The organism is Pseudoalteromonas sp. Z9A4, from assembly GCF_011378845.1.
GTDB classification, from domain to species: Bacteria; Pseudomonadota; Gammaproteobacteria; order Enterobacterales; family Alteromonadaceae; genus Pseudoalteromonas; species Pseudoalteromonas arctica.
In genome coordinates, this window is the sequence record NZ_WTLA01000014.1 from 1 (window position 1) to 57,671 (window position 57,671).

The window sequence follows — 57,671 nt, forward strand, 5'->3', positions numbered from 1 at the left end:
CCATGCCGAACTCAGTAGTGAAACGAAACAGCGCCGATGATAGTGTAGCATTTGCTATGTGAAAGTAGGACATTACCAGGCTTCAAATTCAGTCGAAGGACTTTAATCTTAATAATTAAAAATAAGAAAATTGAAAAGAATTTTCTTGGTGACAATAGCGTTTTGGACCCACCTGACTCCATGCCGAACTCAGTAGTGAAACGAAACAGCGCCGATGATAGTGTAGCATTTGCTATGTGAAAGTAGGACATTACCAGGATTTAATTAAGAGAAACCCGTTACAGCAATGTGACGGGTTTTTTGCTATTTTAAATTAGTAAAACATTGCGCACTTAGAGAAGACACGGTTAATAATAGTGTAGCATTTGCTATGTGACTCTCTACCGCTGTGGGCAATACGACATTACCAGGATTTAATTAAGAGAAACCCGTTACAGCAATGTAACGGGTTTTTTACTTTTTGAAATTAGTAAAACTCTGCACGCTAAGAGACGACACGATTAATAATAGTGTAGCATTTGCTATGTGACTCTCTACTGCTGTGGGCACTACGACATTGCCAGGATTTAATTAAGAGAAACCCGTTACAGCAATGTAACGGGTTTTTTGCTTTTTGAAATTAGTAAAACTCGGTATACTAAGAGACGATACGATTAATAATAGTGTAGTATTTGCTATGTGACTCTCTACCGCTGTGGGCACTACGACATCCTACTGCATAGCGCACCGACTTCACATTATAGAGCGCCCGGTTCTAACGATCCGGGCTTTTTTACGTCTGCAGAAAAGTGAAAACGTGCAATTAACACACACTCACAGCAACACCCATCATGTAGGTCGGGCGAGCGTAGCGACTCCCGACGCTAAAATCATAAAAATCTCCGCTCGACAATGAGTGCATAGCATTTGCACTGTGACTCTCCACTCAGTGGGCACCATGACATTACCAGGATTTAATTAAGAGAAACCAGACACAGTAATGTGACGTTTTTTTCTATTTAAATTTAGTAAAATCTTACCGTTAAATTCGACAACAAAACTAGGTGCACTTAATAGCGCGTGTTAAAATCCAATTTTTATGAATGACGATATAGAGGTCTAGATTGCCTACAGCTGATTACCAAAAGGTGCTTGATGAAATAGCACATGAAGTACGTCCTTTATTATCACAAGGGAAAGTAGCTGATTATATACCGGCGCTTGCCGAGGTTGATCCTGAACAATTTTCTATCGCTATTTATACAACTGATGGTGAAACTGTATGTGCGGGGGATTGTTCTCAACGCTTCACTATTCAATCCGTTTCTAAAGTTATGACACTTACTATGGCACTACAGCGTTATGGTGATGAACTTTGGCATAGAGTCGGAAAGGAACCCTCAGGTACAGCCTTTAACTCGCTTACACAGCTTGAGTTTGAAAAGGGAATACCTCGTAACCCATTCATCAATGCAGGCGCAATTGTAACGTGTGATGCATTATACAGCCGCTTATCTGCGCCAATGCATTCTATGCTCGAAACCTTCAGATTATTAGCTGGTAATAGAGGCATAGTAATTGATAAAAAAGTCGCTAACTCAGAGTATGAGTTCAGGCACCGAAATGCTGCGATGGCGCATTTAATGAAGTCGTTTGGTAATTTTGAAAACGAAGTAGATGATGTTTTGTGGGCTTACTTTAACTTTTGTTCTATTGAGCTTAACTGTATTGAATTAGCAAAAGCTTATAATTTTTTAGCTAATAAAGGTGTTGATAATCGATCGGGGAATCGTGTTTTAAGTAGTCGTCAGAATAAACAGCTTAATTCGCTTTTATTCACGAGTGGTTTATATGATGCTGCGGGTGATTTTGGTTACAGAGTGGGCATGCCAGGTAAGTCGGGAGTGTCAGGAACTATTTTAGCTGTGTTACCAAATAAGTTTACTGTAGCTGTTTATTCTCCGGGGCTTAATTCGTTTGGTAATTCGGTTGCAGGAATTGCAGCGTTGGAACTGCTATCTAAAAAGCTCGATATTTCTATTTTTTAGGAAATCGATAGGGAGCAATAATTGCTCCCACCGTTATTTATTGTTCCCAATAAACTTGTTCTAAACAATCTTCACGTTCAGGTAAACCACGAGATAAACGCGGAGAGTGCTGAACTAATACTTCATAGCTAGCTCGGTTAGCATATTTACTAATTTGCGATAGTGACGAGTAAGTAATAGCTTGTTGCTGATGTTTAGCTGAGTTTGCTACATTAAGCTTATGATAAACATTCGCTGACAAATCATGTAGTACAGCGGCTAATGCGCAATCGCCTGCACCATTGGTGTTTTTGATTGAATCAGGTCCACCCATAAATGGGGCAGTATGACTATATGCTCTGATAGGTTCATTACATTCATCTTTGCGCATAGCACGTGAGAATTCGTAACGGTTAAAATCAGGTATAGCGCCTGGTAGTAACGGGTATTCGGTTTCACGCTTTAAGCTTTCGTCTACGTAGCCGGCCATAAATAAGCCTTTTTCGCCAGCGGTACAAATTACCAAGTCTACCCAATCAAGTGCTTTATCGGCAGCTAAAAGGGGATCTTCAAAACCTGTAATAGCTAAACCTTCTTCTTCGTTCATAGCAAGAATATCAACATGCTTTTCAACAAAGTTTGCCCACCAGGTAGGGTCTTGTTCAATTAAGAACTTAGTACCGAGTGTAAGCACAACTGGCACACCTGCATCATTAGCGTATTTAACCGCTTGCATAGTGGCTTCAGTCATCGTTTCGCTACCTTGAGTGCGCATAAGGTAGGCACTGATCACTAATGCTGATGAATTTACAATAAGGTCTTTATCGATAGATTCAGGTCGTAAGTAATTCATTAATCCAGCGCTTATTGCAAAAGTACGCTCACCGGTTTCATCAATTAATGTAAAACAACGACCTATAGGTCCATCAACTGGTTGAAGGTAGTTTAAGTCTACACGGCTTGAGGTATTACATAAAAAGCGGTAAGCGTAGCTACCAATTTTTATATTTTCGCTCATTACGCCTAATAAAACTGAGCGATCATCTGCAAGTACAGAGTAGTTGTGCATAGTGTTACCAATGGTTCCACCGGCAAACTCAAAATCAACCATATCGTTTAATTTTAAACGATCGTATAAGGCGTTTGTTATATCGCTATCAATAACTTGCGACATGCCTCTACGTAGTTGAAATTCGTCAAGGAAAGCTTGATCAACTTTTGCCTCTATATCAACAACGATCTGATCGATACCCGTAATATAACTACGTTGTAATCGCTCTGTTGCGTTAAGTTGATTGGTAAGTGGATCTTTGGCTTCCACTGGAAAATAATGTTTATGCCTGCGGCGTCCAGGAAATTTCATTTGCTACCCGTGTTGTGAGCTAAATAAAAAAAGCGTGAGATTATAGCGTAAATCAGCACGAGTGAGCCATTACAAACGGGTAAATATTGTTTTATTTTTGGAATAAAGTAATGAATGGCGCACTTTAGAGTGCTAACTAGGTATAATTACAGCATAAAAGGTTATTTAAGTAGAAATAATGAACGAACCATTTGATGATTCCTACTGGATGGAACAAGCGCTTTTGTATGCAAAGCAAGCAGAGCTGCTTGATGAAATTCCGGTTGGAGCAATTGTAGTCAAAGATAACCAGCTAGTTTCAGTCGGGTATAACCGCTCAATAACGGATAATGACCCATCTGCCCATGCCGAAATGATTGCTGTGCGAGAAGCTGGAAAAGTCCTTAACAATTACCGCTTAATTGATTGCACCCTATACGTAACATTAGAGCCTTGTTCTATGTGTGCGGGATTGTTAGTGCATAGCAGAATAAAGCGTTTAGTGTTTGGAGCAGTCGATGCAAAAACAGGATCTGCGGGTTCAATAATGAACCTACTACAAGAGCCTAGATTAAATCATCAAGTTGAGGTGTGTGGTGGTGTTTTAGCACAAAAGTGCGGTGATACTATTTCAAATTTTTTTAAACGTAGAAGAGCGCAAATCAAAGCAGCTAAAAAAGCTGCTCGGGATGCTACCAGTCTCTAATTAACGATTGGCTGGATTTCTGAACCTTCCATTTGCTGCATAGCAAACATGCGACGGCGCCAGATTATTTTTTTGTGTAGCTTGCGCAACATAACACGACGACGTGTTGCAGTTGAGTAAATTACATTACGTTTTAATTTTTGTGTGCGTCTACGTTTTAGCATGTGTTCTCCTAATGCGTAAGATTGAGCAAGACACAGGCATATCCCTATAAAATAAAGATATACAATCAATACACATTAGTGATCATTTGATGACAAGTAAACAGATATTTAATTTACTTATTTTTTGCTCTTATCAAGTACACAAACAAGATTACATCTATTTATATTAGCGATTATCAGTTTTTAGTTCTTTTGATTGTTCTGCTGCTTTTTTATCTACTACTTCTTCTAGTTTTTCAGGTGAATCTTTAACAGATTCAGGTTCAGTAGTAGATTCAGTTTCGTTGCTTTTCTCGTTAATTGGCTCTAAAACAGGGTCTATAACAGGTTCGATAACATTAACCGGATCTGCTTTTGGTTCTGGAACAATGGCATCATTTTCATCGAGCCAAACGAGTGCATCATAATACCTTCTAATATTATCAACATACTTTACAGCTACATCGCCACGGGAATAACCGTAGCGAGTTTTACGGTAATAGCGCTTTTTAATTAGTAGCGGCAAGCGTTTTTTTACATCAGCCCACTTATCGGGGCTTGCGCCTTGCTGTTCGGTAATTATACGTGCGTCGTTAACGTGCCCCCAACCTACATTGTATCCGGCCAAAGCAAGCCATGTGCGGTCGGGTTGCGGGATACGGTCAGGAATACGTTTAATAAGCTTGCTTAAGTATTTAGCGCCACCACGAATGTTTTGCTCTGGTTCTAACCGGTTAGTAACACCTACTTGTTTGGCTGTACTGCGAGTTAGCATCATGATGCCGCGCACACCTGTTGGTGATTTAGCGCGAGGATTCCACATAGATTCTTGATAGCTTAGTGCCGCTAATAATCGCCAGTCAAGGCTACCTGCATACTGTTCAAACCATGGCTGGTATGTTGGTAAGGTTTCTTTAATTGCTTCTATATAGGCTAGGGTATTTACATAGTTAAATTGGCGCACGTGACCAAAGTATTTTTCTTCAAGTACATAGAGCTGGTTACTTTGCTTAACGTCACCAAAAAATGGCACCAACAACGCATATAAAGAGTCGTCTTTAGATTTATTAAGTATCCATGCAATCGGGTCGTTATGGCTAACTGAAAAACCAATGCTTAAATTTGGGTGATAACGGCGAAACAGCGATAGCGTATGCGTATCAGCGAGTGTGTAATCTATCTCGCCATCAATAACTGCTTGAAGTAGTTCTTCTTCATCAAACTCTTCGCTTTCTATCCAAGTGAGATCTGGATTGTTCTTCTTCATTTTTTGTAGAGTAAGCGAGTGGCTACTTTTAGCTATAACAGTAAAGTTGCCATCTAAATCGTCAAACTCTCGAGGACGAACGCGCCCTTGTTTATAAACTAACTTTTGGCTGATTGTTCTGTAAGTTGGCCCATAGCGATATTGCTCTGCACGGGTTTTATTATAGGTAAGTCCTGATGCTATTAAGTCTAAATCACCGCTTTCAAGGCGTTCAAACATGTCGGATAAGTTAAAAAATGGCACTATTTCAAGCTCTACACCTAAATATTCAGCGAAGGCTTGTGACAACTCATATTCAAAGCCTTGTTCACCTTGAACGGCTTGATAATAGTTACTAGCACTTGCAAGGGTACCCACACGTATTTTATTGTGTTCTTTTATTTGGGCGAGTTGAGTTGGCTGCTCTTGCATATCGCATGCACATAACAGCATAACTAAAGTAATGATTATTATTAGTTTTTCTTTGAACATTGAGTGCCCCTTAAGCTCGCCAGTCACCGTTATAGCAAAACTAAGCCATCGCGTCACTTTACCTTTTATTTTATTAACCAAAAGAGGCTATAAATAAAGCTAAAAAGTTAATTTTATGAAAAGCGTAATTTTGAGTTAAATCTGAATGCTAATTGGACTATAATGCGTGCCTAAAATATCGTTCAATCCCTAACCCCGGATGAAATTACCTATGTTGATCCTTCGTGGTGCACCAGCACTGTCAGAGTTCAGAGTTAATAAAATTTTAGCGCGTTGCCAACAATCGCAACTTCCAGTCACTAACGTATACGCCGAGTATGCTCACTTTGCCGACTTAACATCGCCGTTGAGTAGCTCCGAGCAAACCAAGCTTGAAAAACTATTAACTTACGGTCCAACTATTGCTGAGCATACCCCTGCTGGCAAACTTGTACTTGTTACACCTCGCCCAGGTACCATTTCACCTTGGGCATCTAAAGCAACCGATATTGCCCATAACTGTGGTTTAAAACAGGTTCACCGTGTTGAACGCGGTATTGCTTATTATGTTGAAGGTGACTTAAACGCAGAACAACTTGCACAAGTCATTGCGTTATTGCACGACCGTATGACCGAAGCCACGCATAGTGAGCTTGAAGATGCTGCACAACTGTTTCGCAGTGATGCACCGCGCCAAATGTCGTCTGTTGATATTTTAGGCGGCGGACGCAAAGCATTAGCAATAGCCAATGTTGAGCAAGGTTTTGCCCTTGCTGATGACGAAATAGATTACTTGGTAGAAAACTTTATAAAGTTAGGGCGTAATCCTAACGACATCGAATTGTTTATGTTTGCACAAGCAAACTCAGAGCATTGTCGCCATAAAATATTTAATGCTGACTGGACAATCGATGGAAAAGAGCAGCCAAAATCGCTATTTAAAATGATTAAAAATACCTTTGAGCTAAATCCTGAAAATGTATTGTCGGCGTATAAAGATAACGCGGCAGTAATGAAAGGCTCAAAAGCGGGTCGCTTCTTCCCAAATGCGCAAGGTGAATATGCGTATCATCAAGAAGACATTGAAATACTAATGAAAGTTGAAACGCATAACCACCCAACAGCTATTGCCCCATTCTCTGGTGCGGCTACAGGCTCTGGTGGTGAAATTCGCGATGAAGGCGCAACTGGTCGTGGCTCTAAGCCAAAAGCAGGTTTAGTTGGCTTTACTGTATCAAACTTACGTATTCCAGGTTACGAGCAACCATGGGAAAGCGATTTTGGTAAGCCGAGTCGTATTGTTAACGCGCTTGATATAATGACAGAAGGTCCGCTAGGTGGCGCTGCATTTAATAATGAGTTTGGTCGTCCTAACTTATTAGGCTACTTCCGTACTTACGAAGAAAAAGTAACAAGCCATAATGGCGAAGAAGTACGTGGTTATCATAAACCCATTATGCTTGCCGGTGGTTTAGGTAATATTCGCTCTGATCATGTTCAAAAAGGTGATATTCCTGTTGGCGCAAAATTAATTGCGCTAGGTGGACCTGCAATGAACATTGGTTTAGGCGGTGGTGCTGCATCAAGCATGGCCTCAGGTCAATCAAACGAAGATTTAGATTTTGCTTCAGTACAACGCGAAAACCCAGAAATGGAACGTCGTTGCCAAGAAGTTATCGATAAATGTTGGCAGCTAGGTGACGAAAACCCAATTGCATTCATCCACGATGTAGGTGCTGGCGGTTTATCAAATGCGTTTCCTGAGCTTGTTAACGATGGCGGACGTGGTGGTAAGTTCCAATTACGTAGCATTCCTAACGATGAGCCAGGCATGGCACCACACGAAATTTGGTGTAATGAATCACAAGAACGCTATGTACTTGCTGTTGGCGTAGAGGATTTTGACCGCTTTGAAGCAATTTGTAAGCGTGAACGTGCCCAGTACGCTGTTATTGGTGAAGCAACCGCTGAACCTCACTTAACAGTGTCAGACAGCCATTTTGAAAATAATCCTGTTGATTTACCGCTGGACGTATTATTAGGTAAAGCACCTAAAATGCACCGCGATGTAACGTCAAAGCACGTTGTTGGTAAAGCGCTTGATACTACATTAATAAATGCAGCTGATGCAGCGCAGCGCTTAATGCGTTTACCAGCCATTGCAGAAAAAACATTCCTAATAACAATCGGCGATCGCTCAGTTACGGGTTTAGTAGCGCGCGACCAAATGGTCGGTCCTTGGCAAGTACCTGTTGCTAACTGTGCAGTAACTGCGGCAACGTATGATACTTACCACGGTGAAGCTATGTCACTCGGTGAGCGTACTCCTGCAGCATTACTTAATTACGGTGCATCTGCTCGTTTAGCTGTAGCTGAGTCGTTAACTAATATTGCCTGTGCAAACATCGGTAGCCTTGAAAACATTAAGTTATCGGCAAACTGGATGGCAGCAGCGGGTCACCCAGGTGAAGATGCTGGTTTATATGAAGCAGTTAAAGCTGTAGGGGAAGAGCTTTGTCCTGCGCTTGGTTTAACGATTCCAGTGGGTAAAGATTCTATGTCAATGAAAACGACATGGAAAGATGAAGGTGACTCACAAGAGAAGTCAGTAACATCGCCGCTTTCACTGGTTATAACTGCGTTTGGTCGTGTTGACGACGTACGTAAAACAGTAACGCCACAACTGCGCACAGATAAAGGCGACACATCGCTTATATTAGTTGATTTAGGTGCGGGTAAAAACCGCATGGGCGCATCAAGCCTTGCACAAGTTTATAAGCAATTAGGTGATGTAACACCTGATGTTGATAGCCCAGAGTTATTAAAAGGCTTTTATAACGCAATGCAAGCGCTTGTGGCCGATAGTAAGTTACTTGCTTATCATGACCGCTCAGACGGTGGTTTATTTACCACGGTTGCTGAAATGGCGTTTACGGGTCATACCGGTGTAACGGTTGATTTAGCAGCTTTAACAGGTTCAGACATTGAAGCACTTTATAACGAAGAGCTAGGTGCCGTAATCCAAGTAGCAAATGCTGATTTAGATGCGGTAAATGCAGTGTTTGAACAATATGGTATAGCAGCAATTAGTCACAACATTGGCACGCTTAATGGCGATGATACGATTATATTTAACCGTGGCGAAAATACGGTACTTAATCATACGCGTACTGAGCTTCGCACTATTTGGGCTGAAACAACGTATCAAATGCAGGCACGCCGTGATAACCCTGAGTGTGCTAAGCAAGAGTTTGATGCAAAGTTTGATGCAAAAGATCCAGGCTTAAACGTAAAGCTAAACTTTGATTTAAACGAAGATATAGCTGCACCATACATTGCAACTGGTGCTAAACCGCAAATGGCTATTTTACGTGAGCAAGGTGTTAACTCTCATTTAGAAATGGCTGCTGCGTTTAATCGTGCTGGTTTTGCTGCCATTGATGTACACATGAGCGACATTTTAGAAGGTCGTTTAACGCTAGAGCAATTTAAAGGTTTAGTGGCATGTGGTGGTTTCTCATACGGTGACGTACTTGGTGCGGGTGAAGGTTGGGCTAAGTCTATTTTGTTTAACGACATGGCACGCGATCAGTTCCAGAACTTCTTCCACCGTGAAGATACCTTTAGCTTAGGTGTATGTAACGGTTGCCAAATGTTATCAACATTAAAAGAGTTGATCCCTGGCACTGAACATTGGCCGCGCTTTGTAACTAATAAATCAGAGCGTTTTGAAGCACGCTTTAGTTTAGTAGAAATACAAGAAAATCCGTCTGTGTTCTTTAACGGAATGGCTGGCTCGCGTATGCCTATAGCGGTTTCTCATGGTGAAGGTCATGCTGAGTTTGCAAACGATGCAGCCACTAAAGCGGCGCTTAATAGCGGCACTGTAGCGGTTAAGTTTGTAGATAACTACGGTAACCCTACAACGCAGTACCCAGCTAACCCTAATGGTTCTCCAGAAGGTATTACAGGTATTACGTCAACTGATGGTCGCGCCACTGTAATGATGCCGCATCCAGAACGCGTATTCAGAAGCGTTGCCAACTCTTGGCATCCTGATGAGTGGATCGAGGATAGCCCGTGGATGCGTATGTTCCGTAACGCACGTAAAAACGTAGGTTAATTACATTTGCGTTTATACAAGTTAGATTCATAATCTTACTGTAAAATAAAAAAGGCTGCATTGTGCAGCCTTTTTTGATTAGTATAGTTTTAGCTAAAAGCTAAAAGCTAAAAGCTAAAAGCTAAAAGCACAAAGCATTTAAGGATAGTATGTTTAAGCGAGTTGGTTTAATTGTAGGGGCTGTATTGCTAAGTACCTTGCTACTTGGTTATGTATTTCGTTTACCTTTATTACAGTGGGCTATAGCGCCTGAGCTTAAAAAAGCAGGCATTACGTTAAGTTGTCTCGATTTTTCAATTACGCCTGAACTAAATATTCATGCTGATAAAGTGTGTGTAAATTACCAAAATCAACAATTACAACTCACTGGTATTACTGCAAATACAAAGCGTGTAGATATTAAAAATGCAGTGTTAACGGTTAATACACTCCCTAAAAGTGATAATGCTAATCAACTTGTTAAAAATCTCGATTTAGCGCTTCCCTTAAATCGCCCATTAATCAGCATTAAACAGCTTGTAGTAAAAAGTGACGAGCTCAATAAGCCACTTAAAATAAGTATATTAGAACCCGAGCTAAATCAATTTAATGTTACGGGTGATATAAACGCGAGTGCAATTTTGACTGCTAATAAAGTAAGTGGTCAGTTTTTAATTAATAACACTTTTTTAAAGCAAGTTATAAACACTAAAAATACATTAATTGCAGATGCTAATTTTAATTCTCAGCAAGCGTTTAGCTTTGACGGTATAGAGCTTGAGTTAAATGGCGATATTAGCTCCCAGTTTGCTCACACGTATGAGTTTTCTCATACAAATCAGCAGTGCCAGATTAACGTATTAACCACTGGTAAATTGGCGACGCGTTTTAATTTAAATAGCCAAGCATTAATGTTTAATACCGATTTGCTTAATAACAAAATTAATCTAACACCAAGTTGTGCTGGGTTAATTCCACCAAGTGAATACGCATACTTTGTTAGCAAACAAGTTCCTTTAAATTGGCAACTTAAACTCCCTCAATCAATTCGCTTAGAGGGTAGTGAGCTCAGTGTACCTGTAATTAATTTGGTGAGTGAAGGCGATAAGCAATTTGATATTTTAATAAGCGATACAGCACTAAATATTACATCTCCACTTGAGTACTTACAGACAAATTTATCAGCTCAAATAAATACACCCGATATAAATAATATTAACGTTAATGCTCAGTTATCTGGCGCTGCGATTAAAGGCGATTACGCCGTTATACTTGAAAGTTTGCCTGAGTTTGTTCCTGCAACAGCGAATGGGCTTAGCCTTAGTGGTCACTTTAATATAAGTGAGTTTATAGACTTAAAACCAATTGGGCTTATAAATGCTAAATTAACACTTAATAGTGTAGATGCGTTTGATATAAGTGCAGTGCAATACCAAGGTGATTTAACAGCAAAAATGGATAAACAGTTAAACGCAGAGGTAGCGTTAACGCAGCAATTAAAAAGCGCAGAATATAAAGAGTTTACAGTCTCGGGTATAAGTAACACATTAACAGCAAATGCTAATTTAGGCGTAGGTGAGTTATTTGCTGATCTAACAGCAAAAACAAATATAAAGACTGTTAATAGCCCTGACATAAAATTTAATAATATAAAAGTAGAGTCTACAGGCTTGCAAAGTCGTGCACTAAAAGCCACGCATCACGCGTTTATAAACGATGTTGAGTTAGTTATAAATCATCATATGTCATCGCAAGATCATCCGTTTGAAGTCATTATTCCTGAACAAAGTGCGCTGCCATTAAATGCGTTTATTAGGCAATTTGAGCCACTTTCACAGCTAACTAAGGGCGAATTTAATGGCTATATTAGTGGCGATGTAAACTTACTAAGTGCATCGTTCAATATGGGGATTAGTCATATAAGTGCACTGTATAACGATTACCTTGCGAGTGATTTGAATAGCGTGTTTAGTGGAGAATATAATTCAGGTAAGCTTAATGTAAAACCAACTACCTTTAATTTAAATGAGTTTAGAGCGGGTGCCGTAGTTAAAGCGATTGAAGGTCAATGGCAAGTTAATAACAATACCGCGCTTATAAATGATGTAAAAGGAAGTGTGTTTGGTGGCGAATTTTCGTTAGATACCTACACAATAGGGAAGCCAAACCAAGTTGCCAATGTTAAGTTTGAAAACATTGATGCAAGTAAACTCGTTACACTCGACGATAAGTCGGGCATTGTATTAACGGGGCGCTTGGCGGGGTCTTTACCTGTCCATTTTGATAGTGGAAAAATTGAAATAATTGACGGTAGTTTATTTAGCCAAGGAACAGGTAATTTAAAAATCACCAATAATGCCGCGTTTGATTCAGTGATGCAGCAACAGCAAGAGTTGCAACCTGTATTAGGGCTATTAACTAATTTAGATATTCAAAAACTTAATAGCAGTGTGGCATTAAAAAACGATGGCTGGTTAAAGCTTGGGGTTAATTTACAAGGCTATAATAAACAAGAGCAGCAGCAAGTTAACTTTAATTATAACCACGAAGAAAACGTATTTACACTTTTACGCGCACTGCGTTTAAGTGACGAAATTACACAGAAAGTTGAGCAACAATACTCACAAAAAGGAAACTAATAATGAGACAGTCGTTATTGATAAAAGTACTGCTCGCGCTAGGTGCTATTAGTGCACTAAGTGCCTGTACGCACCGAGTTGAGGTGTCTGCTAAAGAGCCTATTACTATTAATTTAAATGTGAAGGTCGATCACGAAATTCGCGTAAAAGTAGATAAAGAACTCGACAGTTTGTTTAGTGACGACAGTGAGTTATTTTAAGGAGCTAAAACATGAATACGAAGAAAAAATTAAATATTATTACGTTAGTTAGTGCAGTATGTATGTCGTTCTCTGCGTGGGCTATTAGCCTTGATGATGCTAAAAACCAAGGTTTTGTAGGTGAAGATAGCTCTGGTTATTTAGGGCTTGTTGTACAAAACGCAGAAGCAAAAGCAGTTGTTGATGACATAAATGCAAAGCGTAAAGCGCAGTACTTAAAGCTGGCTAAAAAGAATAACTTGTCACTTTCACAAGTAGAAGCGCTTGCTGCCGCTAAAACAATTGAAAAAACCCAAAGTGGTCATTACGTCGAAGTAAATGGTAACTGGGTTAAAAAATAAGCGTTAGTTATTGCCTTGTTTTGTAAAAAGTTTTGCACAAAGTTTTGTACAAAGTTTTTACAAACCAAAATAAAACCGAGCATTTAAGCGCTCGGTTTTTTACAGCCTTCGAGTAACTGCTGCCAAAAATCAATACCCTTACGCCTTGCTAGGTTTATATTATGCTCTGGAATAGATTCAGGCTCGTTATAACTATCAAGTGCTTCGCTCATACTTGCTTCGCGAATTAAATGCAAAGTAGGAAAGGGCGCTCTATTTGTGTAATTTGCGGCATCAGTTTCATCGCTGTCGGCAAATACGTAATGAGGATGAAAGTTAGCAATTTGATACTTTCCCTCAAACCCCTGCGCGACTAAAAGTGCATTAGCTAAATCGACCAAGTCTAAAAAGTCTTCAAAATCACTAAAGCCGTTGTCAAACATGATAAGGGTTGTTTCGCGCTCTGGTTCGCGGTCAAGCTCAACACATTGCTCAAGCATATCCATTACGGCATCATCCATACTCGCTGCTGGACTTACGATGTAATGAATACAGTTATTTTCTACTTCTTTACGAGCAAACGGGCAAAAGTTATATTTAACGATAACAGATGACACCCATTCGCGGGTTTGGCTTATAGCTATGTTGGTCACGGTTTTGGCTCTAAATATTGGTTAATAATGGTAAGTGTTTTTTGTATTGCACCTTGGTTTTTAGCTACGCATTGCGCAGCTTTAATACCTAGGGTTTGGCATGCTTTTGTGTTTTGGCTAAACGTTATGAGCTGCTTTGCGAGTTCATCGTTGCTATCAACCACTACAGCGCCTTTAAGCTTTATTAGCTCGGGATAAACATGATCAAAATTATATGTGTGTGGACCTGTTATTACGCCTACTGAAAATGCAGCTGATTCCAGTGGGTTATGCCCACCTCTGCGAATTAAGCTGCCGCCAATAAAGCTTACATTTGCAGCGCCATATAAACACTGTAACTCACCAAGCGTATCAGCAAGGAGTACTTGTTCATTGTTGTAGTTATTTTGGCTACGACGGCTAAAACTAAGTGGGCTTTGCGTTAAAAGCTCTGCCACTTTATCAAATTGCTCTGGGTGACGTGGGGCAATTATAAGTAATGCGTTAGGTTGCTTTTTTAGTAACTGTTGGTGAGCTGCCAATACTAATTCATGTTCTACAGGATGTGTTGAGCCTGCTGCCCATACAAAGCGTTCATCGTTATTGTCTTCATTACTGTTATAAAGCTGTTTAAGGTTGAGTACTTTGGCTAATTGCTCGTCACTTGGTGTTATATCAAATTTTATAGAGCCTGTTACATGGCTTTTTGAAGTTTCGAGACCAAGCTCTATAAAACGCTCTGCATCTGCCTTGTTATGACTCGCAAGTACTGTAATTGAGCGCATAATAATATACGTTAATTTAGCGACCTTTTGATAGCCTTGCTGCGACTTTTCAGAGAGTCTTGCATTGATAACAAGTACCGGTATATTTTTTTTGTGACTTATCGCCATTAAATTTGGCCATAGCTCTGTTTCTAAAATACATAATGCTTTTGGCTTTATACGCTTTAAAAATCGGGCTGTCGCAAACGGAAAATCGATTGGTAAGTAGCTACACGCCACAGTATTTTTAAACTGGTTAAGTATTTGCTCTCTGCCTGTTGGAGTATTACAGGTTATAAGTATATTTAAATTTGGATGCGCTTTTTGAAGAGCTTTAATAAGCGGCGTTGCGGCTAGTACCTCACCAACAGAAGCACAATGAAAAACTAAAGGTTTGGTTTTATTTGTAAATATAGACTTACTGACAAACCCAAAGCGCTCTTTAAAGTGTGCACGATAACCTTGGTTTTTTTTACCTCGTAAAATATAGAGATAAAATACAATCAGTGGGCTAATAAAAATTAATGCTAGAGAGTAAAAAATGCGTGCCATACTGATCTTTCTTAAAGGGAAGTGGCGTTAGTTTACCGTGAAATAGCCGTTTTCTAAACATACTCGCAATAAAATATGGTCTGGGTTCAGTTATAACCCGATAAAATGCACACAATTAAATAAAATTATGGAATAATGGATTTAATTTTTCCCTGCTATTTCAGTTCCTAGAGGAATTTTTCATGTCAATTATCGATTCAGTGGCAACTAGCTACGTTGAAACATTAAACCGTCATCAAGCATTATTTGAAACGATGGAAGCTTATCATCAAGAATCTATGCAACTGTTAGAAGCATGCCACAGTGCATTACAAGCTGGTGGCAAGATTGTTTGGTTTGGTAACGGCGGTAGTGCAGCCGATGCGCAGCATTTAGCAGCAGAATTTGTAGTGCGTTACAAATTAGAACGTGGTCCGCTTGCCTCAATGGCATTGACTACAGATACATCAATTTTAACAGCACACAGCAACGATTATCACTTTGATACGGTATTTGAACGCCAAGTTCAAGCGCTATGTAAGCCAGAAGATTTAGTTATTGGTTTAACCACATCAGGTACTAGTAATAATATTAATTTAGCATTAGAAGCTGCAAATAAACTAGGCGCTTTTACAGTGGCATTAACTGGGCGTGATGGCGGTAAAGTAAAAGATATTGCTAAGTTACCTATCATTATAAAAAATGACGAAACAGCACGTATTCAAGAAGCTCACATGTTTATAGGTCACTGGTTATGTGAAGCCATGGATATGGTTGTTGCGGAGCAGCAGTAATGGATTTATCGTTATTAAAAAACTTATCAGCGGCACGAATATTAGTTGTTGGCGACGTAATGCTAGACCGTTATTGGTACGGTGATACAGGCCGAATTTCGCCTGAAGCGCCAGTACCTGTTGTTAAAGTAAGTAAATTTGAAGACAAAGCGGGCGGCGCAGCTAACGTTGCAAAAAATATAGCGCGGTTAGATGCAAAAGTTGGCTTACTGGGCTTAATTGGTGAAGACGAAAGCGGGCAGATTTTAGAGACTATTCTAAAAGGTGAAAAAATAAGTTCACAATTAGTCAGTGTTTGTGATTTACCGACTATTTCAAAAATGCGTGTTATTAGCCGCCACCAACAACTGGTTCGTCTTGATTTAGAAGAAACATTTACCGAGCAACATAGCCAACTTTTATTAAACCGTTTAGAGCTTGTACTTGATGAATACGATTTTATTGTGTTCTCTGATTACAGCAAAGGATCTTTAAGCTTAATTAAAGAGATGGTAAGCCTTGCTAAGGGCGCCGGAAAAACGGTTTTAATCGACCCTAAATCGCCAGATTTACATTTATATGAAGGTGCTGATTACATTACGCCTAATTTACATGAGTTTAAGTTAGCGGGTGGTCAAACCGATTCAGAAGAAGCTTTAGCCGCAAGTGCGCGTGATTTAATTAGCAGAAATGGCATTAAAGCTATGTTGCTTACGCGTTCTGAGCAAGGTATGTCGCTTATTAGTGCAGATGAAAAATTTGATTTTGCAGCGCAAGAGCTTGAAGTAAGCGATGTAACCGGGGCCGGTGATACGGTTATAGCTACATTAGCTGTTATGCTCGGCGCGGGCATGGAACCTAAAGATGCTGTCGAAATTGCTAATTTAGCCGCAGGTATCGTTGTGAGTAAGTTTGGTGCAGCTACAGTTTCGCCAGAAGAGCTAAGCCGCAAGCTTGGTCAGTATTTACATACCACTGGTGAGCATTACCAAACACCATTTGATGATGTCCTTCAACATATTGAGTTTGCAAAACAAAATGGCGAAACAATAGTGTTTACTAATGGCTGCTTTGATATTTTACACGCTGGGCATGTGCGTTATTTAGCACAAGCTAAAGCGCGAGGTGACAGGCTTGTTGTTGGATTAAATAACGATGAATCAATTACGCGTTTAAAAGGGGCAGATCGTCCTATTAACCCGCTAGATGAGCGTGCAATGGTACTTAGCGCACTTTCATCTGTTGATTGGGTTATTCCATTTGGTAGCCTAGATGAAAACGACACTCCCGCTAAATTAATTGAGCAAATAAGCCCTGATATTTTAGTTAAGGGTGGCGACTACACCGTAGAGCAAATAGCGGGTGCTGAGCATGTACTTCGCCACGGCGGAAAAGTTGAAGTGCTTGAATTTTTAGATGGGTGCTCAACATCAAAAGTAATAAGTAAAATCAAACAGTAATTACTGATTTAAGTTACTAAAAATACAAAAAAGGGATGAAAACACGGTTTTCATCCCTTTTTTAATTTTAATAAAGTCGTTTATTAAAAGTTGTATTCGTACTTGGCAAATGCAGAAGTATCGTTTTCAGCACCGTCGTTGTTAGATGCAAAAGCACCTAAAGTAACGCGGCCGCCCATAGAAAGCATTCTGTAACGAAGTTCTAACTGCTTAGAGTTAAACCCTGTTTTAGTAATTGTATTTCCTAAGTCAGGATTGTTAGGATAACGATCGCGATTGTCACTATTATAATCAACACTGCGCAGTTTTACCTGCCAATCATTACCATTCGACAGCTGGCCTAATAAAGTTAAAACAACTGATTGCGCATCGTTATCATAAGTAGAGCCAATAGTACGGCCGTGGTAACGATAACCAGATTTGTAATCTGAGTGCTCATAGTAGCAATTTTCATTTGTAGACTCTGCTGAACATGAAACACCTGTATCTATGTACTCTACATTTATTAATACGCTTTGATCGTATATTCGTTGTGTAGTTTGCACACCATACAAATAGGCTCTGTCAACTGGTTTTATACCGCCACTAGTATCCTCGCCTATGGTGCTGGCATAGACTGCATATGGTTGATTAAATAAAGTATCTGACCAACGTATATCTATACCCGCAAGTTGATTACCTAAGCGAGTTTCACCTTCTTTTTGACATTGCTCAGCATTACCTACACACTCTCCGCCACCCGTAACTAAATCAATAAAATCACCGGCTGAACTAGGCTGACCGTCACCGGCCCATTGTGCAGACCAGCTAAGTGCAATTTCTAACTGTTGAATAGGGCGAAAATTAACACGAGTGCTCCACAATAACGCATCAGGAATAACTCGCGTAGACTCAAGTTTAGCCATTTGTGCTGTAAAGCTCCATTGACCAATCCAACTTAACCACGGTGTTTCAAAAGCGGTACTTTTCTCTCTAGTAACACTCAATGCTGGGAGTGGTTTTGCGTTACCTGACATAATTAAGCTGTTATCAACACCTGGGCCCCAAAACTGCTCAACTGCACCGGCTCTAAAAATCCAATTACCTAAACGATACGCTAAGTAACTATCGTCAAATGAGGTATCATTACAATCAGTTAGTGCTTGTGCATTGGTTTCAATGTCATCTATCGTTTTTCCATCGACTAAACATTTTTTACCGTCTTTTCTATAATTTACAGCCACTTTAGCTGCAAAATTATCACCTAAGTAGGAATAAGCTGCAGAAAGTTCGGTTTCTTGAGTCTCGGTGGCGCCAAAGCTCGTTGCTACAATCGGGTCTGTCGCTGAAAATGCTGATAATTGAAAACTATGCGAACTACTATTTTCTGATTTATATCGATGTTTAACGCGTAATAAAGCATCTTGCAAGCTTGGAGATAATTGCTCCAGCGGCATACTATCAACATCGCTTATAAAACTTTTCCACATAAGAGGGTAGGTTGTCACAGGTGCTAAAATGACGCCTGCATCTGCTAATTGTTGAATATCAGCTCTTAGACCGTAATCATCTGGCTTTACCCAGGGTTCAGCGTTTACTGACGCGCTTACTGCGCAAAAAATAGTCGAAAGTAGAAAGATTCTGTTTCGCAAAGTTCAGATCCTTGTGATTAATATTGTGGTCAAGTTTATCAATCAAAGCAGTGGAATGCAGTAAATAATCAATTTATTAGTGTTTATTTAAATGTATAAATAAAACCCGTCTATCGTAAAAACTACGGTGTTGGTATACTACTGATCAAATAGAAAATTGAGAATATAATGAGTAACAAACGACTTTTATTTATCCCTGTATCATCACCACAAGGTATTGGTGAATATATGCGCTCGTTGTTGTTGGCTCAGAGTTTACAAAGTGAACTTGCAGACTCCCTTGATATTCACTTTATACTAAATAAACATACAAGCTACGCAAAAGACTGCCCTTTTGAAACCACACTACTAGAGCACTCCGCGACTAAAGAGCTAGATTCTGTTTGCGATTTTATAGAAACGTTTAAACCCGATATCGTTGTTTTTGATTGTGCAGGGCGTGCAGGGCATATGAAAGCGGCCAAAAAGGTAGGCGCTAAAGTTATATTTATTTCTCAGCATGCAAAAAAACGTGCAAAAGGATTAAAACTTAACAGAATTAATTTAATTGATACACATTGGGTTGTACAGCCTGATTATTGTATTGAGCCACTTACATGGGCTGAAAGTACGAAGTTAGACATGTTTCCCTTAGCACATCCTCGTAATGTAGGGCCTTTTGTTGCATTTGCTTCTAGTGTGCAAAAACGTGATGTTTTGAATCGCTATAATTTAGTACCGAATGACTACTTTATTGTTAATGCTGGTTCAGGCGGCCATAGTGTAAATAATCTCAACTGCGCCGATGTATATTTTGAAGCTGCACTTAAAATAACTAAGCTCACTGGCTTAAAAGCCATTATTGTGTTTGGTCCAAATTATAACAAAAGCATTCCTAAAAGTGATGAGCTTATTTGTTTAGCAAGTCTGCAAAATACTGATTTTTTAGCATTAATGAGTCAAGCTAAAATTGCATTGCTGAGTGGTGGCGATACATTATTGCAAGCAATTGCAGTTCAAACTCCCGTTGTGGCATGTGCAATTTCTAAAGATCAAAATACACGTTTGGAGCATTGTGCTAATAGAGGTGTTGTAATTAAAGCAAATCTTGATGTTGATGAAATTACTACGAAAATAGCCCAAGTTATTGCCGAGCCTTTTTATAATGAGTTTATTGATAAATATAATCAGTCAGATAATTCAAATAGTTACGATGTAATCATTAATGGTATAAAAAGTATGCTCGCAGGGGAAAGTCAATGAATATTGTTATTGTAATAGATTCATTAGTGGGGGAAGAGCTGAGAAAGTAATGCTTACTCTGACTGAAAAAATGGCTAACTTACACCACAGCGTCACTATTTTATCTCTTGCTAGCAATATTGAGTATGATGTCCCTGATATAGTTAATGTTGATAGTTTATTTACTGATAGAGCATCTAAAGTTGATAGATTTTGGCAACGTAAAAATAGCGTATTAAAACTAGAAGCGTGGTTTGAAAAAAAACAAAGCGAGCTGGGCAATATTGATTTAGTGCTTTCTAATCTTGATAGAAGTAATAACTTGCTCGCGCGTAGTAATATCAAAAATGTTCATTTTGTTATTCACAACTCAGTTAATGCAGAACTTGCACGTCAAAAAAAGTTAGGTCCATTTTCATACTTATATCTTAAAAAAAGTAAGCAAAATTTAAATGGTAAATCACTTATTTGCGTATCAAAGGGTGTTGAAAAAGAAATAATACAAGGGGATTTAATTAACCCAAGTGCAATTGCGACTATTTACAACCCGTTCGATTTTGAAAAATAAGACAGCAAGCAAATGAGCAAAATAACAATATCCCAAATGAGCCCTACTTAATTCATGTAGGAAGACTCGCCAAACAAAAACGCCACGATATATTATTTGCAGCATTTGCAAAGCTTGATAAAAAATACAAGTTAGTCCTTTTATGTAATAAACCCGCAAAAGCATTAAAGCTTGCACAACAATACGGCATAGAAAAACAGTTAGTAGTGCCAGGATTTCAACAAAACCCGTACAACTGGATTAAGCATGCCAAAGCTTTAGTGTTGAGTTCTGATTTTGAAGGACTTCCAACGGTATTAATTGAGGCTTTAGCGGTGGGTACTCCGGTAGTCAGCACTAATTGTACATTTGGACCAAGCGAGATTTTAACAGGCGAGCTAAGTAAATACTTAGTACCCGTTCAACAAAGTGAGACATTAGCCAATGCAGTTAAGCAGGTATTAACTGACAAACCTAATGTAGAAAGTGCAGCGATTTTAAAGCAAGTACAGGTAGAGCAGGTTGCTCTGCAGTATTTAGCGCTAGTTAACTAGCGCCTGATAAAGCTTTAAGGTAGTTGCTGTGTAGAGTTTGAAAGTCACTCACTTGCCAATTAAATACATTATTTCGACCCTGTTCTTTTAAAAACGAGCGCTCAAGACGTGCCATATTACTTTGTTGCCATTGTGGGTTAGGCGCTCTTATTTCACCTCTATCAAAGTCGATAATATACACATCACCAGTATCATCAAACAAAATGTTATTAATGTTTAAATCAGCGTGATACACACCTTTTGAATGAAATAGCGCGATTGTTTTAGCTATTCCCTCTAACTCATCTTCAGTCAATGAGCGTTCAATTAATATGTCGAGTACACTTTTAGCGTCTTTAACAGCCTCTGTAATAATATCACCACGATAAATTAATCCGCTACGCGTTACTTTAGCTGCAATAGGGGGTGGTACGTTTAAACCAAGCTCTATAAGTTTACTCATTAAGCTAAACTCTTTATACACACGGGTTTGTTCAAGCCCAGTATATAAATACTGATCGCTTAGCAATTTACCCACTAAGCCACCGCGCCAATAATGCCTAAGTACGGCTGTTAATTCGTCTTGTTTAAAAAACCACGCAGTTGCTCGGCCCTTTTTGGCGCCCACAATTTTATTTTGTTGTTGCCAATAATTTGCATCAAACCAATCGAGGGTAATTTGGCTTGTGTATTTAGGGTGGCTTAATACAGTGTGACTGCCTTGTACGTGTTGTTTAAACATAGCTCTGTGTAATTGCTAAATAATGTGCCTATATTAGCGCGTTTTAAAGCTGAGGATAAGTGCTTGCAATAGCGTGATTATAATTTAAGATCGGCTTTTGTATTTATTACCTAAGGGAATGTGTGACTCAAGCTCCTAACTATTCATCTATTTGTATATTAAGACTCTCAGCCATTGGTGACGTATGTCATGGTGTGAGTGCTGTACAAGCTATTCAAAAAGCACACCCTAATGCAAAAATCACGTGGGTTATTGGCAAAATAGAAGCCATGCTACTTGCCGACTTACCGGGCGTTGAGCTGGTGGTATTTGATAAAAAACAAGGTAAAGCAGCACTTAAAAGCTTAAAGCAACGCTTTAAAGATCAACAGTTTGATGTACTACTTAATATGCAAGTTGCATTAAGGGCTGGGTTTGTAGCGCGTTGTATTCCGGCAAAAGTAAAAATAGGGTTCGATTGGGCGCGTTCAAAAGAATTGCACAGCTTGTTTATTAATAAACGAATAGAGCCACAAGCTCAGGCGCATGTGCTTGAAGGTTTTAAAGGTTTTGCTAAAGCCGTTGGTGTAGCTGATTATAAACCGAGTTGGGACATGCCATATACAGAGCAAGACCAAGCGGTTGCCGATGAACTACTAACACCAGAGTACCTAACTAATAAACTGTTAGTAATATCGCCAGCAGCAAGTAAAGCACAGCGCAATTGGCTCGCTGATCGTTATGCAGCATTGGCTGATTATGCAAATGAGCAAGGCTTTAAGGTGGTATTGACGGGGGGGCCAACAGAACTTGAAATTAACCTAGCAAATAGTATTGTTGAGTATAGTAAAACACCTATTTTAAATTTAGTGGGTAAAACGAAACTCAAAGAGTTGTTGTGCGTGTTAAAGCGTGGCAGTTTAGTGCTCGCGCCCGATACAGGCCCTGCACATATGGCGGTAACGGTTGGTACGCCGGTTATTGGTTTATATGCACATTCAAACCCTGCACGAACAGGCCCTTACTTATATCAAGATTACGTGGTTGAGGTTTATCACCAAAATTTGCTTAAGCAAACCGGTAAAACGACTAAGCAAGTACCGTGGGGTACGCGCGTAAAAGGCGATGATTTAATGAGTCAAATTACAGTTGATGATGTAAAAGCGATGTTTAACCATGTTGTACAAAAAGAGTCTTTGTAATGAACGCACAACAAAAAAATAAAGCGCTTTTTTTAGATCGAGATGGCGTGGTAAACGTTGATCATGGTTATGTGTATCAAAGCGATAAATTTGAATTTATTGAAGGTGTTTTTAGTACTTGTAAAGCATTTTATGATGCGGGCTATAAAATCATAATCGTCACTAATCAATCTGGAATTGGTCGAGGTTATTACACCGAAGCTGATTTTTTAGCACTAACTGATTGGATGAAAACCCAATTTAGCGATCACAGTATTGAAGTTGCCGATGTGTACTTTTGCCCTCATCACCCTAAAAAAGCGCACCCTGAATATTTGAAAGAGTGCAGTTGCAGAAAGCCTGCGCCAGGTATGTTATTACAAGGCATACAAGAGCATAACATCGACCCTGCTTGCAGTATAATGGTGGGCGATAAACTCAGTGATATGCAGGCTGCGAAAAAAGCGGGCATTACGACCCGCGTTTTAGTGCGTTCGGGTCAAAGCTTTGATGAAAGTGCTAAGCAAGAGGCTGATTTAATTATCGATTCTTTAAACAGTTTACCTGCACTTTTAAATACATAAATAAACTAAACAGATTAGCCTGTAAACTGGCAGGAATTCCTTCCAGTTTAGGGCGTTTGCGACGAACTGCAAACCGTGCATTTTCCCCATTAAACTTTTACAATACCCCCCATAATAAACAGTCGCTTAAATGTGGTTGTTTACCCGTTCAAATTAATGGAGAACACAGATGAGAGCATCTGCTTTTTTTAGCCAGCTACAACAGCAAATTGAAGACGTAAAAACCGAAGGTTTGTATAAAAGCGAACGTATTATTAAATCTCAGCAGCAAGCTCAAATCGAAGTTGCGTCAGGTAAAGTAATCAACTTTTGTGCTAATAACTACTTAGGTTTAGCTAATAGTCCAGAGCTAATTGAAGCTGCGCAAAACGGTTTAAATAATCATGGTTTTGGTGTTGCGTCTGTTCGTTTTATTTGTGGTACGCAAGATATTCATAAAACACTAGAGAAAAAAATCAGTGAGTTTTTAGAAACAGAAGACACCATTCTATATTCTTCATGTTTTGATGCAAACACCGGTTTGTTTGAAACCATTCTAGGCGCAGAAGACGCTATTATTTCTGATTCATTAAACCATGCATCAATTATAGATGGTGTACGTTTGTGTAAAGCCAAGCGTTTTCGTTATGCAAATAACGACATGGCTGATCTTGAAAAGCAACTTATTGCAGCAGATGAAGCCGGCGTTAAAACGAAACTAATAGCTACTGATGGCGTGTTTTCTATGGACGGCGTTATTTGCAATTTAGAAGCTGTGTGCGACCTAGCTGATAAATACGATGCACTTGTAATGGTTGATGACTCTCATGCTGTTGGCTTTGTTGGCGAAAAAGGTAAAGGTACACCAGAGTACTGTAATGTATTAGATCGTGTAGATATTATCACCGGTACATTAGGCAAAGCGCTAGGCGGCGCTTCAGGTGGTTATACTTCAGGTAAAAAAGAAATTGTTGAATGGTTACGTCAGCGTTCACGCCCTTATTTGTTCTCAAACTCATTAGCTCCTTCAATTGTTACTGCATCAATTAAAGTACTTGAAATGCTAGAAAGTGGCGGCGAGCTTCGCGCTAAACTTTGGTCAAATGCTAAATATTTCCGTGAGCAAATGGAGGCTGCTGGTTTTACGTGTGCAGGTAAAGATCATGCAATTATTCCAGTAATGCTGGGAGATGCAAAAGTAGCCTCGTTAATGGCTGATAAGCTACTTGTTGAAGGTATTTACGTCACCGGTTTTTCATTCCCTGTAGTACCAAAAGGGCAAGCTCGTATTCGTACACAAATTTCAGCGGCGCATAGCATTGAACAACTTGATATTGCTATTGATGCATTTACCCGTATTGGTAAAGAAATGGGCGTTATTTAATTTTATTTTAAACCGGAGCCTCGCTTCGGTTTTTTAGTTGAGTGTGGATTATGAAAGCATTATCTAAATTAAAAGCAGAACCGGGCATTTGGATGACAGATGCACCAAAGCCAGAAGTGGGTCATAACGACTTACTAATTAAAATTCGTAAAACAGCTATTTGCGGTACCGACGTACATATTTACAAATGGGATGAATGGGCAAGTAAAACGATTCCTACTCCTATGGTTGTTGGTCACGAATATGTTGGTGAAGTCGTTGATATGGGTCAGGAAGTTCGTGGCTTTAAAGTAGGCGACCGCGTATCGGGCGAAGGTCATATTACCTGTGGGCATTGTCGTAACTGTCGTGCTGGGCGTGTACATTTATGCCGTAATACAACGGGTGTTGGCGTAAATCGTGACGGTGCATTTGCAGAGTATTTAGTTATTCCTGCATTTAATGCATTTAAAATTCCAGATAATATTTCTGATGAACTGGCTTCAATTTTTGACCCATTTGGCAACGCTGTTCATACCGCATTATCGTTCGACTTAGTTGGCGAAGATGTACTGATCACGGGTGCAGGTCCAATTGGTATTATGGCTGCGGCTGTAGCAAAACACGTGGGTGCTCGCCACGTTGTTATTACCGACGTAAACGAATACCGCCTAGATTTGGCGCGTAAAATGGGCGCATCACGTGCTGTAAACGTCGCAAACGAAAAGCTTGAAGACGTAATAAAAGAGCTAGGTATGACAGAGGGCTTTGATATTGGTCTTGAAATGTCAGGTGTGCCAAGCGCTTTTAATTCAATGCTTAATAACATGAACCACGGCGGTAAAATTGCCATGCTAGGTATTCCACCTTCTGATATGGCGGTTGATTGGAACCAAGTTATTTTTAAAGGTTTAGTGATTAAAGGTATTTACGGTCGCGAAATGTTCGAAACGTGGTACAAAATGGCAAGCTTGATTCAATCTGGTCTTGATTTAAACCCAATCATTACACATCAGTATTCTGTGGATGACTTCCAAGCTGGCTTTGATATGATGATTTCAGGTCAGTCAGGTAAAGTAATTTTAAACTGGGATTAGTTCCTAACTAAATTACAAGAAGGGCGGCTTTAGCCGCCTTTTTTATACTATTAATTAAAGAGACTTCAATGGCATTTAAATATATTTCTATAGCGCAAACGTTAGAACTTCTAGATAAAGAAGACGTTGTAATTGCAGATATTCGTGATCCTAATTCGTATCAAGCCGGTCATATTCCCGGTGCAGAAGCACTTTCTAACGGTAATATTGCACAATTTATGATGGAAAAAGAATTCGATCAGCCAATTATCATCGTGTGCTACCACGGTATGAGCTCTCAAGGCGCCGCTAGTTATTTAGTTGAGCAAGGCTTTGAAGATGTTTACAGCATGGATGGTGGCTTTACTGCTTGGGAAGCGGCTTACAGCGAGAAGGTAGAGCGATGATAGAGCTTGGCAGTTTAAATAACCCACGCGCCGCACAGGGCTTTATAGATTATTTAAAAAGCCAAGGCCTAGATGCAAAGATACACTCAGCAGATGGTAGTAATGTCATCATTAGCGTGACTGAAGAGGACTTTCATCAAGTTCAGCCGCTATGGACTGAATTTACACAAAACCCTAATCATGAAAAATACCAGCAAGCATCTTGGGATGTAGGCAGTACACAGTCACCGCTCAAATATCAAGGGCAATCACTTAATCTTATGGCGCGGTTTAAAGCGCTTAGCTGGCTTAACCAAACTGTTAGCATATTAAGTATTGTTATTTATGTCGCTTTTTTACTGGGTGGGTTTGATGAAATTTATACAGCGCTGCAATTTAATCCATCACAACCACTTAGTTGGTTGACTCCCGCTCTTGTTCACTTTAGCGCGATGCATATTGTGTTTAATTTAATTTGGTGGATGTCACTTGGCGACAATATAGAAAAGCAATGCGGAAAACTAAGCTTAATAGGTTTGTTTTTAGTGACTGCACTTATTAGTAATTGGGCGCAGTACTTAATGGCTGGGCCAAATTTTGGCGGTTTGAGTGGTGTAGTATATGGGCTTCTTGGTTTTTGCTGGATCCACAGCTTTTTAAACCCTAAAAAACCAGCGCTTGTTAGTACGGCTATTGTTGGTTTCATGTTGATTTGGTTAGTGCTTGGTTTTGCAGATGTATTGTTTGTAGGTATGGCTAATTGGGCGCACTTAGGTGGGTTAGTTAGCGGTATGGCTTTTGCCTATACCGCCAAAATATTTAACGCAAAACGTTAAATATTAATGATATAAATACTTAGTGAACAAGACTTCACGGATGATCTCTTGTCCTGTTTCTTCTTTTAACAGGCTTTTTAGTTTTTCTGCGCACTTAGCACGTATTTCTTCACGACCAATAAGTGATTTTATTTTTTCTTCTGGTTCTTTAGACAATATTTTAACAAGCGCATCACGAAGGAGTGGAGTATGGTGTTCAACAATTGCGATATCAGTTGTATTATCAAGCATTAAATCAACACTGACGCGCACATATCCCATTTTTTTATTTGAGTAACTGATGTAATTGGTTACTATATCTGGCTCAAAACCAAAATAACCAACTGTAGATGTGGATTCAGCACGAGCTGTAAAGCTAATAAAGCTTACAAAGAATGTAAAAAGACATACGTATACTATTTTTTTCATATTTAAAGCGTTTCTAAAAACCTGTTATAAATAGTTTATACTTAATAGTAGGTAATAAACAGCGCCGAGCAATTATTTATGGTTATAAAACATCACTTTTTCAAAAGCTTTGGCGATGGTATCATTCTGTTGTTTTTTATTTTGTTGAGCTATTGTGATTACTTATCCCCTGTCTATGTCTGCTAATTGGCAGTTCACTTCTTATGTAAGTGATTTATCTCCTCTAGAGCGAGAGTGGCTTTTTGAGCCTAACTCTTTAACGGCTAAATTAAAAAGTAACTCAAAAATTTTTAGTGTAAAAGTATTAAGTGAGCAGTTATTTACTTTAAGCACAGAGCAGAAGTTATTACTAAACAGTACTGCTAAAACGGCGATTAATCGAGAAGTACTCTTATTGTGCGATAACAAACCTATGGTGTACGCACAAAGCTGGCTTCCTAAAAATGATTCGAGTAATCCTTTGCACAATATGGGCGAACGACCTCTTGGTGATGTTATATTTCAAGACCCTGGACTAAAACGAACGGATATAGAAATTGCTTCTTTTGATGCCAAGCATCCCGTTCAGCAATTAGTTGCAAAATTAAACTTACCTGAAAAAAACTTGTTGGGACGCCGAAGTGTATTTTCACTCAAAGAATATAAGTTTTTAGTGTGTGAAGTGTTTTTACCCGGAGCGTATTTATACTCATGAGATTAGCCACTTTAAAGCTAAAACATATTTCTTACTACATACAGCTAATGCGTATAGATAAGCCTATTGGTACCTTGTTATTACTTTGGCCAACATACTGGGCTTTGTGGCTTGCCAGTAGCGGAATGCCGAGCTTACTCAACTTTATTATATTTACGCTGGGCGTTGTTGTTATGCGAAGTGCAGGGTGTGTAATTAATGATTTTGCAGATAGGAAAATAGATGGCTCGGTAAAACGCACTGCTCAGCGGCCGCTAGCTTCAGGGCGGGTTAGTAGTGGTGAAGCACTTAGTTTATTTTTACTGCTCATAGTTATTGCGTTTATTTTAGTATTAATGCTGAGTATTAATACTATTTTACTTTCTTTTGGGGCTTTGGCTTTAGCCTTTTGCTACCCTTTTATGAAACGCTATACACAATTACCACAAGTTGTTTTAGGAGCTGCATTTGGTTGGGCTATTCCAATGGCGTATATGGCTTCAATAAATGCATTACCAATGCAGGCATGGCTATTATTTATAGCTAATATTTGTTGGACAGTAGCCTACGATACAATGTATGCGATGGTTGATAGAGATGATGATTTAAAAATAGGGGTTAAATCTACCGCTATTTTATTTGGTAAATGCGACCGTCACATTATATTTTTACTTAATGCTGTATTTATAGCGCTGGTTGCGTTTATTGGTATAAGTAATCATTTAAGTGTCGCGTTTGGCGTTGGTTTGAGTGTAGCAGCTGGTTTATTGGCATATCAACAAACGCTTATTCATAAACGCGAAAGAGATGCCTGCTTTAAAGCGTTTTTAAATAATCATTATGTGGGCTTGGCTATCTTTATAGGGTTATTACTTTCATACCCAATAGCATTTTAAAGCCTTAATAAAGGCTGTTAAAATTCGCTATTTAGAGCTATCGGGGCGGATCAATAATGCCGCTAATCGAAGCGTTTTTTCTAAACCACCCAGCAATAGAATAGCGCTCGTCAACGGCGGGGAGCACTTCATGAGCAAAGCGTTCGCTTTCAAACATAACTAATGTGCCAGCAGTTGGTTTAATGGTTATTTCTACTTCTTTACTTTTAGGTTTATAAATAACAAGTTCGCCACCTTGCTCAGGCGTATTTAAATAAAGCACCGTTGTAAATACACGATTAGATCGACCTTTAAATGCATCTAAATGTTTTTTGTAAAAATCACCCTGTGTATATTTTGCATAATGACATTCGTAATCAAATAGACCCATAAAAAAGCTGCGATTTAACGTGGTCTTTATACTTTGCATTATTGCTTGATAAGTAAGCTGTGCTTGAGAACTGCCATCAAACCAATAGGTTTTGTCAGTACGAATAGTTTTGTCTATTTGTAAGTTATTTAATCGACCAATACCGGCAAGGCTAAAGTGGGGGTTTATACGGTGGCAATCTGCAACTAAATCGTTAACTAAATCGGCAATAAGCGCGTTATGAATTACGGTGTATCCTTGGCGTTCTATATCATCTAAATAGACATCAGGACCAAAAAGTGTGTTCATTCACATCAGCTGTTTAAAAAAGGTGCGACAGTGTAGCCGAAAAGCGATTTAAAGCTACTGTTTATTGTGCCGCACTTTTCAAAAAGAAGGGTTAGTTAAATGCAGCTCCCGCTTTTTTTATAAGCGATAGCAAGTGCTCTACATGTTCGGTAATAGATGTTTGTTGGCTTGTTTGTACAACGAGTTGTTCGTGATTTAAATCTTTATTTGTTTTTAGTTGTACGAGTTCAGAGTTCTCTGCGATTGTGTTTGCATGCTCAATGCTTGCTATAGCAAAGTGATCTGATTTAACTACACCAGCCATTACTTGCTCAATGCTACCCACTTTAATACTTGATGATTTATTTAAAGAATCAATTGCTTCATTAAGCATAGTTTGCACTTGTTTAGATTGAGAGAAGCAGCCAAACATAGGGTAGCTATCAAGATTTTGCTTACTTATATCGTTTTTATGTGCAAGAGGGTGATTTTTTGAAACAAATAATACAAGCTGATCAGGTAAGTGAATGTCACTGCCGATACTATTAATAGCTTGAGAGTATACACTTATGTCTATTTCACCTTGTTGGAGTCTGCGTGTTAGCTCTTGTTGATCTTGTAACTGCATTTCAATTTTTATATGAGGATATTGAGCTAAAAACTGTCCACAAGAAATAGGTACTATGCTGCTTGCCTTATTGGTATAGCCAATAACCAGTTTTTCATTAGCATTACCGTTTACTGATTGAAAAATCCGTTTTTTCGTTAGCTCAAGTTCCGATAGAGTCGTTTTAGCATATTCAAGGAAAAGTTCGCCTTCAGGCGTTAATTTAACAGAACGAGTTGAGCGTTTTACTAACTCATATCCCATTTCATTTTCAAGTGTTTGAATGCTGCGCGTTAGCGCTGAAGTACTAATTTGGGTTTGTTCAGCAGCTTGTCTAAAATGACGTAATATACCAAGTGCTACAAATTGTTCTAATTGTTCAAATCTCACTTTATAGTCCCTTTTTATAAGTAAGTCGCAGATACTACGGACATCAAATATATTAATTTTTATTCTAAAGTTTAGTAAAATTCTATATTGATATACTTTTGTAAGTTCATACGTGTTTCCAGAAGGATACCCCCCTTTTAGTATTAATTAAAGAGAAAAGCGACCAAATAGTATTGCTTTTATAATTAATAATCAGTTTTTTGTTGTTCTTTATCTATATTTTTGCAATTAATTGCTTAGATTAAGTTATTTTTAGTCAGTAGGTTAGTTGGAGGGCTGGAAATTAATTGTTTTAAATAATAAAAGGTACGCCCCAAAATGAGGCGTACATATAACATGATTATGACAAATAATAGGGCACTTGCTGTATATGAACTTACTTTATGAAATTTCGATTTATTCGGCTGCTTAATGGTTTGTTTTCGATGCTTTGCAGTTCTATCTCAATCGCATCGCAGGAAATATGTATTTCAAATAAAGACGTTAATAACGATAAACTTAAGCAAGCTAAGCTAATGCCAAATAAAATAATCCCCGTGGTATTAAATTCAATAAATAGAGCAAACATTGATAGTGTACACAGTAAAAAAGAGGCTACGCCGTATACTTGCATTGTTCTGATTAAGTTTATTCGTTTACGTAAGTTAGTGATTTGAGCGACTACAACAGGTCGAATAGATTCACCTTCGCGCGCATTTAACTCCCTAATTAATTGCGCTAAAACTAAAAATCGGTTTGTATAGGCTAATAATAGCAGCGATATGGCCGGAAAAAGTAAGCCCGGGGTTGTAAGTGTCATGTTTATTCCTTAAAAGTGCAGCATGTTAGTATGCTAATAATCTAGCGCAGGATATTGATAACACAAAATAAATGAGGTGAATATTGCAAAATATTAATAATAAAAATTCAACTGATAGCTCTTTTCAATGGGTTACAATTCATAAAGCCGAAAATACCCTTGAAGCTAATATTATTAAAGGTTTAATACAAACCAGTGGCATTGAATGCAAAATAAAAGGTGAGATGCTCCAAGGCGCATTGGGAGAAATTCCATTTGATCAAGCACAAGTTAGTGTGCAGGTTTATGCGATAAAAGAGCGCCATGCGCGCCAAATATTGGTAAACTATCAACAAGTAAAACAATCCGCTCCAGATTGGGTATGCCCTAACTGTAATGAGCATAATGGATCAACATTTGATTTTTGTTGGTCGTGTGAGACGTTAAAGAATGACTAAAGCAAATAATTTTCAGCGTATTAGAGAGCTTAACTATTTACAAAAAGCTGTTTTAGCAAGTGCTTTAATAGAGCGAATGCTGCCAAATTACGGTTTATTTAGCGAAGCAACGGGGTTTGGTGATGAAACCTTACTTCGTAATTCGCTTAATGTTTGTTGGGAAAAAATATTACTGCCTAAAAGTAAAATAGATCTCGAAAAACAAGTTGAAAAAATAGAACCGAATGTTCCTGAACTTGCTGATTTTGATATGTTTGGTACTTACCCTGCTATTGATGCTGCAACGTCTTTACTTAGTTTAATGCACGGTTTAATGGCGCAAGATGAGCAAGAGTTCATTAGTGTCAGTAAAATATCTCAAGCAACAGTGGCTCGCTTTATTGAATATCAAATGACGGTTGAAGGTGAGGTTGCAGATAACACAGCTGTTAGAGAGCATCCATTAATGCAATACGAAATTGAAGTATTAGGTGAGCTAATTGATTTTGTAGAAAATATGGGGCGTATTACCTCCGATAGCGTAAAAGCACTTAAAAAGTTTGCCCTAGAAGATGGCCAAACAAATATTGGTCTTACGTTATAAAAACAGCGAAGTGAAATTTTAAAGGCAGGAGAAGTACAGTGCGAATTTTAGGCATTGAATCGTCATGCGATGAAACGGGTATTGCAATATACGATGACGAAAAAGGCTTGTTAGCTCATCAATTATACAGCCAAGTAAAAGTACACGCTGATTATGGCGGCGTAGTGCCGGAACTTGCATCGCGCGATCATGTTCGTAAAACGCTACCACTTATAGACGCAGCATTTGCACAAGCGGGTTGTGGCCCCGAAGACTTAGATGGCATTGCTTATACTGCAGGCCCAGGTTTAGTTGGTGCATTATTGGTAGGTACTTCTATTGGTCGTTCATTAGCATACGGTTGGGATATTCCAGCTGTTGCTGTTCATCATATGGAAGGGCATTTACTTGCTCCTATGCTTGAAGAAAATATTCCTGAGTTTCCGTTTATTGCATTGCTTGTATCGGGCGGTCATACCATGATGGTTAAAGTAGCGGGTATTGGACAATACGAAGTACTAGGTGAGTCAGTTGATGATGCCGCAGGCGAAGCCTTTGATAAAACGGCTAAGTTACTTGGTCTTGACTACCCTGGAGGTCCCCGCTTAGCTAAAATGGCCGAACAAGGCGTTGCGAAGCGCTTTATTTTTCCTCGCCCGATGACTGACAAACCAGGTCTTGATTTTAGTTTTAGTGGTTTAAAAACTGCAGCATCAATCACTATTCGTGAAAATGACGACGACGATCAAACTAAAGCTGATATAGCGCATGCATTTCAAACAGCGGTTATTGATACGCTCGTTATTAAGTGCAAGCGAGCGCTTAAACAAACAGGTATTAAGCGTTTAGTAATCGCCGGTGGCGTAAGTGCAAATACACAGCTTCGATTGCAGCTTGAACGCGTAATGAAAGGTATGAAAGGCGAAGTTTTTTATCCGCGTACTGAATTTTGTACCGACAATGGTGCAATGATTGCTTATGCAGGAATGCAACGTTTAAAAGCCGGTCAGTTTGCAAGTCTTGATATGAAAACTAAACCGCGTTGGCCAATAGATAGTCTTGAGCCTATTTAATTATACCAATTGCATTAAATTAGTGATCTATTATAGCGATAAGAAAATAGCTCAATAACAAGGCTAAAATTATGATACATAGTTGTTCTATATAAATAATTTTTAACGTAGTTAGTGAGTTATTTAATACGCTAGAATGATTATGTTTTTAATAAAATTGGTATTATTCTTACGTTAACTGTTTTCGTTTTCATCAGTGGGTGCTTTTTTAGCGCCTACTTTTGGTTCTTCCCCACTAAATAATCTAATAATATTAGTACGGTGACGAAATATAACTAACAACGTAATAAAGGTAACGGGAAGAGTATAAAGTGGTTTTATCAGCCATGTATATAAAGGTGCTAAAGAGACTGCCACAAGCGCCGCAAGTGATGAATAGCGTGTTATAGCCACTATAACTAACCAAGTGCATACAAGTAAACCAGCCAATGATAAGCCAATAGGTAATAATGAGCCAAATGCCGTTGCTACGGCTTTACCGCCTTTGAAGCTAAAAAACAGTGGGTACATATGGCCTAAGCAAGCTGCTACAGCGACTAAACCAAGCTCTAAAGGTTCAACTTCTAAAAAATAAGCTCCCCATACTGGAATAGTGCCTTTTAAAATATCAAACACTAAAACCAAGCAAGCCGGAAATGCTCCGCCTAATCTATAAACATTTGTAGCCCCTGGGTTGTTAGAACCACTATTACGAGGGTCAGGGAGTTTGAACAACCGCGACACTAAAATAGCCGACGAAATCGACCCAAGTAAATAAGCTAAAACAAACATTAAAGTGGCTAACACACGCTTCCTTATTTTTTAATTGCTATACCAATTGATAGTACTTTTAAGTTATTATTGGCAGCAAAATTTATCGTGAAAATTATTAACAGGCTATTTAATAGCTAGTTTGTTTATTTTGCTATTGTAGAAGTTATTTTCACATATTTAAACACTGGCTAAACCATATACAGTATTAATTTTATTGATGCTTTGTATAGTTGCTTAGTCGTTTGTTGTTATTTGGAGTATCAATGGATAAGGTTTTTATATCTCAATTGCACGTCGACACTATTATTGGAGTGTACGACTTTGAAAAAGAAAGTAAACAGAGCCTTTATTTTGATATTGAAATGCTTAGTGATATTAAGCCTGCAGCCGCAAATGACGATATTAATTTAGCACTGGATTACTCAAAAGTAAGCGAACGCGTTATTAAGCACAGCACTGCAAAACCTGTTGAGTTGCTAGAGACTTTGGTTGAGCAGTTGGCTGAGATTATTTTAAGCGAGTTTAATACGCCACAAGTTACTATAAGAGTAAGTAAACCTGCAGCAGTAGCACAAGCACAAACTGTGGGTGTTGAAATTACACGTGTTAAGGCAACTGACTAAATGGCTCAAATTTATATCAGCCTAGGGTCAAATATAAATAAAGCGCATTATATACAATGTGCATTAATAGCACTTAAGCAGCACTTTGAGCACATTGTGCACTCGTCTGTTTTTGAAAGTGAAGCAGTTGGGTTTGCTGGCAATAATTTTTATAATTCAGTAGTTGGCGCTACAACTGATATGTCGCTTGCTGATGTATGCGCTTTATTAAAACAAATAGAGCGTGATAATGGGCGTACAGCGAACGATAAAAAATTTAGTCCACGAACGCTCGATTTAGATTTACTGTTTTATGATGATGTAACTTGCGATTCCCCAGCGCAATTACCACGTGATGAAATAACTAAAAATGCATTTGTATTACAACCTCTGAGTGAGGTTGCCCCAGATTTTTATCATCCTGTAGCTAAGCAAACGATTGCGCAGTTATGGAATGAATATAATAACCCTCAACAAAAGCTATGGAAGGTGGAGTTTTCTAACCTATGAGTATTATCGAAATAATTATTTTAGCCCTCATACAGGGATTTACTGAGTTTTTACCAATATCGAGTTCTGCGCATTTAATTCTCCCATCGCAAATTTTAGGCTGGGAAGATCAAGGGCTTGCGTTTGACGTAGCAGTACATGTTGGTACTTTAATAGCCGTTGTTATTTATTTTCGTAAAGAAGTAGTAGATATACTAAGCGCATGGTTTAAATCTTTTGGTAAGCAAGGCACTACCGATGACAGTAAATTAGGCTGGTGGATTATACTAGGTACAGTGCCTGCCGCTATTTTAGGATTACTTTTAAAAGACTTTATTGAGTTATACCTGCGAAGCGCTTGGGTTATTGCTACTACCACAATTGTATTTGGTTTATTGCTTTGGTACGCGGATGCAAAAGGGAAGCAAATTAAAACTATTTATCAGCTCAATTGGAAAACGGCACTTATCATTGGTTTTGCACAAGCTGTTGCAATGATCCCGGGTACTTCTCGATCAGGTATCACGATGACAGCTGGTTTAATGTTGGGTATGAATAAGCAAAGCGCAGCGCGTTTTTCGTTTTTACTAGCGATTCCGATTATTTCTATGATGGGGCTTTATTATATTGCAGAGCTTGCACTGGGTGACCATGTAGTTGATTGGAATACATTATTGCTTGGTGTGGTGCTATCGTTCTTATCGGCTTATGCATGTATATTTATGTTTTTAAAAGTAATAGAGCGAATGGGTATGTTGCCATTTGTAATATATCGTTTATTACTCGGTGTCGGTTTGATTGTATTTTTAACGCTATAAACAAACTTAATTAGTAAAACCAAAAAAAGCACCTTTAGGTGCTTTTTTTGGTTTTAAACTCAGCTTATAAATTTAATAAATAAGCTTCAATAAAGCGGCGTTGGTTAGCGGCTTTTGGCGCTGTTTTAAATATAAGTGTATTACCATTTTTACGTAGTTTTAGCTCATTAGTAAATTTACATTCGATAGCATTGAACTGAGCTATGTCGTTTTTAAAACTTTGGTCTTTTTCGCACATGTATGCCATTTCGTTTGCAACTTGTGCACAAAATGAACCCACTGGATATTCTTTTAGGTTTTCATCATCAATGCTTTCCCAATCAACATTGGTATTTATTTTTAATCCGCATTGCTTATCTATTTCGCTATTAGCGGCAGCTATATTTTTTTGTTGATACCCTAAATGCTTTTCACGATTAAACTTCGCTAGTTTAGCTTGAGTACCTTTATTTAATTGTTGATCGTATTGGGCTTTTAAATCTTCAACAATGGCAGGGTTTGACTCTTCTTTTTTTGATAAGTAAATTCCATCACGAGTGTCTGGAATATAAAGATTGTAAGAGCAACAGCGGTAGCCTTCCTCAACACTTACTAAACTTCTTTGTGTACCATCGTAAGTATATTTGTAAGCTTTATTACTACCATGAGGTTTTAAATCGGTTAAAAATACGATGCCATCAATATCATGGTTTATGCCTGTTACTTTTATTAAAGCTTGTTTTTTATCTGTTGTGGGGGCAATAACAACATTAACGCCTTCGCCCGAACTTAGTTCTATTGGGTACTTAGCAAATTCCAAAGCAAAGCTTTTTTGACTAAGTAAAATACAGGCTATAAAGAATAGTTTTTTCATATTAAGTCCTTTTTAAGTTTTAAAGTTATACAGCAAGCTGGTTTATAACATTGATAATAATTGATTAAAAGCAATACAGGGTAGGTGAACGTGCCTATTTTTTAATTTTTAGCGTTTAAAAAATTGATTAACGTGTTTTTGGCACGAGTGAATTGTGTAGACGTACATAGTAACTAAGCACGAATTTTGGCATTATAGCGCCATTAAACTTTGCATAGCTGCAAAGTGAGCATACGATTTAAGGAAAGTATATGCATATACATATTTTGGGCATTTGTGGCACGTTTATGGGCGGTATTGCTGCTATTGCTAAATCGTTGGGCCATAAAGTAACAGGCTCTGATCAAAATGTTTACCCACCAATGAGTACGCAACTTGAAGAGCTTGGCATTGAGTTAACTCAAGGCTACAACGTATCTCAATTAGAGCCAAAGCCAGACATGATTGTTATTGGTAATGCAATGAGCCGTGGTAACCCGTGTGTTGAATATGTGCTTGATAAAGGTCTGCCTTACACTTCAGGCCCTGAGTGGCTTAAGCATAATTTATTACAAAACTCATGGGTACTTGCTGTAGCGGGTACTCATGGAAAAACGACCACGGCGAGTATGCTGGCATGGGTTTTAGAATATGCGGGTTTAAAGCCTGGTTTTTTAATTGGCGGTATCGTCCAAAATTTTGGTGTATCGGCCAAAATAGGTGAAACGCCATTTTTTGTTATTGAAGCGGATGAATACGATACTGCTTTTTTTGATAAGCGCAGTAAGTTTGTCCATTACCTTCCGCGTACACTTATTTTAAATAATCTTGAATTTGATCATGCTGATATTTTTGAAGATTTAAACGCAATAAAAAAACAATTTCATCACTTAATGCGTACATTACCTCAAAGCGGCAAAGTAATTTGGCCAAAGCAAGACGTAGCGCTTAATGACGTAATAGCACAAGGGCTTTGGAGCGAAAGCGAAACCCTCGGTGATGACTGGGGCTATGAATTAATAAAAGCTGATGGTAGTGAGTTTAATGTACTTTTAAATAACGAAAAGCAAGGCGCTGTTCGCTGGCAATCATTCGGTGAGCATAACGTTAAAAATGCGATTATGACTATCGCAGCAGCGCGCCATGTGGGTATAGCCATTGATCATAGTATTGATGCCTTAGGAGAGTTTATTAGTCCTAAAAGACGCATGGAACTAAAGGCTGATATAAATAATATTAAGGTGTATGACGATTTTGCGCATCACCCAACAGCAATTAAAACTACGCTTGCAGGACTGCGCGCAAAAGTAGGCGATGAAAAAATTATCGCTATTTTAGAGCCGCGCTCAAACACAATGAAAATGGGTGTGCATCAATATACATTATTAGATTCACTGCGTGATGCTGACGACGTACTACTTTTTGAACCAGAGAATCTAAATTGGTCGCTAAAAGAGCAAGCAGATAAAGCTGGTATGCAGTGCTTTAGCAGCACACAAACAATTATTGATACGGTGCTTGAAAATATTGAGCCTAATCAACATATTTTAATTATGAGCAATGGCGGTTTTAATGGCCTTCATCAACACCTTGTTGATGGTTTAGCTGATAAATACAGCGGAGAATAGTGTGCAATTTAAAGATAGAATTACGCTCGCTTTTAGCGGTGCATCAGGTGCGCCTTATGGTTTAAGGTTACTTGAAGTATTGCTTGAGCAGCAATTTCAAGTTTACGTACTTATCTCAAGTGCAGCGCGAGTGGTGCTTGATACAGAATCAAATATTAAGCTCTCTGGCAATGAAGACAAAGCCACTGAGCAGTTAAGTACGCTGTTTAATGCTAAATCTGGGCAGTTAAAAGTATACGGTAAAGATAACTGGTTTAGCCCTGTGGCTTCGGGCTCTGCGGCGCCTAAAAAAATGGTGGTATGCCCGTGTAGTGCTGGGTCGGTTTCTGCAATTGCGGTAGGGGCTTCAGATAATTTATTAGAGCGCGCCGCTGATGTGGTAATTAAAGAACGCGGTCAGCTAATTTTAGTGCCACGCGAAACACCATTTAACGAAATCCATTTAGAAAACATGCTTAAGTTATCTCGTTTAGGGGTGACAATTATGCCAGCAGCACCCGGTTTTTATCATAAGCCACAAAGTATTGAAGACTTAGTTGATTTTATGGTGGCTAGAATTTTAGATCATTTAAATATTGAACATAACCTAACAAAACGTTGGGGTTATGGTGAGGGTAAGTAATGAATAAGCAAAATATTGCTTTAAATATAGAAGGCCTTACCAAGGTTTATAAAAATGGTGTTGAGGCTATTAAAGGCGTTGATTTACAAGTTCATGAAGGTGATTTTTTCGCTTTGCTTGGTCCAAACGGAGCCGGTAAATCAACCACGATTGGTGTTATTTCGTCGCTTGTTAATAAAACAAAAGGCAAAGTAGAAGTATTCGGTTGCGATATTGATACTGATTTAGAAGCTGCAAAAGCGCATTTAGGCCTAGTGCCACAAGAGTTTAACTTTAGTCAGTTTGAAACGCTTAGCCAAATACTTGTTAATCAAGCTGGTTATTATGGAGTACCTCGCGCTGAAGCGCATAAACGTGCTGATAAATACTTAGCGCAGCTTGGTTTATTAGAGAAAAAAGACAAGCAAGCGCGTACGCTTTCAGGCGGTATGAAACGCCGATTAATGATTGCGCGTGCCCTTATGCACGAACCTAAGTTGCTTATACTTGATGAGCCAACCGCGGGGGTAGACATAGAACTTCGTCGTTCAATGTGGGATTTTTTACGCCAAATAAATGAGCAAGGCGTTACTATTATTTTAACTACGCATTATCTTGAAGAAGCAGAGCTGCTGTGTAAAAACATCGCTATTATTGATTCTGGTCGAATTGTTGAAAACACCACGATTAAAGCATTGCTTGCAAAGCTTGATAAAGAAACTTTTATTTTAGATTTAAAAATGCCAGCAAACCCTGTAACGCTTGATGGCTACAAATTTACCATGGCGGATGATCATACTATTGAAGTCGAAGTAGCTAAATCACAGGGCTTAAACGCGGTATTTAGCGCATTAACAACTCAAGGTAATACAGTGTTGAGTATGCGAAATAAAGCAAACAGACTAGAAGAATTATTTGTAGGATTATTAGAGCAAGGGCGGGGCGAATAAATGTTTAAATATGGCGTAGCGCTAAAAAGTTTATGGATTAAAGAATGTATACGTTTTTTACGTATTTGGGTGCAAACCTTAGTACCGCCAGCAATTACGATGAGCTTATATTTTGTTATTTTTGGTAATTTAATTGGTTCACGAATTGGCGACATGGGCGGCTTTAGTTATATGGAGTTTATTGTGCCTGGCCTTATAATGATGTCAGTTATTACTAACTCTTATTCCAATGTAGCCTCTAGTTTTTACTCAACAAAGTTTCAAAAAAGCATTGAAGAGCTTTTAGTTGCACCTGTACCTAACTACATCATTGTTCTAGGTTATATGGGTGGCGGTATGACGCGCGGTATTATGGTGGGCTTTATAGTTACCTGTGTGTCGTTATTATTTGTTGATATTCAAATTCATAATATTTTTGTAATTATGGCGACGGTTATTTTAACCTCAGCTGTATTTGCTTTAGGTGGTTTAATTAATGCAATTTACGCAAACAGTTTTGACGATATAAGCATTATCCCCACCTTCATTTTAACGCCATTAACTTACTTAGGCGGTGTATTTTATTCAATTACGTTGCTGCCTGAGTTTTGGCAGAATGTATCACAAATCAACCCTATAATTTATATGGTTAACGCATTTCGTTATGGCTTTTTAGGTGTGTCGGATGTTGATTTGAGCGTGGCTCTTGGGGTTATTTTAGTATTTATAACAGCGTTATTTACATTAGCGCTTACATTGATCAAAAAAGGTGTGGGGCTAAGACACTAATGAGTGATGCAAATTCACGTAGTATTGTATCTAATCAAGCGGGTATTCACGAAAAGCTTGATGAAATAGTAAATAAGCACTTAGATGCTGAATTTAAAAAGCCAATTGCAGCGCATACCCAAGCCGCATTTGACGAGGTTAATGCTAAAGTACAAGCCTTTAGTGGCCCGCTTATTTTAGACTCGTGTTGTGGCGTGGGTGAAAGCTCAGCTAACTTAGCTAAGCGCCACCCTGATGCACTTATAATTGGTATTGATAAATCGTCGCACCGATTAGATAAGCACGATGTTGAATATAAGCAAACCGACAGTGGTCAGTACATCTTAGTGCAAGCAGACTTAAATGACTTTTGGCGTTTAGCGGTAGCTGCTAATTGGCAACCTACGCACCATTATTTGTTGTATCCAAACCCGTGGCCTAAGTCTAAGCATATTCGTAGACGCTGGCATGGCGCGGCTATTTTTCCATTTATCGTTAAGTTAGGTGGAAAATTAGAAGTGCGCAGCAATTGGGATATTTACGTTAAGGAGTTTGCTCGGGCGCTTGAATTAACAGGCAACCCTTGCGATGTAACGCTTTATGAGTCAGACGATGCCATTACGCCTTTTGAGCGTAAATACTGGGCCAGTGGCCAGCAAAGCCACCGACTCGTTATTAACTTACCTCGCTAAAGTAAGTTAAAGTGCTAATTCTTCTTCTATAACCGTACTAACATGTGGCACTGGGTGGGCAAAGTAGTTGCCTTGCATTAGTGTCACATTTGCTTTTTTAAGTGCGGTTACGATGGTTACATTTTCTACCGACTCCGCCATTAATTGCAAGCCCAGCTGATTAGCAAAACTGGCTATGTGCTCAATAAACACGTAAATATCTTTGTCATTCACTATTTGCTTTATTAGTGCGCCATCTAGCTTAATACCGTCCACTTCAAGCTTAAGTACGTTTGATATATTTGAGTATCCACTACCAAAGTTATCAATAATAACCTTAACGCCTTTCGTTTTAACCATACCAATAAATGCTTTTACCTCAGAAAAGTTAGCAATTGCCTGGGTTTCTAAAAGCTCTAACGTGATATTCCCAGGGTGCGGGTAACGCTTAAGTTCGTACGCAATAAACTCGCTTAAATTAGGGTCGAGCATATCTTGTGCTGTTATATTTAAGCTCCAGCAAATATCGGTTTTTCTAAAGCGGCTAACACATTGTGAAAATAGAGTACGGGTAAGTATGCCGTCCATTCTTGAGCGGGTAACAACATTTAAAAATGCATCAGGTTTTAATACTTCCCCTCGCGCCGTTACCATTCGAGCTAAGCATTCATATTGAACGACATTATTGGTATTTATATCAATAATGGGTTGAAAGTAAGGCACTATACGGTTGTTATCAAACGCTTCACGCACCTCTTTAGCCATTTCAACATTGTATTGATATTGCGTTTTTACATCGTGTAGCGCTTTTGAGTAGTTAACTACGCTATGCCTACCTTGTTTAGCTTGCAGTGCCGCTATATGAGCGTTTTCAAGTAGTAGCGATTTATTGCCACTGGCAATACCTGCACATAGGGTTATGTAAATAAAAGGGTCAGTTAACACTGGGGTATTAAAGTTATATGTTTTTACGAGATCGGTAAATTCGTCATTGCTCATTTCTTTAGGCGCGAGTAATACTATTTTATTTGTTGCTAGTCTGTATATATGGCAATGCGCAGAGCTTCTGAGTTTAAAGTGAATAAGTAAGTTTTTCATTACTTTATCACCCACTTCCGTGCCGTAAAAACTGTTTATATCTTCTATTTCATTAACCCAAATAACGGCTAATTGCATGTGATGGGCATTACTTTTTTTAATAAAGTACTCAAGTGCAATATGATTTGAAAAACCAGTACTTGAGTCAGTTGCTAAAGAGCGCTTTAGTAAATAAATATATATGGCGGCAACAAGTATTGCGATAAAAAAGAAGAAGCTAGCCATTGCAGCAGCTTTTGATACGCTTTCTTTAAGTTTCTCGTTTAAATTGTAAATAGTTATATCGGCACCCGTTAAATAGGTATTGCCGTTAATAGGGTCAACGTAAGGAATAAAAATAGTTTTAAAGTGACCCCACTGATCGCTCGATATTTCAAATACAGGCTCTGTTGAATAAAAAGCACTTAGGTTGGTATCGGTGGCTTCAGGATAGAGATCTAAAAATTGAGTTACTTTGCCGTTATTTTGATCGTCTTGCGTGTAACTTGATGCACTAAAAAGAACCTTGCCGTCTTTTAAAATCATTGAATACACATAAGCAATATCAAGTGCTTGAGCAAACTCAGATAGTTGTTTACTTTTATTTTGATAGTAAGAAAAACTTATGTTGTCGCCTTGATTAACCGCACTTAAGTAATTTTCACCTAAAATATGTTTAACGCTGGTGGCTGCATTAAGTAAGCGATTATCAACCGACTGCATTATTTCAGCACGTGTGGTTTGGTAAGTGTAGTAAACGTAGGTAAGCAAGCTTATTAAAAACAAGCTAAAGCCTGCCACTATCCAACTAGCTTTGACTCTTCCTTCTGACATATGTGTCCCTTTTTTGTTATCAAATTTATTATACCCAAAATAAGTAAATGCCCAATAAATAATTAGGTTTGGAAGAGTTTTAATTAAATTATCATTTTTTTGTCATCGCTTTGATTGCTTTTATAGGTTTAAACGAGACATTTTAGTTATATTGCAGTAAAGTTAGCGCAATTTTTAAAGAAACACGATTGCTCTAAATGTCTTAATAAGTAGGCGTTTTTGATGGGTAAGCGCGTGTTTTAGCTACACACACTAGGTATTGAGATGGATCAAAAGCGTTGTGCCGTCGCCTCTAAAGAAAGCCTTAAGCGTATATTTACTGTACCTGAAGCGCCAGACTCAACTTTAAGCAAAATCGAGCTTGAAATTTCGAGTAATTTAGCAGGTTTTCTAAACGAAAATATAGCGGCAATTGAAAAACCATTACATGAAATCGAAAAAGATTTTCAGTCGGCAGTGATCCCAGAGGATCCAACGTTTGTATCTGCTTATGCCCAAGACATAATGGAGCAACTTGTTGCACATTCTGTGCATACAGCTGCGCCTAGCTTTATTGGTCACATGACCTCTGCCTTACCGCATTTCTTATTACCGCTGTCAAAATTGATGGTAGGGCTAAATCAAAATCTAGTAAAAATAGAAACGTCTAAAGCGTTTACGCCTCTTGAGCGTCAAGTGCTTGGAATGATGCATCATTTAGCTTATGGGCAAGAAGATTCATTTTATTCTAAATGGATGCACAGTGCTAAAACCTCATTAGGTGCATTTTGCTCTGGTGGAACGGTCGCTAATATTACTGCGCTTTGGATTGCTCGAAACCGCTTATTAAAACCCGATGGCGATTTTAGAGGTATCGGCGCACAAGGCCTAATTGCCGGTATGCTGCATTACGGCTATAAAGGTTTAGCAGTATTAATATCAGAGCGGGGACATTACTCATTAGGTAAATCGGTTGATTTACTCGGTATTGGCCGCGATAACTTAATTGGTATTAAAACCTGCGAAAATAATAAAGTTGATGTAGGAGCTATGCGCGAAAAAGCACGTGAGCTTGAATCGCAAGGCATTAAAGTAATGGCGATTATTGGGGTAGCGGGTACAACCGAAACCGGTAATATTGACCCACTTGATGAAATGGCCGACTTAGCACAAGACATTAACTGCCATTTTCATGTAGATGCTGCATGGGGAGGAGCGACCCTTTTATCGAACACGCATCGCCCTTTACTTAAAGGGATTGAGCGAGCAGATTCAATTACCATCGATGCACATAAACAAATGTATGTACCAATGGGAGCGGGCTTAGTTTTATTTAAAGATCCCGCTGCAACTGATGCAATAGAGCATCACGCTGAGTACATATTACGTAAAGGTTCAAAAGACTTAGGTAGCCACACGCTTGAAGGCAGCCGACCTGGTATGGCAATGTTAGTACATGCTTGCTTACGTGTTATTGGTCGTAAAGGTTACGAAATGCTGATTGATCGAAGTATCAAAAAAGCACATTACTTTGCTGATTTAATTAAAGCTGATGAAGATTTTGAGCTTATTTCAGAACCTGAATTGTGCTTATTAACGTATCGTTATGTACCTAAGCAAATTAAACAAGCAATAGCCGATGCAGATGCTGCAACTCGGTTAGATATTTTTGCCTCTCTGAATCGTTTTACTGCCAGTATGCAAAAACGTCAGCGAGAGTCAGGTCGCTCATTTGTATCACGTACTCGTTTAACGCCTTCTAAATACGACAATCAACCTACAGTTGTATTTAGAGTGGTACTTGCAAACCCGCTTACCTCAGGTGCTATTTTAAAAGAGATATTAGCTGAGCAAAAAGAGTTGGCTGCAACAGATCCGGTATTCAAAAAATACTTAAGAAAGTATATGTAATCTAAATACAAAAAAGGGTCCATAAGGACCCTTCTTAATATCAAAAGTACTTATTAATGCAAAATACGTGCTCTAATTGTACCCTCAACAGCGCTTAGTTCTTTAAGTGCTACTTCAGATTGATCTGTATCTACATCAATAACTACATAACCAATAGATGCGTCTGTTTGTAGGTATTGCGCAGCAATGTTAATACCGTGCTGTGCAAACGCTTGGTTAATTTGCGTTAGTACACCAGGGCGGTTGTGGTGCACGTGTAATAAACGGCTACGATTAGCAAGCTCAGGCAGCGATACTTCAGGGAAGTTAACGGCAGTAATAGTTGAGCCATTATCTGAGTATTTAGCCAGTTTACCCGCTACTTCAATACCAATGTTTTCTTGTGCTTCTTGTGTAGAACCACCAATGTGCGGCGTTAAAATAACATTGTCGAATTGGCGCAGTGGCGATACAAATTCTTCATCGTTAGATTTTGGCTCAGTAGGGAACACATCGATTGCTGCACCACTTAGTTTTTTCTCTGTTAGTGCTTCTGCAAGTGCATCAATATCAACTACGGTACCGCGTGAAGCGTTGATCAAAATAGATCCCTGCTTCATAACAGCAAGTTCTGCTGTGCCAATTAGGTTTTTAGTTTGCGGTGTTTCTGGTACGTGTAAGCTAATAATATCAGAGCGTTGTAATAACTGAGTTAGGTTATGCACTTGTTTTGCATTACCAAGAGATAGCTTATCTTCGATATCGTAATATTCTACGTTCATACCAATGTTTTCAGCCATAATGCCTAGCTGAGTACCAATGTGACCGTAACCAATAATACCTAACGTTTTACCACGTGCTTCAAACGAACCATTTGCTGTTTTTAACCAGCCACCACGATGAGCCGCTGCATTACGCTCTGGAATACCGCGTAATAAAAGTAGGATTTCACCAAGTACAAGTTCAGCAACTGAACGAGTATTAGAAAATGGTGCGTTAAATACAGCAATACCGCGTTCGCGTGCTGCATCTAAATCAACTTGGTTTGTACCAATACAAAAACACCCAACAGCAACTAGCTTGTCAGCTGAGTCTAATACGGCTTGGTTAATATGAGTACGAGAACGAAGTCCTACAAAGTGAACATCTTTAATGCGCTCTTTTAATTCGTCCTCAGGTAAGGATGTTTTAACGTAGTCGATATTGCTGTAACCGTTACGTTTTAGCGTTTCAACAGCGCTTTGGTGAACACCTTCAAGCAAGAGAATTTTAATTTTGTCTTTTGCTAACGATACCTTACTCATAACCTCATCCTATTTAATTTGTGGCCCATTTTTAGTACCGATAATCACTTTATCAGCACCACGCATTGCAAATAGGCCGTTGGTAACTACGCCAACAATTGAATTTATTTGTGCTTCAAGTTGTTTAGCATTGGTAATTTTTAAGTTAAATACATCTAATATAACGTTACCGTTATCGGTAACTACGCCTTGTCGATAAACAGGGTCACCACCAAGCTTTAATAATTCTCGTGCAACGTAGCTGCGAGCCATTGGAATAACTTCTACCGGAAGCGGGAAGTCGCCTAATGTTTTTACTAATTTGGTGTCATCTACAATGCACACAAATTGTTTAGCTACAGCGGCTACTATTTTTTCGCGAGTAAGGGCTGCACCGCCACCTTTAATCATTTCGTTTTGATCGTTTATTTCGTCAGCGCCGTCAACGTATACATCTAAAGCAGCAACGTTATTAAGCTCAAATACTTCAATACCTAACGCTTGTAGGCGTGCGGTTGAGGCTTCTGAGCTTGATACAGCGCCTACAATAGTGTCCTTTACTGAGCCAAGGGCATCAATAAAGTGATTAACAGTAGAGCCTGTACCCACACCTACAATAGTGTTTTCTTTTACAAACTCGAGTGCTGCCCAAGCAGCTGCTTTTTTTAATTCATCTTGTGTCATTGCTTTGTGCTCATGTATGTCAGAAATATGCGGTTAGTAATCAAATTTAATTGTTACCAACAGTATGTTTTATCTGGGGTGATAATGGTTTTAAGTGGTACATCCCACGACTCGATTGGTAGGGCCTCAACTTTTTGGCATTCATGTGCAAGGCCAATTAGTTGTGGTTTTTGCCAATTTTGTTCATGTAAACGCGCCAATGTCCGGTCGTAAAACCCACCTCCCATTCCTAGGCGATTACCTTGTTTATCAAATGCAACTAATGGCATAAGGAGGTAATCAAGCACTGGTAATGGGCATATTTGAGAGCAGTTCAGCTTAGGCTCCAAGATACCATAGCGATTTGCTCTCATGGGTGAGTTTTTCTCATAGCGCTGAAATAGTAAATTAGCGCCATTGAATGGGTGTATTATAGGTAGGTAAACGGTATGGTTTAAACTCCATAATTCTTTAATTAACAATGAAGTGTCTAGCTCCCCATCGTTACTTAAGTAAATGGCAATATGCTTTGAATTCGTTGTTTTTTCGCTTTTTAAATGTTGAATAAAATTCATTTTTAGCGATTGCGCAGCAATTATTTGCTGATTATTTGACAAGTTTTTACGGGTGTTACGAATTTTTGCTCTTATTTTTGCGCGTTTATTGCTCATTAAATTAATTAACCATTCTTAAAAAGAGAATAAATCGGGAAAAATTAAAAAAACAGCCAGTACGACTAGCAAAATTGTGGCAGTTGCAATCAATGAATATAAAAGTAAGTTACTGCGTTTTTTAGGAGGCGCTAAATCATCATCTAGCATTAGATCGTCACCTTGCCATTCGTCAATACTTTCGTCTGGTGCTTTTAATTGAGCTTCAGGAAGGCGTTGCTCTAACTCGTCTAACTTTTCTTCAAGGCGAATTAAGCTGCTAGTGATGTAATCGAGTGCATCAAAAATACGTTCATCACGTTGATTGTTATTTGCAGCAGGGTTTGAGCCATTTTGAATGATGTTTGAAACAGCTTGAAGCTTACTTTTAATACCTAAGCTTGCTAGTAACTTAGCCTGTTTTAACGCTTTGTCTTTATCGCTTGGTGCAAACAGTGGCTTACCTTTAAAAAAAAGAGCTACTTTTTCATCTGACGTTTTTAATTTTACAGCTAAATTTGTACATGCTGTTTTTATGTCAACGTTATCGGCAAGTCCTGCAAATATAACGCGAAAGTTATCGGCCATTTAACTATCCCTAAAGCTTTTATAATGAAATGAGTATATACCTAAAGTACAAAAGAATTCGAGGTTGATTTAATAGTTATTTTGTAGACGCTCTACAAACAATATAACTCATAAGTTTTAGATGCAAAAACGGCCCTTAAAAGGGCCGTTTTTAATTTACTACAACAATTTTGGCTTAAAGACCGGCGGCTGCGCGAAGTGCGTCTGCTTTATCTGTACGTTCCCAAGGGAATTCGTCACGACCAAAGTGGCCGTAAGCCGCTGTAGGAAGGTAGATAGGGCGCTCTAAATCAAGCATTTGAATTAAGCCGTAAGGGCGTAGGTCAAAGTGTTCACGAATAAGCTCGATTAAACGGCTTTCTTCTAGCTTGCTTGTACCAAACGTTTCAACGCTGATAGAAGTAGGCTCTGCAACACCAATAGCGTAAGAAACTTGTAGCTCACACTTGTCAGCAAGACCAGCAGCAACAATGTTTTTAGCAACGTAACGTGCAGCGTATGCTGCTGAACGGTCAACTTTTGATGGATCTTTACCAGAGAATGCACCACCACCGTGACGAGCCATACCACCGTATGTATCTACAATAATTTTACGACCAGTTAAACCACAGTCACCCATTGGTCCGCCAATTACAAAGCGACCTGTTGGGTTAATGAAAAACTTAGTTGCACTTGTAATAAGTTCTGCAGGAAGTACCGGCTTGATGATTGTTTCCATCACAGCTTCTACTAAATCTTTTTGCGAAATGTCTTCGCTGTGCTGAGTAGAAAGTACAACAGCATCAATACCTACTGGCTTACCGTTTTCGTATGCAAAAGTAACTTGAGATTTTGCATCTGGACGTAACCAGTTAAGCTCGCCGCTTTTGCGTACTTGCGCTTGGCGCTGTACTAAACGGTGTGAGTAAGTAATTGGAGCAGGCATTAGTACTTCTGTTTCGTTACATGCGTAACCAAACATTAAGCCTTGGTCGCCAGCGCCTTGCTCTTCTGGGCTAGTACGGTCAACACCTTGGTTAATGTCTGGAGACTGTTTACCAATAGTGTTTAAAATTGCACATGAATCGGCATCAAAGCCCATGTCTGAATTTGTGTAGCCAATGTCACGAATTGTTTTACGTGTAATTTCTTCGATATCAACCCATGCGCTAGTAGTGATTTCACCACCAACCATAACCATACCGGTTTTTACGTAAGTTTCGCATGCAACACGGGCATGAGAGTCTTGCTCTAGGATAGCATCAAGTACCGCATCAGAGATTTGATCGGCGATTTTATCCGGATGACCTTCAGAAACTGATTCAGAAGTAAATAAATGTTTTGCCATTGTAATTCTGCTCACAAATATTGCGCTTCACAAACGTCGGTATTAGCGCTAAAAAATTAAGGGGCGTATTTTATCGAAAACAAAACACCTTGCATAGTGTTTTTACGCCTAGACGTCTAAATAAAATTACTAATAACTTTTTGGTCTTAAAAAATATTCATAATGCCTCACTTTTATAGGGTTTTTAATTGCACACAGCCCCCACAATAAGTAAGAATGGTCGGTATAAACGAACCCAAGTTACTTGGGTGCATAAACAAACACATAAATACCCGCGCAAATACACATAAAGGTAGGAGAATTCATGCCATCTCGCAAAGAACTTGCAAATGCTATTCGCGTCTTGTCAATGGACGCAGTACAAAAGGCCAAATCTGGTCACCCTGGAGCCCCTATGGGCATGGCTGATATCGCAGAAGTATTATGGCGCGATTATCTAAAACATAACCCAACGAATCCAGAGTGGGCTGACCGTGACAGATTTATTCTTTCAAACGGCCACGGTTCAATGCTTATCTATTCTCTATTGCACCTAAGTGGTTACGACTTACCACTGGACGAAATTAAAAACTTCCGTCAAATGCATTCTAAAACACCAGGTCACCCTGAATATGGCTATGCACCAGGAATTGAAACTACTACGGGTCCATTAGGTCAAGGGATCACAAATGCCGTAGGTATGGCAATTGCTGAAAAAGCGCTAGCTGCACAGTTTAACCGTGAAGGTCACGATATTGTTGATCACTTTACCTATGCATTTATGGGCGACGGTTGCCTTATGGAAGGTATTTCACATGAAGCAGGTTCACTTGCAGGCACATTAGGCCTTGGTAAACTTGTTGCGTTTTGGGATGACAACGGCATTTCAATCGATGGTGAAGTAGAAGGTTGGTTTACCGATGATACACCAGCGCGCTTTAAAGCGTACGGTTGGCATGTGATTAGTGGTGTTGATGGCCACGACAGCGATGCTGTAAGTGCTGCAATTGCAGAGGCTAAAAGTGTAACCGACAAGCCATCACTAATTTGTTGTAAAACAATTATTGGTTATGGTTCACCTAACAAATCAGGTAGCCACGATTGTCATGGTGCTCCACTAGGTGATGACGAAATTAAAGCGTCTCGCGAATTTTTAGGTTGGACTGGCGATGCGTTCGAAATTCCTGATGATATTTACGCACAATGGGATAGCAAAGAAAAAGGTCAACAGCTTGAATCAAGCTGGGACGAAAAATTTGCAGCATACGCAAAAGCATACCCAGAGCTTGCAGCTGAATACAAGCGTCGTATTAACAACGAACTGCCTGGCGATTGGGCTGAAAAATCTCAAGCGTATATTGAGCAATTACAAGCAAACCCAGCAAACCCAGCGTCTCGTAAAGCATCGCAAAATGCATTAAATGCGTTCGGTCCGTTATTACCAGAATTTATGGGTGGCTCAGCCGATTTAGCTGGCTCAAACTTAACAATTTGGGATGGCTCTAAAGGTTTAACACGCGATGATGCAAGCGGTAACTACATTTACTACGGTGTGCGTGAGTTTGGTATGTCGGCCATCATGAATGGTATTGCCCTTCATAAAGGCTTTATTCCTTACGGTGCTACGTTCTTAATGTTTGTTGAATACGCAAAAAATGCTGTACGTATGGCTGCATTAATGAAGCAACCAAGCATTTTTGTATACACGCACGATTCAATTGGTTTAGGTGAAGATGGTCCAACTCACCAACCAGTTGAGCAAATTGCAAGCATGCGTTTAACGCCTAACTTATACAACTGGCGCCCGTGTGACCAAGTTGAGTCGGCAATTGCATGGCAACAAGCTATTGAGCGTAAAGACGGCCCTACATCGCTTATCTTTACTCGCCAAGGTCTTGAGCAACAAGCACGTGACGCACAGCAATTAGCAGATGTTAAAAAGGGTGGTTACATCCTTAGCTGTGACGGCAATCCAGAGATTATCTTTATTGCGACGGGCTCTGAAGTGCAACTAGCACAAGATTCAGCAAGCGAACTACGCAGCCAAGGTAAAAAGGTACGTGTTGTATCTATGCCATGTACTGATGCCTTTGAAGATCAAAGCGCAGCATACAAAGAAAGCGTATTACCGGCATCTGTTTCACGTCGCGTAGCAGTAGAAGCTGGTATTGCTGACTACTGGTACAAGTACGTAGGCCTAAACGGCGCAGTAGTAGGTATGACTACCTTTGGTGAGTCAGCACCTGCAGGCGAGCTGTTTGAGCACTTTGGTTTTACAGTGGCAAACATTGTAAGCAAAGCAAACGAGCTTTTTTAATAGTATTTGATTAAATAAAGTAAGTAATTGAAAAGCCCGCACTGTGAAAAACAGCGCGGGCTTTTTTCGTAGGTTGGTTAGAGCGAAGCGAAACCCAACGAAGGGAATTTGAGCCGTCAGCTCTCAGTTTTAAGTCTGAGGCGCGGTACTAAGAAAAACCTTAGGAGAGTGCTTCAGCCCTTGTTATTCTTTGCGCTATATTTTCGTTTGTTTTTTAATTATTGTACGCGTGAAACTTGTTTTTCGCGTAGTATTTATAAGGCTTATGTTTTGTAATATTACTAACGCTTTTTCAGTATAGAGTAAGAAGTTTCATTTTGACCCTACATTTTAAGATTAGTTATATATGCGATTAAATGTATGCTTAAAACATTATTTATAATAAGTCTTTTATTTAGAGGATCGTCAAGGTGTATAAATATAAAAATAATCAACCCACGGTATGGTTTCATAAAGATAAAGCAAAATCTAACCAGAATTGTTTATATTGTGGTACATACATAGGAGTAGGGGCTGCAGTTGAATCTAACAGAGAGCACCTCATCGCAAGAAGTTTTGTTCCCAAAGGGTATTATAGTCCGACAGATTTTAACTTTATATTTCGCAGCTGTGTTAGTTGTAATAATAAAAAGTCTAATATCGAGCGTCATGTCTCCACTGTTACTCTTTTTAATAGTGATTCTAGAGAGTTAGATGAGGATATGAACCAAAATGCTTTAAGAAAGGCCAAGCACGATTATCACCCCGATACAAAAGGCAAATTAGTAATAGATTCAGATGGAGAAATAGAAAGTAGACTTATTTCGAACAAATTATCAGTTAAAGCAAAGCTTATTTACCCACCGCAGCTTAAAGAGGAGTTTGTATGTGAGCTTGCATTTAGGCACCTTCAAGGGGTGATGATGCTTTTAGCTGTAGATAACCCACTTATGAAAGGTAATATTAGACCAGTTTGCCACAAGCATTCCCACGTACTTGGAATTTACCCTAAAAACGACTGGGGAAACCCTGATTTTGAATATTTTCTAAGTTGCCGTAATAGTTGGCTAGAGCCTTGTAAAATTGATGTTGCAAAGGGACATTTTAAAATGAAACTTTATTTATCAAAAGGAGATGAGCCATTGTGGCTATGGGTATCTGAATGGAATAGATCTTATCGTGTAATGGGAATGTTATGTAGTTTAGAGCTTTTAGATGTGGTTATGAGGAATGCCCCTGAATCAGAGTTCGACTCTTGGGTTGGAGGGGCAAATAATGATGAAACTAGATTAGTGAAATTGACTCCATTATTGGGGGATGATTTAATTTTTACATGATATCTAGCCTTAAACCATTAGCGTGCTAAAGTACGACCTATAATGTAAGCCCGATTCCAAATGAGTAATTTTCACAGCACTTAACTTGCAAGGTTTTTGTGTATCAGGCACTGTTGGGTTAACAAAATCTTAAATTAATAGCAGGAGCTAAAAATGCCAAAGTTCGATAACGTAAGTGTAGTAAAAAAAGCCAATGTATATTTTGACGGAAAAGTATCAAGCCGTACCGTTATTTTAGGTGATGGCGAAGCGAAAACGTTAGGCTTTATGCAACCAGGTGAGTTTGTTTTTGATACAAACCAAAAAGAATGCATGGAGCTTTTAGCTGGCCAATGGGATATTTTATTACCAGGCGCGAGCGAATGGAAAACATTTAATGCAGGTGAATCGTTTAATGTAGATGCAAACGTAAGCTTTAAAGTAAAAGTATCTGACTTTGCTGATTACTGTTGTTCGTACACAGATTAATCAATCAGAGCTTAAATTAAGTAGACGTCTGAAAGCCCATGCAATGTGGGCTTTGCATAAACTTTGCGCAACACATGATTTAAATCACCAAAAGCCGTAAATAACCCTCAAATATCTCTCTTTTTTCCTTGTGTTAATCTAAATAGCCCCCAATACTAATTGTAGGTAACAAATAAAAGGATACCCTATGAAAATTAATCTTTCTGGTCACCATGTTGAAGTTACTGACTCTATTAGAGAGCACATCAACGAAAAATTTTCAAAAATCGAGAGCCATTTCCCATCGCTTATTGCGCTCGATATTATTTTGTCTAAAGAGCATCATAAGATCCAAGCTGAAATTAGCACAAATTACGAAGGCACGCGCATATCGGTAAAAGGGGAAAACGAAGTTATGTACCCAGCTATTGCAAGCGCAGCTAAAAAACTCGATGCGGCACTAAAACATCGAAAAGGGCAAATAAAAGCAAACTTACACGAAAAGCCTGTAAGCACGACACCTGAAATCGCACACGAGATCATCCAAGAGATGGATCTTAAATAAAAATTAGTCACAAAGTATTGTAAAAAAGAGCCGCCTGGCTCTTTTTTATTGCCTGTAATTTCTGTAAGTTAGAGGCTCACACACACTATTTTTGAGCAGTAAATGAACCAAGCAGTATCGAAATGGAAATCAAGCCTGAACGCGCTTGGCCCTGGGATTCTCATGGCAACAGCCGCTATTGGAGGTTCTCACTTAGTTGCCTCTACACAAGCTGGGGCAATATTTGGCTGGCAATTATTTTGGCTTATCCTCGTTGTTAATGTTTTAAAGTACCCGTTTTTTCGCTTTGGTATGGAATACACTCTCGCTACTAAAAATAGCCTAGTAGAGGGGTATAAAAGTAAAGGTCCGTTTTACTTTTATAGCTTTATTGGTTTAAACATTGTAGCCGCCGTTGTTAATACCGCCGGCGTATTACTGCTTACCGCAAGCTTACTGCATTACGCTCTACCTATTGTTATTGAAGTAACCTTACTTTGTTGGATGCTGCTAGGGGTATGTTTAGTTATATTACTACTTGGGCACTTTAAAGCGCTCGATAACGTTGCCAAAGGCATTATGGGGCTGCTTACACTTGCAACATTAATTGCTCTTGCTATAGCATTTAGTAACGGTCCAATGGCACCTGCTGACTATGTAGGGCCTTCACCGTACGAACTTGCAATGCTGAGTTTTATGGTGGCTTTAATGGGGTGGATGCCAGCGCCTATCGAAATATCTGCATTAAGTTCTTTATGGCTAAAAGAAAAACAAGCGCAGCAAACCGTCACTAAAAGCCAAGGCCTGTTCGATTTTAACGTAGGTTACTGGCTTACAGCCGGCTTAGCCTTGGTATTTTTTAGCTTAGGCGTATTAGTGCAATACGGGCAAACCAGCAGTATAGAACTCGGTGGTGTCGCGTTTGCCAAACAGCTTATTGATATGTACGCATTAACAATAGGCGAGTGGGCAAGGCCGCTGGTATCAGCAATCGCATTTTTATGTATGTTTGGCACCACATTAACTGTACTAGATGGTTACGCGCGTACTTTAAACGAATCGCATAAGTTACTTGGCTTTAAGCAATCGAAACACAGCTTAAATATTTGGCTAATACTACAAGCTCTTGCCGGTATGGCGGTTATTTTATTTTTTAAATCAGCCCTTGGCCCCATGCTTACCTTTGCGATGACGCTTTCATTTGTTACAACGCCTATTTTTGCATGGCTTAACTTTAGTCTTGTACGCTCAGAGCCAGCTATTAAGCACAGCGTGCTATTACGTAGTTTAACTTGGTTAGGCTTAGTGTACTTGGTTGGTTTTGCTTTAGCTTTTATAATTTGGAAGTTGGCAGCCTAATTAAAGATCGAAGCCCTATAACGGGCACTCTACTTTGTTATATTTATACTCAATAGGGAAAATCTGACCTTCTGCGGATTTTTTTATACTCTTATCGATACGTAAAATACTATTTTTAAAATCATCGACTAAACGATATCGCATTTCAGTCATTGAGTTTTCACCTAAAATGTATATTTCTTCTTGGCGGATCTCCCCTCCATCTGCAATAGTAAGTGTAGTGACAGCATTTACAGTATTTCCTCCAAGGCTGTTTAGTACTCCTTCAACAATACCTTCATACCCAACGCTGTATTCAACTGATTGGGAGTAACCTAACTTTGTCCCTGTTACTTTTGTACCGTAAATATCTAATTTTAATTCACGCGTTTCGGTAAAGCCTTCTTCACTACCCTCATATTTGTAACAAGCAATATTACCAAAATCCAGTTCGTCGTCAGAAATGTCATTCTCTATAGAAAACACAAACAGCTCACCTGTTTTTTTAACCTGGACACCGTAACGCGATGTTTCTGCAGTTGATACTAAGCTTGCTACAGTCACATCTTTGGTTTCTTTGTAAAATATACTTCCTGAGCCAAAACAAATGTTTGCCTCTGTTGTATCACAAGCTTCAATATTTGAATGATTTTCAATCTCTTTTGGAAGAGTGATATCATCCCAATTGTTAGCAAGTTTTTGTGTTGAAGTTTCGGATGCGCTATCTAATACAACTTTTGTCGAGTTGGAAGTGAAATAGTTGTAGCCAAAAAAAACGGCTAAAATGAGTGAAATAACAATAAAAATATTTTTCATAATGGATGAATTACAACAGCTTTAATCAAAAGTGCGTGAATTATAACGGTTTTAATCAAAAGTTCAATTTGGTAAAGATTACCCTTACTCACAATTGAAAACCACGTGTAAATAAGTTATTCAGTAGTGCGAACAAAAAAATACTCGCCCTCTGATTTGGGTAACGATCCGCTTTTTATCAGGTCGCTCATAAAACAAAAATAAACAAGACACCAACAAAACACCCACCCTAAATTTTGTTGTTAAGTATGTTTTATTAAGCATGTTCGCGAGGTAAACTCGCGCCTACAGGATTGGGGTTATATTTGTAGGCGCGGCTTTAAGCCGCGTTTTTGGTTTTTTTTTTACTACTCGCGAGGTAAAAAAATTAAGACAACACCTATCTTAATTGAGATAGCTTTGTTTGTTTAATTAAGGTGGATGTCTAGTTTGATTTAGCAATAAAACACAGCGTGTTATTACGTAGCTTAACGTGGTTAGGACTAGTGTATTTAGTAGGTTTTGCAGTAGCGTTTATAGTGTGGGAGCTAGCAGCCTAAATATAACCCCTTACTTTAGGGTTTTAATTAAAGCCCTAAAGCCCTCAAGCATTAAATTCTAGGATTAAACGAGGTATAAATGGATATTAGAACAGGTGAACTTTCAAACCCACACGTT

The 57,671-nt window shown here is 38.9% G+C and carries 55 protein-coding genes, 1 rRNA gene and 1 pseudogene (1 of these 57 running past the window's edge); 37 read left to right on the forward strand and 20 right to left on the reverse strand.

What is annotated here, in order from left to right; all coding sequences use genetic code 11:
- Positions 1 to 144 precede the first annotated feature (144 nt).
- Together rrf and glsB are read left to right on the forward strand one after the other, a co-directional pair.
- Positions 145 to 259: ribosomal RNA gene (gene rrf / locus GQR54_RS11430) — 5S ribosomal RNA — on the forward strand.
- Positions 260 to 1,103: 844 nt separating this feature from the next.
- On the forward strand, positions 1,104 to 2,027 hold the full coding sequence (gene glsB, locus GQR54_RS11435) for a glutaminase B (RefSeq protein WP_007584683.1): 924 nt from the start codon (positions 1,104 to 1,106) through the stop codon (positions 2,025 to 2,027).
- A 37-nt stretch (positions 2,028 to 2,064) separates the two neighbouring features.
- Here the strand turns inward: glsB and GQR54_RS11440 are convergent, their stop codons facing one another.
- Positions 2,065 to 3,369 (reverse strand): inosine/guanosine kinase, encoded by a 1,305-nt coding sequence (locus tag GQR54_RS11440; protein WP_166377729.1) that lies wholly within the window; start codon positions 3,367 to 3,369, stop codon positions 2,065 to 2,067.
- Between the two features lie 178 nt (positions 3,370 to 3,547).
- Here GQR54_RS11440 and tadA point away from each other — a divergent pair, with 178 nt between their 5' ends.
- Entirely contained in the window at positions 3,548 to 4,054 is a 507-nt protein-coding gene (gene tadA, locus GQR54_RS11445; RefSeq protein ID WP_166377730.1) for a tRNA adenosine(34) deaminase TadA, read from the forward strand.
- Here the strand turns inward: tadA and GQR54_RS11450 are convergent.
- On the reverse strand, positions 4,051 to 4,218 hold the full coding sequence (locus GQR54_RS11450; RefSeq protein ID WP_166114740.1) for a hypothetical protein: 168 nt from the start codon (positions 4,216 to 4,218) through the stop codon (positions 4,051 to 4,053). The genes tadA and GQR54_RS11450 overlap by 4 nt on opposite strands.
- A 166-nt stretch (positions 4,219 to 4,384) precedes the next feature.
- The gene (mltF, locus tag GQR54_RS11455) at positions 4,385 to 5,935 is read right to left on the reverse strand and encodes a membrane-bound lytic murein transglycosylase MltF (RefSeq protein ID WP_166377731.1); all 1,551 of its coding nucleotides are present in this window, start codon (positions 5,933 to 5,935) and stop codon (positions 4,385 to 4,387) included.
- Positions 5,936 to 6,146: 211 nt separating this feature from the next.
- Here mltF and purL point away from each other — a divergent pair, with 211 nt between their 5' ends.
- From purL to GQR54_RS11475, 4 genes are all read left to right on the forward strand, one after another.
- Positions 6,147 to 10,037 carry a phosphoribosylformylglycinamidine synthase gene (gene purL, locus GQR54_RS11460; protein WP_166377732.1) on the forward strand — a complete coding sequence of 1,297 codons (3,891 nt, stop codon included), beginning with the start codon at positions 6,147 to 6,149 and terminating at the stop codon, positions 10,035 to 10,037.
- A 149-nt stretch (positions 10,038 to 10,186) separates the two neighbouring features.
- Complete coding sequence (locus GQR54_RS11465) at positions 10,187 to 12,655, forward strand: YdbH domain-containing protein (protein ID WP_166377733.1); 2,469 nt, start codon at positions 10,187 to 10,189, stop codon at positions 12,653 to 12,655.
- A 2-nt stretch (positions 12,656 to 12,657) separates the two neighbouring features.
- Positions 12,658 to 12,855: a YnbE family lipoprotein gene (locus tag GQR54_RS11470; protein WP_007584699.1), complete on the forward strand. Its 198-nt coding sequence runs from the start codon at positions 12,658 to 12,660 to the stop codon at positions 12,853 to 12,855.
- Between the two features lie 11 nt (positions 12,856 to 12,866).
- The gene (locus tag GQR54_RS11475; RefSeq protein WP_007584701.1) at positions 12,867 to 13,196 is read left to right on the forward strand and encodes a YdbL family protein; all 330 of its coding nucleotides are present in this window, start codon (positions 12,867 to 12,869) and stop codon (positions 13,194 to 13,196) included.
- An 83-nt stretch (positions 13,197 to 13,279) separates the two neighbouring features.
- Here the strand turns inward: GQR54_RS11475 and GQR54_RS11480 are convergent, their stop codons facing one another.
- The gene (locus GQR54_RS11480) at positions 13,280 to 13,828 is read right to left on the reverse strand and encodes a DUF1415 domain-containing protein (protein ID WP_166377734.1); all 549 of its coding nucleotides are present in this window, start codon (positions 13,826 to 13,828) and stop codon (positions 13,280 to 13,282) included.
- Positions 13,825 to 15,123 (reverse strand): lipid IV(A) 3-deoxy-D-manno-octulosonic acid transferase, encoded by a 1,299-nt coding sequence (gene waaA / locus GQR54_RS11485; RefSeq protein ID WP_166377735.1) that lies wholly within the window; start codon positions 15,121 to 15,123, stop codon positions 13,825 to 13,827. Before waaA ends, GQR54_RS11480 begins: the two co-directional genes overlap by 4 nt.
- 182 nt (positions 15,124 to 15,305) lie before the next feature.
- Between waaA and GQR54_RS11490 the strand changes: the two genes are divergently transcribed.
- Together GQR54_RS11490 and hldE are read left to right on the forward strand one after the other, a co-directional pair.
- Complete coding sequence (locus GQR54_RS11490; RefSeq protein ID WP_002961065.1) at positions 15,306 to 15,896, forward strand: SIS domain-containing protein; 591 nt, start codon at positions 15,306 to 15,308, stop codon at positions 15,894 to 15,896.
- On the forward strand, positions 15,896 to 17,335 hold the full coding sequence (gene hldE / locus GQR54_RS11495; RefSeq protein ID WP_007584706.1) for a bifunctional D-glycero-beta-D-manno-heptose-7-phosphate kinase/D-glycero-beta-D-manno-heptose 1-phosphate adenylyltransferase HldE: 1,440 nt from the start codon (positions 15,896 to 15,898) through the stop codon (positions 17,333 to 17,335). Before GQR54_RS11490 ends, hldE begins: the two co-directional genes overlap by 1 nt.
- Before the next feature lie 83 nt (positions 17,336 to 17,418).
- Here hldE and GQR54_RS11500 read toward each other — a convergent pair whose 3' ends face one another.
- Positions 17,419 to 18,966 carry a capsule assembly Wzi family protein gene (locus tag GQR54_RS11500; protein ID WP_166377736.1) on the reverse strand — a complete coding sequence of 516 codons (1,548 nt, stop codon included), beginning with the start codon at positions 18,964 to 18,966 and terminating at the stop codon, positions 17,419 to 17,421.
- A gap of 168 nt (positions 18,967 to 19,134) precedes the next feature.
- Between GQR54_RS11500 and GQR54_RS11505 the strand changes: the two genes are divergently transcribed.
- Positions 19,135 to 20,208 carry a glycosyltransferase family 1 protein gene (locus GQR54_RS11505; RefSeq protein ID WP_166377738.1) on the forward strand — a complete coding sequence of 358 codons (1,074 nt, stop codon included), beginning with the start codon at positions 19,135 to 19,137 and terminating at the stop codon, positions 20,206 to 20,208.
- Positions 20,205 to 21,288: pseudogene (locus GQR54_RS11510) on the forward strand (glycosyltransferase). Before GQR54_RS11505 ends, GQR54_RS11510 begins: the two are co-directional and overlap by 4 nt.
- On the opposite strand, the gene GQR54_RS11515 reads toward GQR54_RS11510, so the two are convergent.
- The gene (locus tag GQR54_RS11515) at positions 21,281 to 22,009 is read right to left on the reverse strand and encodes a 3-deoxy-D-manno-octulosonic acid kinase (protein WP_166377740.1); all 729 of its coding nucleotides are present in this window, start codon (positions 22,007 to 22,009) and stop codon (positions 21,281 to 21,283) included. The pseudogene GQR54_RS11510 and the gene GQR54_RS11515 sit on opposite strands and share 8 nt — an antisense overlap.
- 122 nt (positions 22,010 to 22,131) lie before the next feature.
- Between GQR54_RS11515 and GQR54_RS11520 the strand changes: the two genes are divergently transcribed.
- The 6 genes from GQR54_RS11520 (at position 22,132) to glpG (ending at position 27,393) form a co-directional block, all read left to right on the forward strand.
- Positions 22,132 to 23,190, forward strand: coding sequence for a glycosyltransferase family 9 protein (locus GQR54_RS11520; RefSeq protein WP_166377742.1), 1,059 nt, complete (start codon positions 22,132 to 22,134; stop codon positions 23,188 to 23,190).
- Positions 23,190 to 23,753: a D-glycero-beta-D-manno-heptose 1,7-bisphosphate 7-phosphatase gene (gene gmhB, locus GQR54_RS11525; protein ID WP_166377744.1), complete on the forward strand. Its 564-nt coding sequence runs from the start codon at positions 23,190 to 23,192 to the stop codon at positions 23,751 to 23,753. The genes GQR54_RS11520 and gmhB overlap by 1 nt, the downstream gene beginning before the upstream one ends.
- Before the next feature lie 169 nt (positions 23,754 to 23,922).
- Positions 23,923 to 25,116: a glycine C-acetyltransferase gene (locus tag GQR54_RS11530; RefSeq protein WP_166377746.1), complete on the forward strand. Its 1,194-nt coding sequence runs from the start codon at positions 23,923 to 23,925 to the stop codon at positions 25,114 to 25,116.
- 50 nt (positions 25,117 to 25,166) lie between these two features.
- On the forward strand, positions 25,167 to 26,192 hold the full coding sequence (gene tdh, locus GQR54_RS11535) for an L-threonine 3-dehydrogenase (protein ID WP_166377748.1): 1,026 nt from the start codon (positions 25,167 to 25,169) through the stop codon (positions 26,190 to 26,192).
- Positions 26,193 to 26,260: 68 nt separating this feature from the next.
- On the forward strand, positions 26,261 to 26,578 hold the full coding sequence (gene glpE, locus GQR54_RS11540; RefSeq protein WP_166377750.1) for a thiosulfate sulfurtransferase GlpE: 318 nt from the start codon (positions 26,261 to 26,263) through the stop codon (positions 26,576 to 26,578).
- Positions 26,575 to 27,393, forward strand: coding sequence for a rhomboid family intramembrane serine protease GlpG (gene glpG, locus GQR54_RS11545; protein ID WP_166377752.1), 819 nt, complete (start codon positions 26,575 to 26,577; stop codon positions 27,391 to 27,393). The genes glpE and glpG overlap by 4 nt, the downstream gene beginning before the upstream one ends.
- Positions 27,394 to 27,396: 3 nt before the next feature.
- Here the strand turns inward: glpG and GQR54_RS11550 are convergent, their stop codons facing one another.
- Positions 27,397 to 27,801, reverse strand: coding sequence for a flagellar basal body-associated protein FliL (locus GQR54_RS11550; protein WP_166377754.1), 405 nt, complete (start codon positions 27,799 to 27,801; stop codon positions 27,397 to 27,399).
- Positions 27,802 to 27,955: 154 nt separating this feature from the next.
- Between GQR54_RS11550 and GQR54_RS11555 the strand changes: the two genes are divergently transcribed.
- The gene (locus GQR54_RS11555) at positions 27,956 to 28,495 is read left to right on the forward strand and encodes a chorismate lyase (RefSeq protein WP_166377756.1); all 540 of its coding nucleotides are present in this window, start codon (positions 27,956 to 27,958) and stop codon (positions 28,493 to 28,495) included.
- Positions 28,492 to 29,370 carry a 4-hydroxybenzoate octaprenyltransferase gene (ubiA, locus tag GQR54_RS11560; RefSeq protein WP_166377758.1) on the forward strand — a complete coding sequence of 293 codons (879 nt, stop codon included), beginning with the start codon at positions 28,492 to 28,494 and terminating at the stop codon, positions 29,368 to 29,370. Before GQR54_RS11555 ends, ubiA begins: the two co-directional genes overlap by 4 nt.
- Positions 29,371 to 29,407: 37 nt before the next feature.
- Here the strand turns inward: ubiA and GQR54_RS11565 are convergent, their stop codons facing one another.
- From GQR54_RS11565 to GQR54_RS11575, 3 genes are all read right to left on the reverse strand, one after another.
- Positions 29,408 to 30,028 (reverse strand): 2OG-Fe(II) oxygenase, encoded by a 621-nt coding sequence (locus GQR54_RS11565; protein WP_007584723.1) that lies wholly within the window; start codon positions 30,026 to 30,028, stop codon positions 29,408 to 29,410.
- Positions 30,029 to 30,119: 91 nt separating this feature from the next.
- Entirely contained in the window at positions 30,120 to 31,004 is an 885-nt protein-coding gene (locus GQR54_RS11570) for a LysR substrate-binding domain-containing protein (protein WP_166377760.1), read from the reverse strand.
- A gap of 376 nt (positions 31,005 to 31,380) precedes the next feature.
- The gene (locus tag GQR54_RS11575; protein WP_166377762.1) at positions 31,381 to 31,803 is read right to left on the reverse strand and encodes a DUF2721 domain-containing protein; all 423 of its coding nucleotides are present in this window, start codon (positions 31,801 to 31,803) and stop codon (positions 31,381 to 31,383) included.
- Positions 31,804 to 31,886: 83 nt separating this feature from the next.
- Between GQR54_RS11575 and GQR54_RS11580 the strand changes: the two genes are divergently transcribed.
- The 3 genes from GQR54_RS11580 to tsaD are packed head-to-tail and all read left to right on the forward strand — an operon-like array spanning position 31,887 to position 33,875.
- A complete protein-coding gene (locus GQR54_RS11580; RefSeq protein ID WP_166377764.1) occupies positions 31,887 to 32,240 on the forward strand; it encodes a DUF2007 domain-containing protein in 354 nt (117 codons plus the stop codon).
- On the forward strand, positions 32,233 to 32,823 hold the full coding sequence (locus GQR54_RS11585) for a YjaG family protein (protein WP_007584732.1): 591 nt from the start codon (positions 32,233 to 32,235) through the stop codon (positions 32,821 to 32,823). Before GQR54_RS11580 ends, GQR54_RS11585 begins: the two co-directional genes overlap by 8 nt.
- Before the next feature lie 38 nt (positions 32,824 to 32,861).
- The gene (gene tsaD, locus GQR54_RS11590; RefSeq protein WP_010554406.1) at positions 32,862 to 33,875 is read left to right on the forward strand and encodes a tRNA (adenosine(37)-N6)-threonylcarbamoyltransferase complex transferase subunit TsaD; all 1,014 of its coding nucleotides are present in this window, start codon (positions 32,862 to 32,864) and stop codon (positions 33,873 to 33,875) included.
- A 174-nt stretch (positions 33,876 to 34,049) separates the two neighbouring features.
- On the opposite strand, the gene plsY is transcribed toward tsaD, so the two are convergent.
- Positions 34,050 to 34,661: a glycerol-3-phosphate 1-O-acyltransferase PlsY gene (gene plsY / locus GQR54_RS11595; RefSeq protein ID WP_165729397.1), complete on the reverse strand. Its 612-nt coding sequence runs from the start codon at positions 34,659 to 34,661 to the stop codon at positions 34,050 to 34,052.
- A gap of 230 nt (positions 34,662 to 34,891) precedes the next feature.
- Between plsY and folB the strand changes: the two genes are divergently transcribed.
- Genes folB through GQR54_RS11610 form a run of 3 tightly spaced genes read left to right on the forward strand, consistent with a single transcriptional unit; the run spans position 34,892 to position 36,537 of the window.
- Positions 34,892 to 35,251 carry a dihydroneopterin aldolase gene (gene folB / locus GQR54_RS11600; RefSeq protein WP_166377766.1) on the forward strand — a complete coding sequence of 120 codons (360 nt, stop codon included), beginning with the start codon at positions 34,892 to 34,894 and terminating at the stop codon, positions 35,249 to 35,251.
- Positions 35,252 to 35,740, forward strand: coding sequence for a 2-amino-4-hydroxy-6-hydroxymethyldihydropteridine diphosphokinase (gene folK / locus GQR54_RS11605; protein WP_007584740.1), 489 nt, complete (start codon positions 35,252 to 35,254; stop codon positions 35,738 to 35,740).
- The gene (locus tag GQR54_RS11610; protein ID WP_007584742.1) at positions 35,737 to 36,537 is read left to right on the forward strand and encodes an undecaprenyl-diphosphate phosphatase; all 801 of its coding nucleotides are present in this window, start codon (positions 35,737 to 35,739) and stop codon (positions 36,535 to 36,537) included. The genes folK and GQR54_RS11610 overlap by 4 nt, the downstream gene beginning before the upstream one ends.
- Before the next feature lie 64 nt (positions 36,538 to 36,601).
- Here GQR54_RS11610 and GQR54_RS11615 read toward each other — a convergent pair whose 3' ends face one another.
- Positions 36,602 to 37,390 (reverse strand): hypothetical protein, encoded by a 789-nt coding sequence (locus GQR54_RS11615; RefSeq protein ID WP_166377768.1) that lies wholly within the window; start codon positions 37,388 to 37,390, stop codon positions 36,602 to 36,604.
- A 251-nt stretch (positions 37,391 to 37,641) separates the two neighbouring features.
- On the opposite strand from GQR54_RS11615, the gene mpl reads away from it, so the two are divergent.
- From mpl to GQR54_RS11640, 5 genes are read left to right on the forward strand one after another with little or no spacing between them, the layout of a single operon-like run.
- The gene (gene mpl, locus GQR54_RS11620; protein WP_166377770.1) at positions 37,642 to 38,997 is read left to right on the forward strand and encodes a UDP-N-acetylmuramate:L-alanyl-gamma-D-glutamyl-meso-diaminopimelate ligase; all 1,356 of its coding nucleotides are present in this window, start codon (positions 37,642 to 37,644) and stop codon (positions 38,995 to 38,997) included.
- A gap of 1 nt (position 38,998) precedes the next feature.
- A complete protein-coding gene (locus GQR54_RS11625; protein WP_007584746.1) occupies positions 38,999 to 39,619 on the forward strand; it encodes a flavin prenyltransferase UbiX in 621 nt (206 codons plus the stop codon).
- Complete coding sequence (locus GQR54_RS11630; protein WP_166377772.1) at positions 39,619 to 40,548, forward strand: ABC transporter ATP-binding protein; 930 nt, start codon at positions 39,619 to 39,621, stop codon at positions 40,546 to 40,548. The genes GQR54_RS11625 and GQR54_RS11630 overlap by 1 nt, the downstream gene beginning before the upstream one ends.
- Positions 40,549 to 41,316, forward strand: a complete 768-nt coding sequence (locus tag GQR54_RS11635) for an ABC transporter permease (RefSeq protein WP_007584748.1) — start codon at positions 40,549 to 40,551, stop codon at positions 41,314 to 41,316.
- Positions 41,316 to 41,987, forward strand: coding sequence for an SAM-dependent methyltransferase (locus tag GQR54_RS11640; protein ID WP_007584750.1), 672 nt, complete (start codon positions 41,316 to 41,318; stop codon positions 41,985 to 41,987). Before GQR54_RS11635 ends, GQR54_RS11640 begins: the two co-directional genes overlap by 1 nt.
- 6 nt (positions 41,988 to 41,993) lie before the next feature.
- Here the strand turns inward: GQR54_RS11640 and GQR54_RS11645 are convergent, their stop codons facing one another.
- Positions 41,994 to 43,877: a GGDEF domain-containing protein gene (locus GQR54_RS11645; protein WP_166377774.1), complete on the reverse strand. Its 1,884-nt coding sequence runs from the start codon at positions 43,875 to 43,877 to the stop codon at positions 41,994 to 41,996.
- Between the two features lie 264 nt (positions 43,878 to 44,141).
- Between GQR54_RS11645 and panP the strand changes: the two genes are divergently transcribed.
- Positions 44,142 to 45,767, forward strand: a complete 1,626-nt coding sequence (panP, locus tag GQR54_RS11650) for a pyridoxal-dependent aspartate 1-decarboxylase PanP (protein WP_024594075.1) — start codon at positions 44,142 to 44,144, stop codon at positions 45,765 to 45,767.
- Between the two features lie 53 nt (positions 45,768 to 45,820).
- Here the strand turns inward: panP and serA are convergent, their stop codons facing one another.
- The 5 genes from serA to metK all read right to left on the reverse strand — a co-directional run bounded on the left by serA (position 45,821) and on the right by metK (position 50,257).
- A complete protein-coding gene (gene serA, locus GQR54_RS11655; RefSeq protein ID WP_166377776.1) occupies positions 45,821 to 47,050 on the reverse strand; it encodes a phosphoglycerate dehydrogenase in 1,230 nt (409 codons plus the stop codon).
- 9 nt (positions 47,051 to 47,059) lie between these two features.
- Positions 47,060 to 47,713: a ribose-5-phosphate isomerase RpiA gene (rpiA, locus tag GQR54_RS11660; RefSeq protein WP_024591469.1), complete on the reverse strand. Its 654-nt coding sequence runs from the start codon at positions 47,711 to 47,713 to the stop codon at positions 47,060 to 47,062.
- Positions 47,714 to 47,766: 53 nt separating this feature from the next.
- The gene (locus GQR54_RS11665) at positions 47,767 to 48,363 is read right to left on the reverse strand and encodes a 5-formyltetrahydrofolate cyclo-ligase (protein WP_010554418.1); all 597 of its coding nucleotides are present in this window, start codon (positions 48,361 to 48,363) and stop codon (positions 47,767 to 47,769) included.
- 18 nt (positions 48,364 to 48,381) lie between these two features.
- Complete coding sequence (locus GQR54_RS11670) at positions 48,382 to 48,930, reverse strand: hypothetical protein (RefSeq protein ID WP_166377778.1); 549 nt, start codon at positions 48,928 to 48,930, stop codon at positions 48,382 to 48,384.
- Between the two features lie 175 nt (positions 48,931 to 49,105).
- Positions 49,106 to 50,257 (reverse strand): methionine adenosyltransferase, encoded by a 1,152-nt coding sequence (metK, locus tag GQR54_RS11675; protein ID WP_007584761.1) that lies wholly within the window; start codon positions 50,255 to 50,257, stop codon positions 49,106 to 49,108.
- A 304-nt stretch (positions 50,258 to 50,561) separates the two neighbouring features.
- Between metK and tkt the strand changes: the two genes are divergently transcribed.
- From tkt to GQR54_RS11700, 5 genes are all read left to right on the forward strand, one after another.
- On the forward strand, positions 50,562 to 52,553 hold the full coding sequence (gene tkt, locus GQR54_RS11680) for a transketolase (RefSeq protein ID WP_165728435.1): 1,992 nt from the start codon (positions 50,562 to 50,564) through the stop codon (positions 52,551 to 52,553).
- Between the two features lie 410 nt (positions 52,554 to 52,963).
- Complete coding sequence (locus tag GQR54_RS11685; protein ID WP_166377780.1) at positions 52,964 to 53,869, forward strand: hypothetical protein; 906 nt, start codon at positions 52,964 to 52,966, stop codon at positions 53,867 to 53,869.
- Positions 53,870 to 54,022: 153 nt separating this feature from the next.
- Positions 54,023 to 54,337, forward strand: coding sequence for a pyrimidine/purine nucleoside phosphorylase (locus tag GQR54_RS11690; protein WP_002958974.1), 315 nt, complete (start codon positions 54,023 to 54,025; stop codon positions 54,335 to 54,337).
- Positions 54,338 to 54,524: 187 nt separating this feature from the next.
- Positions 54,525 to 54,881 (forward strand): ribosome-associated translation inhibitor RaiA, encoded by a 357-nt coding sequence (gene raiA / locus GQR54_RS11695; RefSeq protein ID WP_007376058.1) that lies wholly within the window; start codon positions 54,525 to 54,527, stop codon positions 54,879 to 54,881.
- 162 nt (positions 54,882 to 55,043) lie between these two features.
- Positions 55,044 to 56,219, forward strand: a complete 1,176-nt coding sequence (locus tag GQR54_RS11700; RefSeq protein ID WP_197160841.1) for a divalent metal cation transporter — start codon at positions 55,044 to 55,046, stop codon at positions 56,217 to 56,219.
- A gap of 15 nt (positions 56,220 to 56,234) precedes the next feature.
- On the opposite strand, the gene GQR54_RS11705 is transcribed toward GQR54_RS11700, so the two are convergent.
- Positions 56,235 to 57,014 carry a hypothetical protein gene (locus GQR54_RS11705; protein WP_166377784.1) on the reverse strand — a complete coding sequence of 260 codons (780 nt, stop codon included), beginning with the start codon at positions 57,012 to 57,014 and terminating at the stop codon, positions 56,235 to 56,237.
- A 618-nt stretch (positions 57,015 to 57,632) separates the two neighbouring features.
- Between GQR54_RS11705 and GQR54_RS11710 the strand changes: the two genes are divergently transcribed.
- Positions 57,633 to 57,671, forward strand: the beginning of a protein-coding gene (locus tag GQR54_RS11710; protein ID WP_166377786.1) for a GNAT family N-acetyltransferase. It continues 417 nt past the right edge of the window; only the first 39 of its 456 coding nucleotides appear in the window; it begins with the start codon at positions 57,633 to 57,635; its stop codon lies beyond the right edge, outside the window.

What these genes read in the sequence shown, in the direction of transcription:
- GQR54_RS11440 (WP_166377729.1), bottom strand. Translation starts at nt 3,369, where the DNA reads ATGAAATTTCCTGGACGCCGCAGGCATAAACATTATTTTCCAGTGGAA.
- tadA (WP_166377730.1), top strand. Translation starts at nt 3,548, where the DNA reads ATGAACGAACCATTTGATGATTCCTACTGGATGGAACAAGCGCTTTTG.
- GQR54_RS11450 (WP_166114740.1), bottom strand. Translation starts at nt 4,218, where the DNA reads ATGCTAAAACGTAGACGCACACAAAAATTAAAACGTAATGTAATTTAC.
- mltF (WP_166377731.1), bottom strand. Translation starts at nt 5,935, where the DNA reads ATGTTCAAAGAAAAACTAATAATAATCATTACTTTAGTTATGCTGTTA.
- purL (WP_166377732.1), top strand. Translation starts at nt 6,147, where the DNA reads ATGTTGATCCTTCGTGGTGCACCAGCACTGTCAGAGTTCAGAGTTAAT.
- GQR54_RS11465 (WP_166377733.1), top strand. Translation starts at nt 10,187, where the DNA reads ATGTTTAAGCGAGTTGGTTTAATTGTAGGGGCTGTATTGCTAAGTACC.
- GQR54_RS11470 (WP_007584699.1), top strand. Translation starts at nt 12,658, where the DNA reads ATGAGACAGTCGTTATTGATAAAAGTACTGCTCGCGCTAGGTGCTATT.
- GQR54_RS11475 (WP_007584701.1), top strand. Translation starts at nt 12,867, where the DNA reads ATGAATACGAAGAAAAAATTAAATATTATTACGTTAGTTAGTGCAGTA.
- waaA (WP_166377735.1), bottom strand. Translation starts at nt 15,123, where the DNA reads ATGGCACGCATTTTTTACTCTCTAGCATTAATTTTTATTAGCCCACTG.
- GQR54_RS11490 (WP_002961065.1), top strand. Translation starts at nt 15,306, where the DNA reads ATGTCAATTATCGATTCAGTGGCAACTAGCTACGTTGAAACATTAAAC.
- hldE (WP_007584706.1), top strand. Translation starts at nt 15,896, where the DNA reads ATGGATTTATCGTTATTAAAAAACTTATCAGCGGCACGAATATTAGTT.
- GQR54_RS11505 (WP_166377738.1), top strand. Translation starts at nt 19,135, where the DNA reads ATGAGTAACAAACGACTTTTATTTATCCCTGTATCATCACCACAAGGT.
- GQR54_RS11515 (WP_166377740.1), bottom strand. Translation starts at nt 22,009, where the DNA reads ATGTTTAAACAACACGTACAAGGCAGTCACACTGTATTAAGCCACCCT.
- gmhB (WP_166377744.1), top strand. Translation starts at nt 23,190, where the DNA reads ATGAACGCACAACAAAAAAATAAAGCGCTTTTTTTAGATCGAGATGGC.
- GQR54_RS11530 (WP_166377746.1), top strand. Translation starts at nt 23,923, where the DNA reads ATGAGAGCATCTGCTTTTTTTAGCCAGCTACAACAGCAAATTGAAGAC.
- tdh (WP_166377748.1), top strand. Translation starts at nt 25,167, where the DNA reads ATGAAAGCATTATCTAAATTAAAAGCAGAACCGGGCATTTGGATGACA.
- glpE (WP_166377750.1), top strand. Translation starts at nt 26,261, where the DNA reads ATGGCATTTAAATATATTTCTATAGCGCAAACGTTAGAACTTCTAGAT.
- glpG (WP_166377752.1), top strand. Translation starts at nt 26,575, where the DNA reads ATGATAGAGCTTGGCAGTTTAAATAACCCACGCGCCGCACAGGGCTTT.
- GQR54_RS11550 (WP_166377754.1), bottom strand. Translation starts at nt 27,801, where the DNA reads ATGAAAAAAATAGTATACGTATGTCTTTTTACATTCTTTGTAAGCTTT.
- ubiA (WP_166377758.1), top strand. Translation starts at nt 28,492, where the DNA reads ATGAGATTAGCCACTTTAAAGCTAAAACATATTTCTTACTACATACAG.
- GQR54_RS11565 (WP_007584723.1), bottom strand. Translation starts at nt 30,028, where the DNA reads ATGAACACACTTTTTGGTCCTGATGTCTATTTAGATGATATAGAACGC.
- GQR54_RS11575 (WP_166377762.1), bottom strand. Translation starts at nt 31,803, where the DNA reads ATGACACTTACAACCCCGGGCTTACTTTTTCCGGCCATATCGCTGCTA.
- GQR54_RS11585 (WP_007584732.1), top strand. Translation starts at nt 32,233, where the DNA reads ATGACTAAAGCAAATAATTTTCAGCGTATTAGAGAGCTTAACTATTTA.
- folB (WP_166377766.1), top strand. Translation starts at nt 34,892, where the DNA reads ATGGATAAGGTTTTTATATCTCAATTGCACGTCGACACTATTATTGGA.
- folK (WP_007584740.1), top strand. Translation starts at nt 35,252, where the DNA reads ATGGCTCAAATTTATATCAGCCTAGGGTCAAATATAAATAAAGCGCAT.
- GQR54_RS11610 (WP_007584742.1), top strand. Translation starts at nt 35,737, where the DNA reads ATGAGTATTATCGAAATAATTATTTTAGCCCTCATACAGGGATTTACT.
- GQR54_RS11615 (WP_166377768.1), bottom strand. Translation starts at nt 37,390, where the DNA reads ATGAAAAAACTATTCTTTATAGCCTGTATTTTACTTAGTCAAAAAAGC.
- mpl (WP_166377770.1), top strand. Translation starts at nt 37,642, where the DNA reads ATGCATATACATATTTTGGGCATTTGTGGCACGTTTATGGGCGGTATT.
- GQR54_RS11630 (WP_166377772.1), top strand. Translation starts at nt 39,619, where the DNA reads ATGAATAAGCAAAATATTGCTTTAAATATAGAAGGCCTTACCAAGGTT.
- GQR54_RS11635 (WP_007584748.1), top strand. Translation starts at nt 40,549, where the DNA reads ATGTTTAAATATGGCGTAGCGCTAAAAAGTTTATGGATTAAAGAATGT.
- GQR54_RS11640 (WP_007584750.1), top strand. Translation starts at nt 41,316, where the DNA reads ATGAGTGATGCAAATTCACGTAGTATTGTATCTAATCAAGCGGGTATT.
- GQR54_RS11645 (WP_166377774.1), bottom strand. Translation starts at nt 43,877, where the DNA reads ATGTCAGAAGGAAGAGTCAAAGCTAGTTGGATAGTGGCAGGCTTTAGC.
- panP (WP_024594075.1), top strand. Translation starts at nt 44,142, where the DNA reads ATGGATCAAAAGCGTTGTGCCGTCGCCTCTAAAGAAAGCCTTAAGCGT.
- serA (WP_166377776.1), bottom strand. Translation starts at nt 47,050, where the DNA reads ATGAGTAAGGTATCGTTAGCAAAAGACAAAATTAAAATTCTCTTGCTT.
- rpiA (WP_024591469.1), bottom strand. Translation starts at nt 47,713, where the DNA reads ATGACACAAGATGAATTAAAAAAAGCAGCTGCTTGGGCAGCACTCGAG.
- GQR54_RS11665 (WP_010554418.1), bottom strand. Translation starts at nt 48,363, where the DNA reads ATGAGCAATAAACGCGCAAAAATAAGAGCAAAAATTCGTAACACCCGT.
- GQR54_RS11670 (WP_166377778.1), bottom strand. Translation starts at nt 48,930, where the DNA reads ATGGCCGATAACTTTCGCGTTATATTTGCAGGACTTGCCGATAACGTT.
- metK (WP_007584761.1), bottom strand. Translation starts at nt 50,257, where the DNA reads ATGGCAAAACATTTATTTACTTCTGAATCAGTTTCTGAAGGTCATCCG.
- tkt (WP_165728435.1), top strand. Translation starts at nt 50,562, where the DNA reads ATGCCATCTCGCAAAGAACTTGCAAATGCTATTCGCGTCTTGTCAATG.
- GQR54_RS11690 (WP_002958974.1), top strand. Translation starts at nt 54,023, where the DNA reads ATGCCAAAGTTCGATAACGTAAGTGTAGTAAAAAAAGCCAATGTATAT.
- raiA (WP_007376058.1), top strand. Translation starts at nt 54,525, where the DNA reads ATGAAAATTAATCTTTCTGGTCACCATGTTGAAGTTACTGACTCTATT.
- GQR54_RS11700 (WP_197160841.1), top strand. Translation starts at nt 55,044, where the DNA reads ATGGCAACAGCCGCTATTGGAGGTTCTCACTTAGTTGCCTCTACACAA.
- GQR54_RS11705 (WP_166377784.1), bottom strand. Translation starts at nt 57,014, where the DNA reads ATGAAAAATATTTTTATTGTTATTTCACTCATTTTAGCCGTTTTTTTT.